The organism is Pantoea anthophila (assembly GCF_006494375.1).
In the GTDB taxonomy this organism is placed as follows: Bacteria; Pseudomonadota; Gammaproteobacteria; order Enterobacterales; family Enterobacteriaceae; genus Pantoea; species Pantoea anthophila.
This window is the reverse complement of sequence record NZ_VHIZ01000041.1, coordinates 171,939-229,609: the sequence shown is the minus strand read 5'-3', so window position 1 is coordinate 229,609 and position 57,671 is coordinate 171,939. Positions and strand designations below refer to the sequence as shown.

General features: G+C 58.0%; 52 protein-coding genes (2 of these 52 cut by a window edge). 41 read left to right on the top strand and 11 right to left on the bottom strand.

All coding sequences use genetic code 11. From position 1 onward, the window contains the following. Together qseB and qseC are read left to right on the top strand one after the other, a co-directional pair. Positions 1-429: the 3' portion of a quorum sensing response regulator transcription factor QseB gene (qseB, locus tag FJW00_RS10755; protein ID WP_140924027.1), read on the top strand. It extends 243 nt beyond the left edge of the window; only the last 429 of its 672 coding nucleotides appear in the window; the start codon falls outside the window, past its left edge; the stop codon is at positions 427-429. Next, positions 417-1,772 (top strand): quorum sensing histidine kinase QseC, encoded by a 1,356-nt coding sequence (qseC, locus tag FJW00_RS10750; protein WP_111208001.1) that lies wholly within the window; start codon positions 417-419, stop codon positions 1,770-1,772. Before qseB ends, qseC begins: the two co-directional genes overlap by 13 nt. Positions 1,773-1,787: 15 nt before the next feature. Here qseC and kup read toward each other — a convergent pair whose 3' ends face one another. Beyond that, a complete protein-coding gene (gene kup / locus FJW00_RS10745) occupies positions 1,788-3,656 on the bottom strand; it encodes a low affinity potassium transporter Kup (RefSeq protein WP_009088184.1) in 1,869 nt (622 codons plus the stop codon). Between the two features lie 290 nt (positions 3,657-3,946). Here kup and ravA point away from each other — a divergent pair, with 290 nt between their 5' ends. The 24 genes from ravA to FJW00_RS10625 all read left to right on the top strand — a co-directional run bounded on the left by ravA (position 3,947) and on the right by FJW00_RS10625 (position 30,567). Next, positions 3,947-5,443 (top strand): ATPase RavA, encoded by a 1,497-nt coding sequence (ravA, locus tag FJW00_RS10740; protein ID WP_009088185.1) that lies wholly within the window; start codon positions 3,947-3,949, stop codon positions 5,441-5,443. Next, positions 5,440-6,900, top strand: a complete 1,461-nt coding sequence (viaA, locus tag FJW00_RS10735; RefSeq protein WP_009088186.1) for an ATPase RavA stimulator ViaA — start codon at positions 5,440-5,442, stop codon at positions 6,898-6,900. The genes ravA and viaA overlap by 4 nt, the downstream gene beginning before the upstream one ends. Before the next feature lie 68 nt (positions 6,901-6,968). Continuing rightward, positions 6,969-9,107 (top strand): 5-histidylcysteine sulfoxide synthase, encoded by a 2,139-nt coding sequence (ovoA, locus tag FJW00_RS10730; RefSeq protein ID WP_140924025.1) that lies wholly within the window; start codon positions 6,969-6,971, stop codon positions 9,105-9,107. A gap of 103 nt (positions 9,108-9,210) precedes the next feature. Next, on the top strand, positions 9,211-9,672 hold the full coding sequence (asnC, locus tag FJW00_RS10725; RefSeq protein ID WP_009088190.1) for a transcriptional regulator AsnC: 462 nt from the start codon (positions 9,211-9,213) through the stop codon (positions 9,670-9,672). 155 nt (positions 9,673-9,827) lie between these two features. Then, positions 9,828-10,268 carry an FMN-binding protein MioC gene (gene mioC, locus FJW00_RS10720; RefSeq protein WP_140924023.1) on the top strand — a complete coding sequence of 147 codons (441 nt, stop codon included), beginning with the start codon at positions 9,828-9,830 and terminating at the stop codon, positions 10,266-10,268. 433 nt (positions 10,269-10,701) lie between these two features. After that, on the top strand, positions 10,702-12,591 hold the full coding sequence (gene mnmG / locus FJW00_RS10715; protein WP_140924021.1) for a tRNA uridine-5-carboxymethylaminomethyl(34) synthesis enzyme MnmG: 1,890 nt from the start codon (positions 10,702-10,704) through the stop codon (positions 12,589-12,591). 47 nt (positions 12,592-12,638) lie between these two features. Continuing rightward, positions 12,639-13,256: a 16S rRNA (guanine(527)-N(7))-methyltransferase RsmG gene (rsmG, locus tag FJW00_RS10710; protein WP_140924019.1), complete on the top strand. Its 618-nt coding sequence runs from the start codon at positions 12,639-12,641 to the stop codon at positions 13,254-13,256. A gap of 712 nt (positions 13,257-13,968) precedes the next feature. Then, the gene (atpI, locus tag FJW00_RS10705) at positions 13,969-14,349 is read left to right on the top strand and encodes a F0F1 ATP synthase subunit I (RefSeq protein WP_009088196.1); all 381 of its coding nucleotides are present in this window, start codon (positions 13,969-13,971) and stop codon (positions 14,347-14,349) included. A gap of 8 nt (positions 14,350-14,357) precedes the next feature. Beyond that, a complete protein-coding gene (gene atpB / locus FJW00_RS10700; RefSeq protein ID WP_009088198.1) occupies positions 14,358-15,176 on the top strand; it encodes a F0F1 ATP synthase subunit A in 819 nt (272 codons plus the stop codon). Positions 15,177-15,281: 105 nt separating this feature from the next. Beyond that, complete coding sequence (gene atpE, locus FJW00_RS10695; RefSeq protein ID WP_003849523.1) at positions 15,282-15,521, top strand: F0F1 ATP synthase subunit C; 240 nt, start codon at positions 15,282-15,284, stop codon at positions 15,519-15,521. A gap of 105 nt (positions 15,522-15,626) precedes the next feature. Next, positions 15,627-16,097 (top strand): F0F1 ATP synthase subunit B, encoded by a 471-nt coding sequence (gene atpF, locus FJW00_RS10690; protein ID WP_009088200.1) that lies wholly within the window; start codon positions 15,627-15,629, stop codon positions 16,095-16,097. 14 nt (positions 16,098-16,111) lie between these two features. Beyond that, positions 16,112-16,645, top strand: coding sequence for a F0F1 ATP synthase subunit delta (atpH, locus tag FJW00_RS10685; protein ID WP_009088203.1), 534 nt, complete (start codon positions 16,112-16,114; stop codon positions 16,643-16,645). A gap of 14 nt (positions 16,646-16,659) precedes the next feature. Beyond that, positions 16,660-18,201: a F0F1 ATP synthase subunit alpha gene (gene atpA / locus FJW00_RS10680; RefSeq protein WP_009088205.1), complete on the top strand. Its 1,542-nt coding sequence runs from the start codon at positions 16,660-16,662 to the stop codon at positions 18,199-18,201. Positions 18,202-18,253: 52 nt separating this feature from the next. Continuing rightward, positions 18,254-19,120: a F0F1 ATP synthase subunit gamma gene (gene atpG, locus FJW00_RS10675; RefSeq protein WP_003849534.1), complete on the top strand. Its 867-nt coding sequence runs from the start codon at positions 18,254-18,256 to the stop codon at positions 19,118-19,120. Between the two features lie 30 nt (positions 19,121-19,150). Then, positions 19,151-20,548: a F0F1 ATP synthase subunit beta gene (gene atpD / locus FJW00_RS10670; protein ID WP_140924017.1), complete on the top strand. Its 1,398-nt coding sequence runs from the start codon at positions 19,151-19,153 to the stop codon at positions 20,546-20,548. A 24-nt stretch (positions 20,549-20,572) separates the two neighbouring features. Then, positions 20,573-20,992 (top strand): F0F1 ATP synthase subunit epsilon, encoded by a 420-nt coding sequence (locus FJW00_RS10665; RefSeq protein WP_008926374.1) that lies wholly within the window; start codon positions 20,573-20,575, stop codon positions 20,990-20,992. 160 nt (positions 20,993-21,152) lie between these two features. Next, entirely contained in the window at positions 21,153-22,523 is a 1,371-nt protein-coding gene (glmU, locus tag FJW00_RS10660) for a bifunctional UDP-N-acetylglucosamine diphosphorylase/glucosamine-1-phosphate N-acetyltransferase GlmU (RefSeq protein WP_140924015.1), read from the top strand. A 153-nt stretch (positions 22,524-22,676) separates the two neighbouring features. After that, entirely contained in the window at positions 22,677-24,506 is a 1,830-nt protein-coding gene (gene glmS / locus FJW00_RS10655; RefSeq protein ID WP_009088215.1) for a glutamine--fructose-6-phosphate transaminase (isomerizing), read from the top strand. Positions 24,507-24,671: 165 nt separating this feature from the next. After that, complete coding sequence (pstS, locus tag FJW00_RS10650) at positions 24,672-25,715, top strand: phosphate ABC transporter substrate-binding protein PstS (RefSeq protein WP_140924012.1); 1,044 nt, start codon at positions 24,672-24,674, stop codon at positions 25,713-25,715. A gap of 87 nt (positions 25,716-25,802) precedes the next feature. Further along, complete coding sequence (gene pstC, locus FJW00_RS10645) at positions 25,803-26,765, top strand: phosphate ABC transporter permease PstC (protein WP_009088219.1); 963 nt, start codon at positions 25,803-25,805, stop codon at positions 26,763-26,765. Beyond that, on the top strand, positions 26,762-27,652 hold the full coding sequence (gene pstA, locus FJW00_RS10640) for a phosphate ABC transporter permease PstA (RefSeq protein WP_009088221.1): 891 nt from the start codon (positions 26,762-26,764) through the stop codon (positions 27,650-27,652). Before pstC ends, pstA begins: the two co-directional genes overlap by 4 nt. Before the next feature lie 44 nt (positions 27,653-27,696). Further along, positions 27,697-28,470 carry a phosphate ABC transporter ATP-binding protein PstB gene (gene pstB / locus FJW00_RS10635; RefSeq protein ID WP_009088223.1) on the top strand — a complete coding sequence of 258 codons (774 nt, stop codon included), beginning with the start codon at positions 27,697-27,699 and terminating at the stop codon, positions 28,468-28,470. A 17-nt stretch (positions 28,471-28,487) separates the two neighbouring features. Beyond that, a complete protein-coding gene (gene phoU, locus FJW00_RS10630; RefSeq protein WP_009088225.1) occupies positions 28,488-29,222 on the top strand; it encodes a phosphate signaling complex protein PhoU in 735 nt (244 codons plus the stop codon). A gap of 106 nt (positions 29,223-29,328) precedes the next feature. Beyond that, on the top strand, positions 29,329-30,567 hold the full coding sequence (locus FJW00_RS10625; RefSeq protein WP_140924010.1) for an MFS transporter: 1,239 nt from the start codon (positions 29,329-29,331) through the stop codon (positions 30,565-30,567). A 77-nt stretch (positions 30,568-30,644) separates the two neighbouring features. On the opposite strand, the gene xylB is transcribed toward FJW00_RS10625, so the two are convergent. Next, positions 30,645-32,087 carry a xylulokinase gene (gene xylB, locus FJW00_RS10620; RefSeq protein ID WP_140924008.1) on the bottom strand — a complete coding sequence of 481 codons (1,443 nt, stop codon included), beginning with the start codon at positions 32,085-32,087 and terminating at the stop codon, positions 30,645-30,647. Between the two features lie 17 nt (positions 32,088-32,104). Then, complete coding sequence (gene xylA / locus FJW00_RS10615) at positions 32,105-33,427, bottom strand: xylose isomerase (protein ID WP_140924006.1); 1,323 nt, start codon at positions 33,425-33,427, stop codon at positions 32,105-32,107. A 344-nt stretch (positions 33,428-33,771) separates the two neighbouring features. Between xylA and xylF the strand changes: the two genes are divergently transcribed. From xylF to xylR, 4 genes are all read left to right on the top strand, one after another. Beyond that, the gene (gene xylF, locus FJW00_RS10605) at positions 33,772-34,764 is read left to right on the top strand and encodes a D-xylose ABC transporter substrate-binding protein (protein ID WP_009088231.1); all 993 of its coding nucleotides are present in this window, start codon (positions 33,772-33,774) and stop codon (positions 34,762-34,764) included. A 28-nt stretch (positions 34,765-34,792) separates the two neighbouring features. Continuing rightward, positions 34,793-36,313: a xylose ABC transporter ATP-binding protein gene (locus FJW00_RS10600; protein WP_140924004.1), complete on the top strand. Its 1,521-nt coding sequence runs from the start codon at positions 34,793-34,795 to the stop codon at positions 36,311-36,313. Next, a complete protein-coding gene (xylH, locus tag FJW00_RS10595) occupies positions 36,306-37,490 on the top strand; it encodes a xylose ABC transporter permease XylH (RefSeq protein WP_140924002.1) in 1,185 nt (394 codons plus the stop codon). The genes FJW00_RS10600 and xylH overlap by 8 nt, the downstream gene beginning before the upstream one ends. Before the next feature lie 93 nt (positions 37,491-37,583). After that, a complete protein-coding gene (xylR, locus tag FJW00_RS10590) occupies positions 37,584-38,762 on the top strand; it encodes a D-xylose utilization transcriptional activator XylR (protein ID WP_009088236.1) in 1,179 nt (392 codons plus the stop codon). Between the two features lie 18 nt (positions 38,763-38,780). On the opposite strand, the gene FJW00_RS10585 is transcribed toward xylR, so the two are convergent. From FJW00_RS10585 to FJW00_RS10565, 5 genes are all read right to left on the bottom strand, one after another. Continuing rightward, complete coding sequence (locus tag FJW00_RS10585; protein WP_140924000.1) at positions 38,781-39,911, bottom strand: ROK family transcriptional regulator; 1,131 nt, start codon at positions 39,909-39,911, stop codon at positions 38,781-38,783. Positions 39,912-40,147: 236 nt separating this feature from the next. Beyond that, complete coding sequence (gene dnaC, locus FJW00_RS10580; protein WP_009088239.1) at positions 40,148-40,888, bottom strand: replicative helicase loader DnaC; 741 nt, start codon at positions 40,886-40,888, stop codon at positions 40,148-40,150. Next, complete coding sequence (gene dnaT / locus FJW00_RS10575) at positions 40,888-41,424, bottom strand: primosomal protein DnaT (RefSeq protein ID WP_009088241.1); 537 nt, start codon at positions 41,422-41,424, stop codon at positions 40,888-40,890. The genes dnaC and dnaT overlap by 1 nt, the downstream gene beginning before the upstream one ends. A 111-nt stretch (positions 41,425-41,535) precedes the next feature. Then, a complete protein-coding gene (locus FJW00_RS10570) occupies positions 41,536-42,216 on the bottom strand; it encodes a hypothetical protein (protein ID WP_140923998.1) in 681 nt (226 codons plus the stop codon). Positions 42,217-42,291: 75 nt separating this feature from the next. After that, the gene (locus FJW00_RS10565) at positions 42,292-42,978 is read right to left on the bottom strand and encodes an autotransporter (RefSeq protein WP_111208012.1); all 687 of its coding nucleotides are present in this window, start codon (positions 42,976-42,978) and stop codon (positions 42,292-42,294) included. Positions 42,979-43,130: 152 nt separating this feature from the next. Here FJW00_RS10565 and FJW00_RS10560 point away from each other — a divergent pair, with 152 nt between their 5' ends. The 4 genes from FJW00_RS10560 to FJW00_RS10545 all read left to right on the top strand — a co-directional run bounded on the left by FJW00_RS10560 (position 43,131) and on the right by FJW00_RS10545 (position 46,677). Next, positions 43,131-43,697, top strand: coding sequence for a DNA-3-methyladenine glycosylase I (locus FJW00_RS10560; protein WP_140923995.1), 567 nt, complete (start codon positions 43,131-43,133; stop codon positions 43,695-43,697). Positions 43,698-43,806: 109 nt separating this feature from the next. Continuing rightward, on the top strand, positions 43,807-44,469 hold the full coding sequence (locus FJW00_RS10555; RefSeq protein WP_009088249.1) for an OmpA family lipoprotein: 663 nt from the start codon (positions 43,807-43,809) through the stop codon (positions 44,467-44,469). Positions 44,470-44,605: 136 nt separating this feature from the next. Then, positions 44,606-45,586 carry a LacI family DNA-binding transcriptional regulator gene (locus tag FJW00_RS10550; protein ID WP_140923993.1) on the top strand — a complete coding sequence of 327 codons (981 nt, stop codon included), beginning with the start codon at positions 44,606-44,608 and terminating at the stop codon, positions 45,584-45,586. Between the two features lie 65 nt (positions 45,587-45,651). Continuing rightward, on the top strand, positions 45,652-46,677 hold the full coding sequence (locus tag FJW00_RS10545; protein WP_140923991.1) for a LacI family DNA-binding transcriptional regulator: 1,026 nt from the start codon (positions 45,652-45,654) through the stop codon (positions 46,675-46,677). A gap of 110 nt (positions 46,678-46,787) precedes the next feature. Here the strand turns inward: FJW00_RS10545 and FJW00_RS10540 are convergent, their stop codons facing one another. Then, the gene (locus FJW00_RS10540) at positions 46,788-46,991 is read right to left on the bottom strand and encodes a hypothetical protein (protein ID WP_111208014.1); all 204 of its coding nucleotides are present in this window, start codon (positions 46,989-46,991) and stop codon (positions 46,788-46,790) included. Next, positions 46,988-47,266, bottom strand: coding sequence for a hypothetical protein (locus FJW00_RS10535; protein WP_009088253.1), 279 nt, complete (start codon positions 47,264-47,266; stop codon positions 46,988-46,990). Before FJW00_RS10535 ends, FJW00_RS10540 begins: the two co-directional genes overlap by 4 nt. A gap of 536 nt (positions 47,267-47,802) precedes the next feature. On the opposite strand from FJW00_RS10535, the gene FJW00_RS10530 reads away from it, so the two are divergent. The 5 genes from FJW00_RS10530 to FJW00_RS10510 all read left to right on the top strand — a co-directional run bounded on the left by FJW00_RS10530 (position 47,803) and on the right by FJW00_RS10510 (position 53,318). Then, positions 47,803-48,552, top strand: coding sequence for an IolE/MocC family protein (locus FJW00_RS10530; protein ID WP_046100902.1), 750 nt, complete (start codon positions 47,803-47,805; stop codon positions 48,550-48,552). Positions 48,553-48,561: 9 nt separating this feature from the next. Continuing rightward, a complete protein-coding gene (locus FJW00_RS10525; protein ID WP_140923989.1) occupies positions 48,562-49,524 on the top strand; it encodes a sugar kinase in 963 nt (320 codons plus the stop codon). Between the two features lie 34 nt (positions 49,525-49,558). Next, the gene (locus tag FJW00_RS10520; RefSeq protein ID WP_009088258.1) at positions 49,559-50,839 is read left to right on the top strand and encodes an MFS transporter; all 1,281 of its coding nucleotides are present in this window, start codon (positions 49,559-49,561) and stop codon (positions 50,837-50,839) included. A 172-nt stretch (positions 50,840-51,011) separates the two neighbouring features. Further along, a complete protein-coding gene (ghrB, locus tag FJW00_RS10515; RefSeq protein ID WP_009088261.1) occupies positions 51,012-51,986 on the top strand; it encodes a glyoxylate/hydroxypyruvate reductase GhrB in 975 nt (324 codons plus the stop codon). 81 nt (positions 51,987-52,067) lie between these two features. Then, positions 52,068-53,318 (top strand): valine--pyruvate transaminase, encoded by a 1,251-nt coding sequence (locus tag FJW00_RS10510; protein WP_009088263.1) that lies wholly within the window; start codon positions 52,068-52,070, stop codon positions 53,316-53,318. Here FJW00_RS10510 and FJW00_RS10505 read toward each other — a convergent pair. Continuing rightward, positions 53,315-54,766 (bottom strand): aminotransferase-like domain-containing protein, encoded by a 1,452-nt coding sequence (locus FJW00_RS10505; RefSeq protein ID WP_009088264.1) that lies wholly within the window; start codon positions 54,764-54,766, stop codon positions 53,315-53,317. The two genes, FJW00_RS10510 and FJW00_RS10505, sit on opposite strands and share 4 nt — an antisense overlap. Before the next feature lie 168 nt (positions 54,767-54,934). Here FJW00_RS10505 and FJW00_RS10500 point away from each other — a divergent pair, with 168 nt between their 5' ends. Both FJW00_RS10500 and FJW00_RS10495 read left to right on the top strand, forming a co-directional pair. Beyond that, positions 54,935-56,398: a hypothetical protein gene (locus FJW00_RS10500; RefSeq protein WP_046100905.1), complete on the top strand. Its 1,464-nt coding sequence runs from the start codon at positions 54,935-54,937 to the stop codon at positions 56,396-56,398. A 17-nt stretch (positions 56,399-56,415) separates the two neighbouring features. Continuing rightward, positions 56,416-57,671: the 5' portion of an ATP-grasp domain-containing protein gene (locus tag FJW00_RS10495; protein WP_046100906.1), read on the top strand. Its footprint extends 19 nt past the window's final position; 1,256 of the gene's 1,275 nt are visible here — the first part of the coding sequence; its start codon is at positions 56,416-56,418; its stop codon lies beyond the right edge, outside the window.

Sequence of the window (57,671 nt, the reverse complement as noted above, 5' to 3'; positions counted from 1 at the left end):
GATGCACTCGACCAGCGGGTCGAAGGGCTGCAGCAGGGCGCCGATGACTATCTGTGTAAACCTTTTGCCCTGACCGAGGTGGCCGCGCGCCTGCAGGCGTTGATTCGCCGTCGGCACGGTCAGCTTCAGCCTGAACTTCGTCACGGCAATGTGGTGCTGATCCCCGGCGGTCACAGCGTGATGCGTGAGGGGGAAACCATTGCGCTGAAAAACCGGGAGCTGGCGCTGCTGGAGCTGTTTATGCGAAACCCCGGCCGGGTACTGACGCGCAGCCAGCTGGAGGAGAAGCTCTACAGCTGGGATGCCGATGTCTCCAGCAATGCGGTGGAGGTGCATATCCATCATCTGCGTAAAAAACTGGGCAGTCAGTTCATCCGCACGCTGCACGGCGTCGGCTATACCCTGGGAGCCGCTGAATGCGATCAATGAGCCTGTTTCTGCGGCTTGGCATCGGTTTTGTGCTGCTGGTCGCTCTCTGCTGGGTCAGCGCCAGCCTCAGTGCCTGGCATCAGACGCGTGAAACCCTGGATGAACTCTTCGATACCCAGCAGATGCTGCTGGCAAAGCGTCTGCTGACACTGGATTTTTCGACGCTGGAGAACACCACGCTGCCAAAAACCAAAGCGATCCTGCACCACCATCGCGGCGAACAGGATGATGACGCCCTGGCGTTTGCCGTCTTCACGCATGACGGCAGGCAGGTGATGAACGATGGGGATAATGGCCGCTATCTGCCGTTCGACGCAGCGTCTCAGGGATTCCATGAAGGTCAGCTCACGAATGATGATGACCGCTGGCGGTTTGTCTGGCTCACCACTCCCGACAAGCAGTTTCGTGTGGTGGTCGGCCAGGAGCTGGAATACCGGGATGACATGACGCAGGACGTAATGAAAGCGAGCGTGCTGCCCTGGTTGATCGCGCTGCCGTTTATGTTGCTGCTGCTGATGGGGCTGGTCTGGTCTGAACTGCGCCCGCTGAAGAGGCTGGCGAAGCAGCTGGCGCAGCGCGCGCCCGATGATGATACGCCGCTGCAGGCCGGGCGGGTGCCGAAAGAGGTCCAGCCGCTGATGGTGGCGCTGAATGGCCTCTTCCGCCGCATCAGCGCCATGATGCAGCGCGAACGGCGCTTTACCGCCGATGCGGCGCACGAGCTGCGCAGTCCGCTGGCTGCACTGCAGGTGCAAAGCGAGGTCATTCAGCTGACGGCGGATGATGAGGTGATGCGCACCCATGCGCTGCAGCAGCTGGATGCCGGGATCCTGCGCGCCACGCGGCTGGTGGATCAGCTGCTGACGCTCTCGCGGGTGGAAGCCGACGATGCGCGCAGTGCCTTCGGGCCGGTGGCGCTGAAGCGCACGGTTCAGGAGACGCTGGCCGCCCAGCTGCCGCTGGCGGATAAAGCGGGCGTGACGCTGCGGCTGCATGCCGACGCCGATCCGCAGATTCAGGGGCATGCGCTGCTGCTGTCACTGCTGGTGCGTAATCTGCTGGATAACGCCATTCGTTATACGCCAGCAGGCAGTGAAGTTGATGTGCGGTTACAGGCGAACAGCTTGGCGGTGGAGGATAACGGCGAGGGATTGAGTGAAGCCGACCGGCAACGTCTTGGTGAGCGTTTCTGGCGACCGCCCGGTCAGGAGAAGAGTGGCAGCGGACTAGGACTCTCGATTGTGCGTAATATTGCCCAGCTGCACGGGATGCAGGTGAGCTTCAGCCAGCGTCCCGGCAGCGGCCTGTGCGTCACGCTGCGCTGGTCCGCGCCCACCCCGTAAGGCGGGCGCGACCCGTCAAATCTCGACCTGAGTGCCCAGCTCGATAACCCGGTTTGGCGGGATCTCGAACTGGTCGGGTGCGCGCAGTGCGTTGCGCTGCAGCGCCAGGAAGAGTTTGCCGCGCAGGCGCAGATACCAGGGGCGTTTGCCGATGATCAGCGACTCGTGCGACATAAAGAACGACGTCTCCATCATGCGGCAGTTCAGCCCTTCCAGCCCGCAGCGATGGAAAATCTCCTCAACGTTAGGCGTTTCACGCCAGCCGTAACTGGCGACCACCCGCCAGAAGGTCGGTGAGAGCTGCTCAATCGTCACACGCCGCACGTTGTGAACGTAGGGCGCATCTTCCGTTCTCAGCGTCAGCAGCACCACGCGCTCATGCAATACCTTGTTGTGCTTGAGGTTATGCAGCATGGCAAACGGAATCACATTCAGCGCACGCGACATATAGACCGCGGTGCCCGGCACGCGAACCGGCGGCGATTTCTCCAGCGAGGCGATCATCGCCTCCAGGGAATTACCGTGCTCATGCATGCGACGCAGCAGGCGGAAACGCTCGCTTTTCCACGTCGTCATAATGATAAACATCACCAGACCGAGGCAGAGCGGCAGCCAGCCACCGGAGAAGATTTTCACCAGGTTGGCGGTAAACAGCGGCACGTCGATAAAGAGCAGCAGCACCAGGATGAGGCCGACGGCCAGCTTTTGCCAGTGCCAGTTTTTAATGGCCACGGTGCAGACGAGGATCGAGGTCAGGACCATGGTGCCGGTCACGGCGATACCGTAGGCCGCCGCCAGGTTACTCGAATGCTCAAAGCTGATAATCACAATCAGCACGGCGAAATAGAGCACCCAGTTGATGGCCGGAATATAGATCTGACCCGATTCGCGCTCAGAGGTGTGGATGATACGCATCCCTGGCAGATAGCCCAGTCGCACCGCCTGACGCGTCAGCGAGAAGACGCCAGAGATAACCGCCTGTGAGGCGATAACGGTAGCCAGCGTCGCCAGAATCAGCATCGGGATCAGCGCCCAGTCCGGGGCCAGCAGGAAGAAGGGGTTTTTAATGGCTTTCGGATCGCTGAGCAGCAGCGCGCCCTGACCAAAATAGTTCAGCACCAGCGACGGCAGCACCACCGAGAACCAGGCCAGCCGGATCGGCACTTTGCCGAAGTGGCCCATATCTGCATAGAGTGCCTCCACGCCGGTAATCGCCAGCACGACGGCGCCCAGCGCGAAGAACGAGACCGACTTATAGTGCAGGAAGAACTCAATGGCATAGGCGGGATTGAGCGCGTGCAGCACTTCCGGGTTTTTCATGATGCCGCAGGCCCCCAGGACCGCCAGCACCAGGAACCAGATCAGCATCACGGGCGCGAACAGTTTGCCCACCATACCGGTGCCATGTTTCTGAATCACAAACAGCAGCGTCAGCACCGCAATCGACATCGGCACAATAAAAGGATCCAGTGACGGCGCGGCAATCTCCAGACCCTCAATCGCGGACATCACCGAAATGGCCGGAGTGATCACCACCTCCCCGTAGAAGAAGCTGCCGCCAATCAGTCCCATGATCACCAGCACCGCCGTGGCGCGCGCACCGGTGTGGCGGCCCGCCAGCGACATCAGGGTCAGAATACCGCCCTCTCCGGCGTTGTCGGCGCGCATCACATAACTGATATATTTGAGTGAGACCACCAGCACCAGCAGCCAGAAAATCAGCGACAGAAAGCCAAACACCGCTTCCCGTTCAACGCCGAAACCAAACTGTCCGGAGAGACATTCACGCAGGGTGTAGAGCGGACTGGTGCCGATATCCCCGTAAACAACACCAATCGCGGCCAGCGTTAATCCGGGAAGTGACTGCTTATTATCTGAGCTCATAGAGTTATCTTTTGTTGGAGTCTGAGAGGCGCAAACACCCCTCGCTCAGGCCATCAAAAAGCGCACAGTATGCACGTATTGGTGAAAATTCCTATACCCGCTTCGCCTTGCTCGCCGGATAACGGGGGCGCTTCAGGCGGTAAAATGTCAGTGGATACCGCGTGATAGCAGGCAAACCTTCTGATACAAAAAAGCTGACAGCTATCAACGCTTTCACGCATGATGATCTATAGAGTAAGGCGCTTGCTTAAGCGCGGCGGCCCGTCGATCGTAAGGACATTGAAGTGATTATGGCTCAACCCCATCTTTTGGCAGAAAGAATTTCTCGCCTGAGCAATGCGTTAGAAAAAGGATTGTATGAGCGGCATCATGCCATTCGCCTTTGCCTGCTGGCGGCGCTGAGCGGTGAAAGCGTGTTCCTGCTGGGCCCGCCCGGCATCGCCAAGAGCCTGATAGCACGCCGCCTCAAATATGCCTTTCAGCACGCCCGCGCCTTTGAATATCTGATGACCCGTTTCTCGACGCCGGAAGAGGTGTTTGGCCCGCTCTCTATTCAGGCGCTGAAGGATGAAGGGCGCTATCAGCGCCTCACTAAAGGGTATCTGCCCGACGCAGAGATTGTTTTTCTGGATGAGATCTGGAAAGCCGGCCCGGCGATTCTGAATACCCTGCTGACCGCCATCAACGAACGCCGCTTCCGCAATGGTGACAGCGAAGAGACCATCCCGATGCGTCTGCTGGTCACCGCCTCCAATGAACTCCCGGAAGCGGACAGCGGTCTTGAGGCGCTCTATGACCGGATGCTGATCCGCCTGTGGCTGGATAACGTGCATGAGAAGCAGAACTTCCGCAGCATGCTGACTCACCAGCAGGATGAACACGCCAATCCGGTGGCGGAATCTCTGCGCATCAGTGATGAGGAGTATGCGCAGTGGCAGCTCAGCATCAGCCAGGTGGGCCTGCCGGATGCCGTTTTCGAGCTGATCTATCAGCTGCGTCAGCAGCTTGAGAGCCAGCCTGCCGCCCCCTACATTTCCGATCGTCGCTGGAAAAAAGCCATTCACCTGTTACAGGCCAGCGCCTTTTACAGCGGACGCAGCGCGATTGCGCCGATAGACCTGATCCTGCTGAAAGATTGCCTCTGGCACGACGTGGCGTCCATGCAGCTGCTGGAACGCGAAATCGACCAGCTGATGACACAACACGCCTGGCAGCAGCAGCCGATGCTGCTGAAACTGCATCAGATCAAAGCCCGTCGTCTGGCGCTGCAGCAACAGCAGAGCGTGGCGCAGGCCATCACGCTGGAGAAGCACAGCGGCATGTTCAGCCGCAAGCCGCACTACGATATGCCCGAAAGCCTCACCGACGAGCAACTGACGCTGATGCTGCAAAAGCCGCTGATGCTGCACGATATGCAGGTTACCCACCTGGTCATCGCGCGTGATGCGCTGAACCAGTGGCTGCAGAAAGGGGGCGAGGTGCGCGGCAAGCTCAACGGCATCGGCTTTGCTCAGAGCCTGGATCTTCAGGTGGATGCGCAGCACTGCCTGGCGATCCGCGATGTCAGTCTGCAGTCGTCGCGGCTGACCCTGCCCGGCGTCAGCAACAGCGAGCCGCTGCCCGGTGAGATTACCGAGGCGCTGGATGCACTGGAGAGTGAACTGCGCACCCAGCGGCATCTCTTCAGTCAGCATCAGCGCTGCCTGTTTATCAGCGACGACTGGCTGGCGCGGGTCGAAACCAGCCTGCAGGATGTGGCAGAGCAGCTGAAACAGGCGCGTAAATGATCTCCGTGGAGACGCTCAGCACCCTGCTCTCGGTGGGGGAGACCGAACTGATTGAAGAGCTGATCGTCGCCCTGCTGGCCTCCCCACAGCTTGCGCTGTTTTTTGAAAAGTTTCCCGGGCTGAAAAAAGCGCTGCTACGCGATGTGCCGCGCTGGCGGGCCGAGATCAACGCGGAACTCAAAGCCACCCCGGTTCCGGCCACGCTGGCAGAGGAGTTTCAGCTCTTTCAGCGGGTTCAGCTCCTCAGCGATCGTGAATTCATCCACCAGCTGGATGCGACGCTTCAGGCGCTGCAAAGCCTGCCTTCGCCCTTCCTGGATGAAGCGAACCGGCTGTTGCAGCACACCGATATCCACCATCTCAGCAGCGCGCAGCACCAGCTTTTTCTGCAGCGCTGGCGGCTGAGTCTGACCTTACAGACCCTGACCCTGAATCAGCAGCTGCTGGAGCAGCAGCGCGAACGCCTGCTGGCGGAGCTGCAGCAGCGCATGGCGCTGAGCGGTCAGCTGGCCCCGATCCTGGGGGACGATGATGAAGCGGCGGCAGGCCGGTTATGGGACATGAGCAAAGCGTCACTGCAGCCCGGCGACTATCAGCTGATGCTGCAATATGGTGATTTTCTCGCGCAGCAACCGGAGCTGCTGAAGCTGGCACAGCAGCTGGGCCGCAGTCGGGAGGCTAAATCGGTGCCGTCACAGGATGCCCCGATGGAGGCCTTTCACCATCTGGTGCAGGAGCCCGCGTCCGTGCCGGAAGAGGTGAGCGGCATTCATCAGAGCGATGACGTGCTGCGTCTGCTGCCGCCGGAGTTAGCCGCGCTGAGCATCAGCGAACTGGAGCTGGAGTTTTACCGGCGCCTGGTTGAGAAACGGCTGCTGACCTACCGTCTGCAGGGCGAGGCCTGGCACGAAAAAGTGACGATGCGGCCGGCCAGCCATCAGCAGCATGAGGAGCAGCCCCGCGGGCCGTTTATCGTCTGCGTAGATACCTCCGGCTCCATGGGGGGCTTCAACGAGCGCTGCGCAAAAGCGTTTTGTCTGGCGCTGCTGAAAGTCGCGCTGGCCGACCGGCGTCGCTGCTACATCATGCTGTTTGCCCATGAAGTCATCGGCTACGAGCTGACCGGGGAAGATGGGCTGGAACAGGCGATTCGCTTTCTCAGCCAGCGCTTTCGTGGTGGCACCGATCTGGCCGCCTGCCTCTCCTCGGTGGTGAACAGGATGGAGGGCGCACTGTGGCAGGAAGCGGATGCGGTCATCGTCTCCGATTTCATCGCCCAGCGTCTGCCGGAAGAGGTGATCGGGGCGATAAAACAGCGCCAGCGACACAATCAGCAACGTTTTCACGCTGTGGCCATGTCGGCCCACGGGAAACCCGGTATTCTGCGCATCTTCGACCATATCTGGCGTTTCGATACCGGCATGAAAAGCCGCCTTCTGCGTCACTGGCGCCGTTAAGTCATCTGGCAGAAAAGCTTCTTTGCTATAGTTTACCGTTTCACTTACTCAGCAATCTGGAGCTTCCTGTGACGCTTGCTCAACCCCATCGCGATCTGCCTGCACCTACGCGGACGTTATTGCTCTCCGGCCAGAATAGCGAACAAAAACGTGCCGATTTGCTGGCCTATTTCCATCAGACCTGGGACCAGTATGAGAGTCTGTTTACCTGTCTGGCGGATCCGCAGGCCTGGTTCACCAAAGCCATTCCGCTGCGCCACCCCCTGATTTTCTATTTCGGTCACACGGCGACCTTCTACATTAATAAGCTGATGGCCGGACGTCTCATCGACGCGCGTCTGAACGATCGCATCGAAGCGATGATGGCGATTGGGGTGGATGAGATGAGCTGGGACGATCTCAACGACAGTCACTACGACTGGCCCACCGTCGATGAAGTGCGTGAATACCGGGGACGTGTGAAAGCCCTGGTCAGCGATCTCATCCAGACCATGCCGCTGACTCTGCCGATCGACTGGGAAAGTCCGGCCTGGGTGATCCTGATGGGCATCGAGCATGAGCGCATCCATCTGGAAACCTCCAGCGTGCTGATCCGCCAGCTTCCGATTGAGTGGGTTAAGCCGCAGTCCGCATGGCCCATCTGTCCGCTGGCGCGTCACCAGCGTCAGGCCGTTCCGGCCAACGCCCTGCTGCCGATGCCCGGCGGCACGGTCACGCTGGGTAAAACTGACGACACCTACGGCTGGGATAATGAGTATGGCCGCCAGCAGATTACGCTGCAGCCGTTCCAGGCGAGCAAAATGCTGGTCAGCAACGCAGAATTTCTGGTCTTCGTCGAGGCGGGGGGATATCAGGATCGTCGCTGGTGGGATGATGAAGGCTGGGGCTGGTGTCAGTTTGCCAAAGCAGAGATGCCCACCTTCTGGGTTGGCACACCAGCGATGCCCGATCAGCTGAAACTGCGTCTGATGTGTGAAGAGGTGGCGATGCCCTGGGACTGGCCTGCCGAGGTCAATCAGCTGGAAGCCGCCGCCTTCTGCCGCTGGAAAGCAGATCAGACGGGGCTGGCGATTCAGCTTCCCTGCGAAGCGGAGTGGACTCAGCTGCGCGAACAGGTTGCCGGCGACCAGCCACACTGGGAGCAGGCACCGGGCAACATTAACCTGGCTTACTGGGCCTCCTCGTCACCGGTCGATCTGTTCGCCCAGGGCGACTTCTTCGATATCGTCGGCAACGTCTGGCAGTGGACCACCACGCCAATTAACGGCTTCGAAGGCTTCCGGGTCCATCCGCTTTACGACGATTTCTCGACGCCGACGTTTGATGGTAAACACTCGCTGATCAAAGGGGGCAGCTGGATATCCACCGGCAATGAAGCCCTGAAATCGGCACGCTATGCGTTTCGCCGCCACTTCTTCCAGCATGCCGGTTTCCGCTATGTGGTGTCCGGGCACAGGGAGAGCATGGCGCTGAATCCGTATGAGTCTGACGCCATGGTGTCGCAGTATCTCGACTTCCAGTATGGCCCGCGCTATTTCGGCGTGGAAAACTATGCCGAAAGCCTGGTGAAGCTGGCGCTGAATTACACCCGCGCCCGGGGCGACGCCCTGGATATCGGCTGCGCGACCGGACGCGCCAGTTTCGAACTGGCTCGCCACTTCGAACGCGTCACCGGCATGGACTACTCGGCGCGCTTCATTGATGTGGCGCTGCAGCTGACCAGCGGTGAAGATTTCCGCTATCTCCTGCCTCAGGAGGGCGATCTGGTCGAGTATCGTCAGGTTCGCCTGAAAGATTTCGATCTGGAGAGCGATCTGGCGCAGCGAATCCGCTTTGTGCAGGGGGACGCCTGCAACCTGAAGCCGCAACCGGCCGGTTACGATCTGGTGCTTGCCTCCAATCTGATCGATCGTCTGCGTCAGCCCGCGCGCTTCCTGCAGGATGTGACGCCGATGCTGCGTCCGGGCGGCATTCTGCTGCTCTCATCGCCTTACACCTGGCTGGAAGATTTCACGCCGAAAGAGAACTGGCTGGGCGGCGTGCGGGAAAACGGAGAGGCCCTGACGACCCTGCAGGCGCTGCAACGGCTGCTGGCCGCCGACTTCGAGCTGATCGATGAACCGCAGGATGTGCCGTTCGTGATCCGCGAAACGGCCCGCAAGTTCCAGCATACGCTGGCGCAGGTCACCGTCTGGCGCAAACGCTAAGCAACCCGGCAGCGGCGCCCGTCGCTGCCGGGAGTTGCCTGAATCACTATTTTGCTGCACATTCACCCTTGTTCACTTAAGCAGACCCACAACGAGGATGGCCATGGCCGAACATCTGCAGCTCGACAATCTGGATCGCGGCATTCTGAATGCCCTGCTGGAGAATGCGCGCACCGCTTACGCCGAGCTGGCAAAGCAGTTTAATGTCAGTCCCGGCACCATTCATGTGCGCGTGGAGAAGATGAAGCAGGCGGGTATTATCCTGGGCACGCGGGTGGATATCGATCCGCGCCAGCTGGGGTTTGATGTCTGCTGCTTTATCGGCATTATCCTGAAGAGCGCGCGTGACTATCCGGCGGCGCTGAGCAAACTGGATGCGCTGGATGAGGTGGTTGAAGCCTGGTACACCACCGGTCACTACAGCATCTTTATTAAGGTGATGTGCCGGTCAATCGATGCCCTGCAGCAGGTGCTGATCAACAAGATCCAGACCATTGATGAAATTCAGTCAACCGAAACCCTGATCTCGCTGCAAAACCCAATCATGCGTACCATCAAGCCCTGATCGTTCCTTTCCCTGTGCATAATCTTATCCCTGACGAATGTGGCGGCTGACAACGGCTGCGTTCGCCTTTCCCGATCCATTAACCCTATTGTCCACAGGTGGATCACCGCTTGATCACAGCGTACAATGCTCGCCTTACTGTCCGGGAGAGCAAGATGGCCGATATTACCTTAATCAGTGGCAGTACTCTGGGAAGCGCCGAGTATGTGGCTGAACATCTGGAAGAAAAATTACAGGAAGCAGGCTTCTCCACGCAGCTGCTGCATGGCCCGGAGCTGGATGAGGTGCCGCAGACCGGTATCTGGCTGGTGGTCTGCTCAACGCATGGTGCCGGCGATATTCCTGACAATCTGCTGCCACTCGCTGAAGTCATCCGCGACAGCCAGCCCGATCTTTCTCAGGTTCGCTTTGGCGCTGTCGGACTCGGCAACCATGAGTACGATCTCTTTTGCGGCGCGATCCGCCAGATTGATGCGCTGCTGACCGCACAGGGGGCACAGCGGATAGGCGATCGTCTGGAGATTGACGTGCTGGAGCATGAGATCCCCGAAGATCCGGCAGAGGCCTGGCTGGAAACGTGGAAAAACGCGATCTGAATCGTGGACGGGGATCGCGAAATAGTGACGATCCCCAGTGGAAGATGCTGATTTTATCCTTTTCCGCTCGTTTATTTTGTGGATAACTACCCTCTTTTACTGCGTATAACCGGTAGTTATCCAAAGAACAACCGATGCATATTTTTTGAGCTGTGTATAACCTAAGGTTTTGATCCCAGCTTATACGGATCAGGATCACCGATCACTCACAGCTAGTGATCCTGCCCATCCTGTTGTTTATGCAATGCTTCTGGCACATATCCACAGGAGGCCGGGATCCTAATAAGAGATCTAACAGAAAGATCATATACAGATCTAAGATCCTTTCTTTTAAAACCGGACGATCCCGCGGCTTTCACCCCAGACGGAATTTGAGTAGAATCCACGCCCCAGGACGACGATCCTGCACGTTCATCAACCGAGGTACCACTTCATGTTTTATCAGGATCCTTTTGACGTCATCGTAATTGGTGGTGGTCATGCGGGCACCGAAGCCGCAATGGCGGCAGCCCGAATGGGTCAGCAAACCCTGTTACTCACCCATAACATTGATACGCTTGGACAAATGTCCTGCAACCCGGCGATCGGTGGCATTGGCAAAGGACATTTGGTGAAGGAAGTGGATGCCCTGGGGGGTCTGATGGCCCATGCGATCGACCAGGCAGGTATCCAGTTTAGGATACTAAACGCCAGCAAAGGGCCGGCGGTGCGGGCCACCCGTGCTCAGGCCGATCGCGTGCTCTATCGCCAGGCGGTGCGCACTGCCCTGGAGAACCAGCCTAACCTGATGATCTTCCAGCAGGCGGTCGACGATCTCATCGTTGAAAACGATCGTGTGGTGGGTGCCGTGACTCAGATGGGACTCAAGTTCCGCGCGAAAACCGTGGTACTGACCGTCGGAACCTTCCTGGACGGCAAAATTCATATCGGTCTGGACAACTACAGTGGCGGTCGCGCAGGTGATCCCCCGTCCATTCCGCTGGCAAAACGACTTCGCGCGCTGCCGCTGCGGGTAAACCGCCTCAAAACCGGCACGCCGCCGCGCATTGACGCTCGCACCATCGATTTTTCAGTGCTGAGCCCGCAGCATGGGGATAACCCGATGCCGGTCTTCTCGTTTATGGGCAGTGCCGCTCAGCATCCGCAGCAGGTGCCGTGCTGGATCACTCATACCAATGAGAAAACCCACAACGTGATCCGCGAAAACCTGGATCGCAGCCCGATGTACGCCGGGATCATCGAAGGGATCGGCCCGCGCTACTGCCCGTCGATCGAAGACAAAGTCATGCGCTTTGCCGATCGTAACTCGCATCAGATCTTCCTGGAGCCGGAAGGGCTGACCAGTAATGAGATCTACCCGAACGGTATCTCTACCAGCCTGCCGTTTGACGTGCAGATGCAGATCGTCCGCTCAATGAAGGGGATGGAGAATGCGAAGATCGTGCGTCCGGGTTATGCCATCGAGTATGACTTCTTCGATCCGCGCGATCTCAAACCGACGCTGGAGAGTAAGTTTATCGACGGCCTCTTCTTTGCCGGACAGATCAACGGCACAACCGGTTATGAAGAAGCCGCTGCGCAGGGGATGCTGGCCGGTCTGAACGCCGCGCGTCAATCTGCTGACAAAGAAGGCTGGGCACCGCGTCGCGATCAGGCTTATCTGGGCGTGCTGGTTGATGACCTCTGTACGCTCGGCACCAAAGAGCCGTACCGGATGTTCACCTCCCGTGCCGAATACCGTCTGATGCTGCGCGAAGACAATGCCGATCTGCGTCTGACCGAAACCGGCCGTGAACTGGGTCTGGTCGATGATGCACGCTGGGCGCGCTTCAATCAGAAGCTGGAAGCGATTGAGCAGGAGCGTCAGCGTCTGCGCGATATCTGGGTTCATCCAAAATCCGAACACGTTTCCGACGTCAATACGGTGCTCAGCGCACCGCTGACCAAAGAAGCGAGTGGTGAAGATCTGCTGCGTCGTCCAGAGATGACCTATCTGAAGCTGATGGCGCTGGAGGCCTTCGGCCCGGCACTGTCTGATGAGCAGGCCGCTGAGCAGGTTGAGATTCAGGTGAAGTATGAAGGCTACATCGCGCGTCAGCAGGAAGAGATCGATCGTCAGTTGCGTAATGAGAACACGCTGCTGCCGGTTGAGCTCGACTATCGCCAGGTGAATGGACTCTCCAATGAGGTGATCGCCAAGCTGAACGATCACAAGCCGACGTCGATCGGGCAGGCGACGCGCATTTCCGGAATTACCCCGGCGGCCATCTCGATTCTGCTTATTTACCTGAAAAAACAGGGTCTGCTGCGCAAAAGCGCCTGATCTTAAACGGGGCGAGGAGACTCGCCCCCGCTGAATGGACTTATGCTGTGATTAACACACTCACGTCGCTGCTCAATGCAGCCGGTATTTCCCTCTCCGATCAACAAAAACAGCAGCTGGTTGCCTATGTCGGCCTGCTGGATAAGTGGAACAAAGCCTACAACCTGACCTCCGTCCGCGATCCGCAGCAGATGCTGGTGCGTCATATCCTCGACAGTATCGTGGTGGCGCCGCATCTTCAGGGCACACGCTTTATTGATGTTGGCACCGGACCGGGTCTGCCAGGCATTCCGCTGGCTATCGTCATGCCGGATGCGCACTTTACGCTGCTCGACAGTCTGGGCAAGCGGGTCCGGTTCCTGCGTCAGGTTCAGCATGAGTTAGGACTTACTAACATCACGCCGGTCCAGAGCCGGGTAGAGACCTTTCCGGCGGAACCCCCGTTCGACGGGGTGATCAGCCGTGCTTTTGCCTCCCTGACCGATATGGTGACCTGGTGTCATCATCTGCCGGGAAGGGAAGGGCGCTTCTTTGCGCTGAAAGGGGTGCGACCAGACGATGAAATTGCCGCTTTACCGGCGGGCTTTGGGGTAGATTCCGTCATCAGACTGCAGGTGCCTCAGCTGGACGGTGACCGCCACCTGGTCATTCTGCGTCACCAGTAGCCTTATTGTCAGCAGGGTCTTAGCGCGTTTCCGCCTCAGGCCCTCTCAGGCGGCTGATTAAAAAAAACGCAGACGAGATCGGTGTGATAAAAGTTTTTGATTAAACGCGCGCGGTAAGAAGGTTAAAAAGGCCGATGGAAATTATCCGAAAAGCTCTGTTACATTTAACCTTTAATTCACATTTGGTTATCAGAAATATCACTTGTATAGCTGGGTAGCGGAATAAAAATAGTCACGTCAGAAAATATATCGCGGTAATAACCTGCCGTGCGTAATATCAGTTTCACGATTCTCAGGCACAGTTCGATGTCAATAGCCTGTTTTCCGGGAAATTACGCTTTCCGCTACAGCGATCTAATTTTAAGTGGCTGATTCACATAGGCTTAACCGATGCAGGCCGGGCGCTGAAATAGCACCCCGATAAAACTCATTCTGGCGCAGGTGCTTATTATGTGATCTAAAGCACGCTTTAAAAGCAAGACGCCAGTGAATTTTCAGTCCGATTCAGATGAATTCCGGCAGGGTAATCTTTGGAAAAATAGCCCTCCGGAAAGAAATTTAAATAATTGTTCACCTTTTCGCTACTTACCGATTGAAATCGCAGGTGCGGCCCGTATAATTTGCACGGCTTTTGCTGCTTGACTCAACTGCGCAAAGGCAGTCTTATACGACACGCGACATACCCCTGATGGGGCAGGAGAGTATCAGCGTCATGTCAGTGTCTCTTTACAGTGTGAAATTCGCCCGAACGGTGCTGATGATTCAGCTGGTGACGATAGTCATCATCGGCGCACTCTTTGCTGTTAAAGATGTCACGTGGGGTGTCTCTGCTCTTGCTGGCGGAGCGGCAGCCTGGCTGCCAAACGTATTGTTTTTGTTTTTAGCCTGGCGCCTGCAGGGGCAATCCCCCGCTTCGGGGCGAGTCGCGTGGAGCTTCGCTTTAGGTGAAATAGCCAAAGTGTTTGCGACCATCATTTTGCTCATTGTGGCGTTGGGTCTATTCGGCGCGGTCTTCTGGCCGGTCGGAATAACCTGGTTATCGGTGCTGGTGGTACACATGCTGGCACCGGCGGTAATTAACAACAAAGGGTAAGAGGCATCATGGCTGCAGGAGAAATCTCTACTCCGCAAGAGTACATTGGTCACCACCTGACTCATCTTCAGTTGGACCTGCGTACCTTCGAGTTAGTGAATCCGCACGACGCTCCCGCGACGTTCTGGGTATTAAATATCGATTCCATGTTTTTCTCTCTGGTGCTGGGAGTTATCTTCCTGGTGTTGTTCCGTAGCGTGGCGAAGTCTGTCACCAGCGGTGTGCCAGGGAAAATGCAGGCGGCTATCGAACTGGTTGTCGGCTTCGTTGATAGTAACGTGCGCGACATGTATCACGGTAAGAGTAAACTTATCGCCCCGCTGGCTCTGACAATCTTTGTCTGGGTCTTCCTGATGAACTTCATGGATCTGCTGCCAATCGACCTGCTGCCTTATATCGGCGAGCACGTATTGGGGTTACCGGCGCTGCGCGTCGTACCGTCTGCAGACGTGAACATCACGCTCTCTATGGCGTTGGGCGTATTTATTTTGATTCTGTTCTACAGCGTCAAAATGAAAGGCATTGGCGGCTTCACGAAAGAGCTGACGCTGCAGCCTTTTAACCACCCGATCTTCATCCCGATCAACCTGATTCTGGAAGGTGTAAGCCTGCTGTCTAAGCCTGTTTCACTGGGTTTACGACTGTTCGGTAACATGTATGCGGGTGAACTGATCTTTATCCTTATTGCCGGTCTGTTGCCGTGGTGGTCACAGTGGGTGCTGAATGTGCCGTGGGCCATTTTCCACATCCTGATCATTTCGCTACAGGCTTTCATTTTCATGGTCCTCACGATCGTCTATCTGTCGATGGCATCTGAAGAGCATTGATTTTTTTCTCAACACTACTTTCCCTCCTGATTCCGGGTGGCAGCGCACGCCGCTGAAGCCCGGAAGATGAAGGGAGCATTTAACTGAAACAAACTGGAGACTGTCATGGAAAACCTGAATATGGATCTGCTGTACATGGCTGCCGCTGTGATGATGGGCCTGGCGGCAATCGGTGCTGCGATCGGTATCGGCATCCTCGGAGGAAAATTCCTGGAAGGCGCTGCTCGTCAGCCTGACCTGATTCCTCTGCTGCGTACGCAGTTCTTTGTTGTAATGGGTCTGGTGGATGCAATCCCGATGATCGCTGTTGGTCTGGGTCTGTACGTGATGTTTGCTGTCGCCTAAAGCCCTGTGTTCACTCAGCGCACAATGTGCAGGGGTGAACGGATTCTGCCGCTTATCGCTGATAACGGCAGAAAAGTTAAATACTCAATCTAGAGGCATTGTGCTGTGAACATTAATGCAACAATCCTCGGCCAGGCTATCGCGTTCATCCTGTTTGTCGCGTTCTGCATGAAGTACGTATGGCCGCCGATTATGGCTGCCATCGAAAAGCGCCAGAAAGAAATTGCTGAAGGCCTTGCTTCTGCTGAACGTGCGAAGAAAGATTTGGATCTCGCGCAGGCTAATGCGACCGACCAGCTGAAAAAAGCCAAAGAAGACGCTCAGGTCATTATCGAGCAGGCGAACAAGCGTCGCACGCAGATTCTGGACGAAGCCAAAACCGAAGCTGAAAACGAACGTAATCGTATCGTGGCACAAGCGCAGGCGGAAATTGACGCCGAACGTAAACGTGCACGTGAAGAACTGCGTAAGCAAGTCGCGTTGCTGGCTATGGCTGGCGCCGAGAAGATCATCGAACGCTCCGTGGATGAAGCTGCTAACAGCGACATCGTTGATAAACTGGTCGCTGAACTGTAAGGAGGGAGGGGCTGATGTCTGATCTGATTACTGTAGCTCGCCCCTACGCCAAAGCAGCTTTTGACTTTGCTGTTGAGCATCAAAGTATTGAACGCTGGCAACAGATGCTGGCGTTCGCCGCAGAAGTGGCTCGCAATGAACAGATGGCTGATCTTCTCTCTGGTGCGTTAGCACCGGAAGCGCTGGCAGCGTCGTTTAACGCAGTCTGTGGTGATCAACTGGATGAACCCGCGCAGAACCTGATTAAGGTGATGGCGGAAAACGGACGTTTGACAGCGCTTCCGGCTGTACTGGCCCAATACATCGAACTGCGTGACGCTCATGAAGCCACCGCTGAAGTTGATGTTATCTCCGCCAGTACGCTGAGTGACGACCAGCTGAATAAAATCAGCGCCGCGATGGAAAAACGTCTGTCACGCAAAGTTAAGCTGAATTGCAAAATTGATAAGTCTGTGATGGCAGGCGTGATCATCCGTGCGGGTGATCTGGTTATTGATGGCAGCGTACGCGGCCGTCTTGACCGTCTGGCTGACGTCTTGCAGTCTTAAGGGGACTGGAGCATATGCAACTGAATTCCACCGAAATCAGCGAACTGATCAAGCAGCGCATTGCTCAGTTCAATGTCGTGAGCGAAGCTCACAACGAAGGTACGATTGTTTCTGTAAGTGACGGTATCATCCGCGTACACGGCCTGGCCGATGTCATGCAGGGTGAGATGATTGCCCTGCCGGGTAACCGTTACGCTATCGCCCTGAACCTCGAGCGTGACTCGGTTGGTGCTGTGGTGATGGGTCCTTACGCTGACCTCGCCGAAGGCATGAAGGTTAAGTGTACTGGCCGTATTCTTGAAGTACCGGTAGGCCGTGGCCTGCTGGGCCGCGTCGTGAACACCCTGGGTGCTCCTATCGACGGTAAAGGCGCAATCGACAACGACGGTTTCTCACCGGTTGAAGTGATTGCTCCTGGCGTTATCGACCGTCAGTCAGTCGACCAGCCGGTTCAGACCGGTTATAAGTCGGTCGATGCGATGATTCCAATCGGCCGTGGCCAGCGTGAGCTGATCATCGGTGACCGTCAGACCGGTAAAACCGCGATGGCGATCGATGCGATCATCAACCAGCGCGACTCAGGCATCAAGTGTGTCTACGTTGCGATTGGTCAGAAAGCCTCAACCATCTCTAACGTGGTTCGTAAGCTGGAAGAGCATGGCGCACTGCAGAACACCATCGTTGTTGTGGCGTCTGCGTCTGAATCTGCTGCACTGCAGTATCTCTCTCCGTACGCAGGTTGTGCGATGGGCGAATACTTCCGTGACCGCGGTGAAGATGCGCTGATCGTTTATGATGATCTCTCCAAGCAGGCTATCGCATACCGTCAGATCTCTCTGCTGCTGCGTCGTCCACCAGGTCGTGAAGCATTCCCTGGCGACGTGTTCTATCTCCACTCTCGTCTGCTGGAACGTGCATCACGCGTAAGCGCTGAATATGTTGAGCGTTTCACCAATGGCGCGGTGACAGGTAAAACCGGTTCACTGACTGCACTGCCGATCATCGAAACTCAGGCGGGCGACGTTTCTGCGTTCGTTCCGACCAACGTAATCTCGATTACTGACGGTCAGATCTTCCTGGAATCGAACCTGTTCAACTCCGGTATTCGTCCGGCGGTTAACCCAGGTATTTCGGTATCCCGTGTTGGTGGTGCTGCACAGACCAAGATCATCAAGAAACTGTCCGGTGGTATCCGTACCGCGCTGGCACAGTATCGTGAACTGGCGGCGTTCTCGCAGTTCGCTTCTGATCTGGATGATGCAACCCGTAAACAGCTGAGCCACGGTCAGAAAGTGACCGAGCTGCTGAAGCAGAAACAGTATGCGCCGATGTCTGTCGCGCAGCAGGGTCTGGTTCTGTTCGCTGCCGAGCGTGGCTACCTGAACGACGTTGAACTGGCAAAAATTGGTAGCTTTGAAGCTGCACTGCTGGCCTTCGCCGATCGCGACCACGCTGAGCTGATGGCTGAAATCAACCAGTCGGGCAACTTTAACAACGATATCGAAGCGAAGCTGAAAGGCCTGATCGATACGTTTAAAGCAACCCAGTCCTGGTAATGTCTGGCGGCTTGTCTGAAAAGGCAGGCCGCAAGGCTTTGAGGAGAAGCTAATGGCCGGCGCAAAAGAGATACGAAGCAAGATTGGAAGCGTGAAAAACACGCAGAAAATCACCAAAGCGATGGAAATGGTCGCCGCCTCCAAGATGCGTAAAACGCAGGAACGCATGGCGGCCAGCCGTCCGTATGCAGACACCATGCGCAAAGTGATTGGTCACCTTGCGTTGGGTAATCTGGAATACAAGCACCCTTACCTGGAACAGCGCGACGTCAAGCGCGTCGGCTACCTGGTCGTTTCAACAGACCGCGGGCTTTGTGGTGGTTTGAACATTAACCTGTTCAAAAAATTACTGGCGGATATGAAGTCCTGGTCCGATAAAGGCGTGCAGAGCGATCTGTCGATTATCGGTTCAAAAGGGGCGTCATTCTTCAGTGCTGTGGGTGGCAACATCGTGGCGCAAGTCAGCGGCATGGGCGATAAACCTGCCCTGTCTGACCTGATTGGCCCGGTAAAAGTGATGTTGCAGGCTTATGATGAAGGCCGCATCGACAAGCTGATGATCGTCAGTAACAAATTCAATAACACCATGTCTCAGACTCCGACCATCACCCAACTGCTGCCGTTAGCGCCAGCGGAAGGTGAAGAAGAGATGAAGGCGAAGACCTGGGATTACCTGTACGAACCCGATCCGAAAGCGCTGCTGGATACCCTGCTGCGTCGTTATGTCGAATCGCAGGTTTATCAGGGTGTGGTGGAAAATCTGGCCAGTGAGCAGGCCGCACGTATGGTGGCGATGAAAGCCGCAACCGATAACGGCGGAAATCTGATCAAAGAGCTGCAGTTGGTGTACAACAAAGCTCGTCAGGCCAGCATCACCCAGGAACTTACCGAGATCGTCTCGGGGGCCTCCGCGGTTTAACCAGGTTTGGAATTAGGTAGAGGATTCAAGATGGCAACTGGAAAGATTGTCCAGATTATCGGCGCCGTTGTTGACGTCGAATTCCCTCAGGACGCGGTACCGCAAGTGTACAGCGCCCTCGAGGTGATGAATGGTGATGCACGTCTGGTGCTGGAAGTTCAGCAGCAGCTGGGCGGCGGCGTTGTGCGTACCATCGCAATGGGTACGTCTGACGGCCTGAAGCGTGGTCTGAACGTCAGCGACCTGCAGAAACCGATTCAGGTTCCAGTCGGTAAAGCGACCCTGGGCCGTATCATGAACGTTCTCGGCGAGCCAATCGATATGAAAGGCGAGCTGAAAGAAGAAGATGGCAGCGCAGTAGAGATCGCCTCTATTCACCGCGCGGCACCTTCTTATGAAGATCAGTCTAACTCGCAGGAACTGCTGGAAACCGGCATCAAGGTTATCGACCTGATGTGTCCGTTTGCGAAAGGCGGTAAAGTCGGTCTGTTCGGTGGTGCGGGTGTGGGTAAAACCGTCAACATGATGGAACTGATCCGTAACATCGCGGCTGAGCACTCAGGTTACTCTGTGTTTGCCGGTGTGGGTGAGCGTACTCGTGAGGGTAACGACTTCTACCACGAAATGACCGACTCTAACGTTATCGATAAAGTTGCGCTGGTCTATGGCCAGATGAACGAGCCGCCGGGTAACCGTCTGCGCGTCGCACTGACCGGTCTGACCATGGCGGAAAAATTCCGTGATGAAGGCCGCGACGTTCTGCTGTTCATCGATAACATCTACCGTTATACACTGGCCGGTACAGAAGTTTCTGCACTGCTGGGTCGTATGCCATCTGCGGTAGGTTACCAGCCAACGCTGGCAGAAGAGATGGGTGTGTTGCAGGAGCGTATTACCTCCACCAAGACCGGTTCAATCACCTCCGTACAGGCCGTTTACGTTCCTGCGGATGACCTGACTGACCCGTCACCAGCGACCACCTTCGCGCACCTGGACTCAACCGTTACGCTGAGCCGTCAGATTGCCTCTCTGGGTATCTACCCGGCCGTTGATCCGCTGGATTCTACCAGCCGTCAGCTGGATCCGCTGGTTGTGGGTCAGGAGCACTATGATGTTGCACGTGGCGTTCAGTCACTGCTGCAGCGTTATCAGGAGCTGAAAGACATCATCGCCATCCTCGGTATGGATGAGCTGTCTGAAGAAGATAAACTGCTGGTGGCACGTGCGCGTAAGATTCAGCGCTTCCTGTCTCAGCCGTTCTTCGTTGCGGAAGTATTCACCGGTTCACCGGGTAAATACGTTTCCCTGAAAGACACTATCCGTGGCTTTAAAGGCATCATGGAAGGTGAGTTTGACCACCTGCCAGAGCAGGCCTTCTACATGGTTGGTGCCATCGAAGAAGCCGTGGAAAAAGCGAAGAAACTGTAATAACGGTTTCCCGGGAGGAAGATTATGGCTATGACTTATCACCTGGATGTGGTCAGCGCAGAGGAGCAGTTGTTCTCTGGTCTGGTACAGAAAATTCAGGTGTCAGGTAGCGAAGGTGAACTGGGGATTTTCCCTGGCCATGCGCCGCTGCTGACTGCCATTAAGCCTGGAATGATCCGTATCGTGAAACAGCACGGCGAAGAGGAGTATATCTACCTCTCTGGCGGCGTGCTGGAAGTGCAACCGGGCAGCAGCACCGTTCTGGCCGATACCGCGATTCGCGGTACCGATCTGGATGAAGCGCGTGCTCTGGAAGCAAAACGCAAAGCAGAAGAGCACATGAACAGCAGCCACGGCGACGTGGACTATGCTCAGGCCTCTGCCGAGCTGGCGAAAGCCATTGCTAAACTGCGCGTGATCGAACTGACCAAAAAAGCGATGTAATCCAGCTTTATGCGTCACGAAATGCCAGCCCTCGGGCTGGCATTTTTTTTGTCTGCTGTGGCAAATCGGCCTCTTCGCCTAATTTCGGCCTGAGAAAAATGTAGTAATCTCCCCCCTAAACCGTTTTACTTTCACCCGTAAAAATTCACCCAGGATAGTTATGTCTAACAGTGCGATGAGTGTGGTGATCCTTGCTGCTGGCAAGGGCACCCGTATGTATTCCGATCTGCCGAAAGTTCTGCATACGCTGGCAGGCAAACCGATGGTTCAGCATGTCATTGACGCCGCCAAAGGGCTGGGCGCACAGCACATCCATCTGGTTTATGGTCACGGCGGCGACCGCCTGAAAGCAACCCTCACTGATAGTGCACTCAACTGGGTGTTGCAGGCTGAACAGCTTGGCACCGGCCACGCGATGCAGCAGGCCGCGCCTGCGTTTGCCGATGATGAAGAGATCATGATGCTGTATGGTGACGTGCCGCTGATCTCTCTGGAGACCCTGAAGCGGCTGCGCGAAGCCAGACCGCAGGGCGGTATCGGGTTACTCACCGTAGTGCTGGACGACCCCACCGGATACGGGCGCATTGTGCGTGAGAACGGCACCATCACCGGCATCATCGAACAGAAAGATGCCAGCCCTTCACAGCTTGCCATTACCGAAATCAACACCGGTATTCTTATCGCCAACGGCGGCGATTTAAAACGCTGGCTGGCGCAGCTCACCAACAATAATGCGCAGGGCGAATATTACATCACCGACATTATTGCGCTGGCGCATCAGGAAGGGCGGACGATCCATGCCGTTCATCCGGCGCGTATCAGTGAAACCGACGGAGTGAACAACCGGCTGCAGCTGGCGACCTTAGAACGCACTTATCAGGCGGAACAGGCGGAAAAACTGCTGCTGGCGGGCGTGATGCTCCGCGATCCGGCCCGTTTTGACCTGCGCGGAACGCTGACGCATGGGCGGGATGTGGAGATCGACACCAACGTCATTATTGAAGGTCAGGTGACGCTGGGCGCACGCGTGAAAATCGGTGCGGGCTGCATCATCAGAAACAGCGTAATCGGCGACGATTGCGAAATCAGCCCCTATAGCGTGATCGAGGATGCCACCCTCGCGACCGCCGTCACCGTCGGGCCGTTTGCCCGTCTGCGTCCCGGCAGCGATCTGGCGCACGCCGCCCACGTGGGTAACTTCGTCGAAATGAAAAAAGCGCGTCTGGGCAAAGGATCGAAAGCGGGTCACCTCTCCTATCTCGGCGATGCGGAGATCGGCGACAACGTGAATATCGGTGCAGGCACCATCACCTGTAACTATGACGGCGCGAACAAATCGAAGACCGTGATTGGCGATGATGTCTTTGTGGGCTCCGATACCCAGCTGGTGGCCCCGGTCAGCGTGGCAGCAGGCACCACTATCGCGGCAGGCACCACCATCATGAAGGATGTGACCGAAGCCGGTCTGGTCTATAACCGCAAAGAGCAGAATCACAAAGCGGACTGGCAGCGTCCGGTGAAGAAAAAATAAATTTTTAACGGCCCGCTTTATGCGGGCCGGTACAGTGCAGTGCCAAAACTATAATCCCCACTCTCTACAAGGCTCGGGGAACCGGCAAAGCCGGATATCAGGTCGCATGACAACGAAAGTGGCGAAAAGCCATGTAGTCAGGAAAACATCATTATGTGTGGAATTGTTGGTGCAGTAGCACAGCGCGATATCGCAGAGATTCTGCTGGAAGGTCTGCGTCGTCTTGAATATCGCGGATATGATTCGGCCGGTCTGGCCGTGGTCGATCGTCAGGGGCACGTTACGCGCCTGCGGCGTTTAGGGAAGGTGCAGAAACTGGCGGAAGCTGCTGAACAGCAGCCGCTGATTGGGGGCACCGGCATCGCGCACACGCGCTGGGCAACCCATGGCGAGCCGTCGGAAGCGAATGCGCATCCGCACGTCTCAGAACATATCATCATCGTGCACAACGGCATTATCGAAAACCATGAGCCGCTGCGCGCGGAGCTGATCGAACGCGGCTACGTTTTTGTTTCTGAAACCGACACGGAAGTGGTGGCGCATCTGGTTCACTGGGAGCAGAAGCAGGGTGGATCGCTGCGTGACGTGGTGCTGCGCGTGATCCCGCAGCTGCGCGGTGCCTATGGCATGGTCATCATGGACAGCCGCGATCCTTCACGGCTGGTGGCGGCCCGTTCCGGCAGCCCGCTGGTCATCGGTCGCGGCGTGGGTGAAAACTTTATCGCCTCCGATCAGCTGGCGCTGCTGCCGGTTACCCGTCGCTTCATCTATCTGGAAGAGGGCGATATCGCCGAGATCAGCCGCCGCGACGTGACGGTAATCGATCGGGAAGGCAACAGCGTGACGCGCGCCGAGATTGAGTCGAACCTGCAATATGATGCCGGTGACAAAGGCATTTACCGTCACTACATGCAGAAAGAGATCTATGAACAGCCGATGGCGCTGAAAAGTACCCTGAGCGGTCGCTTCAGCCAGGGGCAGGTGGATCTCAGCGAGCTGGGTGCGGGTGCCGAGGCGCTGCTGAGCCAGGTCGAGCATATCCAGATTATCGCCTGCGGTACCTCCTATAACTCTGGCATGGTGTCACGCTACTGGTTTGAGTCGCTGGCCAACATCCCCTGTGATGTTGAGATCGCCTCGGAGTTCCGCTACCGCAAGTCAGCGGTGCGCAAAAACAGCCTGCTGATCACCCTGTCGCAGTCGGGCGAGACCGCCGACACCCTGGCGGCGCTGCGCCTCTCGAAAGAGCTGGGCTACCTGGGATCGCTGGCGGTCTGCAACGTGGCCGGTTCGTCACTGGTGCGCGAGTCGGACCTGGCGCTGATGACCAAAGCGGGCACTGAAATCGGCGTCGCGTCGACCAAGGCGTTCACCACGCAGCTCGCCGTCCTGTTGATGCTGGTGGCGAAACTGGGCCGTCTGAAAGGGATGTCCGCCGACACCGAGCATGAGATCGTGCACGCGCTGCAGGCGCTGCCCAGCCGGATTGAGCAGATGCTGGCGCAGGATAAGCTGATTGAGAATCTGGCCGAAGGCTTCTCTGACAAGCATCACGCGCTGTTCCTGGGACGTGGCGATCAGTATCCGATCGCTATGGAAGGGGCGCTGAAGCTCAAAGAGATCTCCTACATCCATGCGGAAGCTTACGCCGCTGGCGAACTGAAGCATGGCCCGCTGGCGCTGATTGATGCCGATATGCCGGTCATCGTTGTGGCACCCAACAACGAACTGCTGGAGAAGCTCAAATCCAACATCGAAGAAGTGCGCGCCCGTGGCGGCCTGCTCTATGTCTTTGCCGACCAGGATGCCGGCTTCAGCGACAGTGACGGGATGAAGATTATCCCGCTGCCGCATGTCGAAGAGGTGATTGCGCCGATCTTCTACACCGTGCCGTTGCAGTTACTCTCCTATCACGTCGCCCTGATCAAAGGCACCGACGTCGACCAGCCCCGTAACCTGGCCAAATCGGTTACCGTGGAATAATCAGGTGGGCCCCAGAGTGGGCCCACTTCATTTTTGCGCACTGTCATATAACTGTCATATTTCGTACATTTCACTGTCATCAAACTGTCCTATTTTCCCTCCTGCAGCAATCACTGACTCTTACTAAAACGGCCCCGAGCCTGACTTTTCTCCCCTGGAGGGAACATGACACTGATGCGTAGCACCGTAGCCCGAATTCTTGCCACCACCTTCGCCGTCAGCGCGGTATCTGCTTTTGCGGCCACCGATCTCACGGGCGCTGGCGGGACATTCCCGGCACCGGTTTATGCCAAGTGGGCAGCAGAATATCAGCAAGCCACCGGTAGCAAAATTAACTACCAGGGCATCGGTTCATCCGGTGGTGTCAAACAGATCATCGCCAAAACCGTGGATTTCGGTGCGTCCGATGCGCCTATGAAAGAGGAAGATCTGCAGAAAAATGGCCTGTTCCAGTTCCCGACCGTCATCGGTGGCGTGGTACTGGCGGTTAACCTGCCAGGCATCAAGTCAGGCCAGCTGACGCTGGATGGCAAAACCGTCGGTGATATCTACCTTGGCACCATCAAAAAATGGAACGACCCGGCGATTGCCAGACTTAACCCGGGCGTAAAACTGCCAGAGACCAACATCAACGTGGTACGCCGCGCGGATGGTTCAGGCACCTCGTTCGTCTTCACCAGCTATCTGGCGAAGGTGAACCCGGAGTGGAACAGCAAAATCGGTAAAGGGAACACCGTTAACTGGCCGGTCGGTCTGGGCGGGAAAGGCAACGACGGTGTCGCCGCCTTTGTTCAGCGTCTGCCGGGTTCAATCGGCTACGTGGAATATGCCTACGCCAAACAGAATAACCTGACCTACACCAAACTGATGGATGCCGATGGCAAAGCGGTCGCGCCAAGCGAAACCAGCTTCAGCAATGCTGCGAAAGGCGCTGACTGGAGCAAATCATTTGCCCAGGACCTGACCTTCCAGAAGGGCGCAGATGCCTGGCCTATCTCCTCCACCACCTTCATTCTGATCTACAAAGATCAGGCGAATGCGGCCAAAGGCGCTGAAGTGCTGAAGTTCTTCGACTGGGCTTACAAAAGCGGCGGCAAAACCGCTACCGCGCTGGATTATGCTGCGCTGCCTGCGAGCGTAACCGAACAGATCCGTGCCGCCTGGAAAGCCAATATCAAAGACAGTTCTGGTAAAGCGCTTTATCAGTAATTGACCGACCCTGACCGGACTACCGTCCGGTCAGACCCAACGGGCGGCGTCATGCCGCCCCGATAACCTCTGAAGACTGAGACTTCTATGGCTGCAACGAAGCCGGCTTTCAAAGCCCCAGGCAAACAGGGTGACAAAATTTTCGGTGCACTGGTCCGGCTGGCTGCGCTGATTGTCCTGTTACTGATGGGCGGCATTATCGTCTCCCTGATCATCTCCTCGTGGCCCAGCATCCAGAAGTTTGGTTTCGCCTTTTTGTGGACCAAAACCTGGGATGCGCCCAATGAAGAATTTGGTGCTCTGGTGCCGATCTACGGCACGCTGGTGACCTCCCTTATCGCGCTGATTATCGCCGTGCCGGTCAGTTTTGGTATCGCGCTGTTCCTGACTGAACTCGCACCCGGCTGGCTGCGTCGTCCGCTGGGCACCGCTATTGAGCTGCTGGCGGCGATTCCGAGCATCGTTTATGGCATGTGGGGCCTGTTTGTTTTCGCCCCGCTGTTTGCCGAATATTTTCAGACGCCGGTCAACGACGTCATGTCAGGCATTCCGATTGTCGGCGCGCTCTTCTCCGGCCCCGCTTTCGGTATCGGTATTCTCGCGGCGGGGGTGATTCTGGCCATCATGATCATCCCTTACATCGCCTCCGTGATGCGCGACGTCTTTGAGCAGACGCCGGTCATGATGAAAGAGTCCGCCTACGGCATCGGCTGCACCACCTGGGAAGTGATCTGGCGCATCGTCCTGCCGTTTACCAAAAATGGCGTGATTGGCGGCATCATGCTGGGACTGGGTCGTGCACTGGGTGAGACCATGGCGGTCACCTTTATTATCGGCAACACCTACCAGCTCGACAGTCCGTCGCTGTTTATGCCGGGTAACAGCATTACCTCGGCGCTGGCCAACGAGTTTGCGGAGGCGGAGTCGGGTGTGCATGTTGCCGCGCTGATGGAGCTGGGGCTGATCCTGTTTGTGATTACCTTTATCGTTCTGGCGATTTCCAAGCTGATGATTATGCGTCTGGCGAAAAGTGAAGGAGCGCGCTCATGACCACGATTGAAATTCAGGCGCGTGCCGAACTGGACGCTTCACGCCGTAAAATGCAGTCCTGGCGCAGCACCAAAAATAAGATCGCGCTGACGCTGTCGCTGCTGACCATGGCGTTTGGCCTGTTCTGGCTGGTGTGGATCCTCTTTACCACGGTTTCCCGCGGCGTGGATGGCCTCTCCTGGTCCCTGTTTACCGAATCGACCCCGCCACCGAACACCGCGGGCGGCGGGCTGGCGAATGCCCTGGCCGGGAGTGGATTACTGATTTTCTGGTCAACCTTCTTTGGCACGCCGCTGGGGATTCTGGCCGGTATCTATCTGGCGGAATATGGGCGCAAGTCGGCCCTGTCAGAGGTGATCCGCTTCATTAACGACATTCTGCTGTCGGCACCGTCGATTGTGGTCGGCCTGTTCGTCTACACCCTTGTGGTGTCGCAGATGCAGCACTTCTCCGGCTGGGCCGGGGTGATAGCGCTGGCGCTGCTGCAGGTGCCGATTGTGATCCGTACCACCGAAAACATGCTGCGTCTGGTGCCAGACAGCATGCGTGAAGCGGCTTACGCCCTGGGCACGCCGAAGTGGAAGATGATCTCGGCCATCACCCTGAAGGCGTCCGTCTCCGGCATCATCACTGGCGTGCTGCTGGCCATCGCCCGCATCGCCGGGGAAACGGCACCGCTGCTGTTTACCGCGCTCTCGAATCAGTTCTGGAGCACGGACATGATGCAGCCGCTGGCCAACCTGCCGGTCACCATCTTTAAGTTCGCCATGAGCCCGTTCGCCGAATGGCAGAGCCTGGCCTGGGCGGGCGTGCTGATTATTACCCTGTGCGTGCTGCTGCTGAACATTGTCGCGCGGGTGATTTTCGCCAAAGGCAAACACGGTTAACTTCCGGCGCGGCCCGCTGCGGCGCCGTATAAGAGAGATGAATGATGAGTATCGCGACGGCATCAGCCGATAAAATTCAGGTCCGTAATCTGAACTTCTATTACGGTAAGTTTCATGCGCTGAAGAACATCAACCTGGATATCGCTAAGAATCAGGTGACGGCATTTATCGGGCCATCGGGCTGCGGTAAATCGACCCTGCTGCGTACCTTTAACAAAATGTACTCCCTCTATCCTGAGCAGCGGGCCGAAGGGGACATTCTGCTGGATGGCGAAAATATTCTGACGGCCCAGCAGGATATTGCGCTGCTGCGCGCCCGCGTCGGCATGGTCTTTCAGAAGCCGACCCCGTTCCCGATGTCGATCTATGACAACATCGCCTTTGGCGTGCGCCTGTTTGAAAAGCTGTCACGTGCCGATATGGATGAGCGCGTGCAGTGGGCGCTGACCAAAGCGGCACTGTGGAATGAAACCAAAGACAAGCTGCATCAGAGCGGTTACAGTCTCTCCGGCGGTCAGCAGCAGCGTCTCTGCATTGCGCGCGGCATCGCGATTCGCCCGGAAGTGTTACTGCTCGATGAGCCCTGCTCGGCGCTGGACCCGATCTCGACGGGGCGTATCGAGGAGCTGATCACCGAGCTGAAACAGGACTACACCGTGGTGATCGTGACGCACAACATGCAGCAGGCGGCACGTTGCTCTGACCATACGGCCTTTATGTATCTGGGCGAGCTGATTGAGTTCAGCGACACCGACACGCTGTTTACCAAACCGGCGCAGAAGCAGACTGAAGACTACATTACCGGCCGCTACGGCTGATCTGACAGGAGATCGACATGGATAATCTGAATCTGAACAAACACATCTCCGGTCAGTTCAATGCCGAGCTGGAGCATATCCGCACTCAGGTGATGATCATGGGCGGGATGGTCGAGCAGCAGCTGACCGACGCGATTACCGCGATGCACAACCTGGACGGCGAGCTGGCGCAGCGGGTGATCGACGGTGACCAGAAGGTCAACATGATGGAGGTGGAGATTGATGAAGCCTGCGTGCGCATCATCGCCAAACGTCAGCCAACCGCAATCGATCTGCGGCTGGTGATGGCGATCATCAAAACCATCTCTGAGCTGGAGCGCATTGGTGACGTGGCAGAGAAGATCAGCCGCACGGCGCTGGAGAAGTTTGGTCAGCAGCATCTGCCGCTGCTGGTCAGCCTGGAGTCGCTGGGCCGCCACACCGTACAGATGCTGCATGATGTGCTGGACGCCTTTGCCCGCATGGATCTCAATGAGGCGATCACTATCTACCGTGAAGATAAAAAGGTGGATAAAGAGTATGAGGGCATTGTGCGTCAGCTGATGACCTACATGATGGAAGATCCCCGCACCATTCCCAGCGTGCTGACGGCGCTGTTCTGCGCCCGTGCGATTGAGCGCATCGGCGATCGCTGCCAGAACATCTGCGAAATCATCTTCTATTTCGTCAAAGGTCAGGATTTCCGCCACGTTGGCGGTGACCGACTCGACGAACTGCTGTCGGGTGACGACGGCAGCAACCGCCCTTCCTGATCCCGCTTACCCTGTGCCTGCCCGGCGCAGGGATAAGCCTTTTCAATTGGTCACACCCTGAACACTCTTTATAATTGCGGCACTTTTCTCTCTGAGGTGCGCAAAGATGTCCCCTTCTCCCCAATCTAAGCCAGGCGTCACGCCCGGCAAAGCGATGCTGGCTGCGGTCAGTGGTTATGCCATGGATGGATTCGACCTGCTGATACTCGGCTTTATGCTGCCGGCTATCTCCGTTTCGCTGGCGCTCAACCCCTCACAGGCGGGATCGCTGGTGACCTGGACGCTGATTGGCGCGGTAATCGGTGGCATCGTGTTTGGTCATCTCAGCGACCGTTTTGGCCGCATCCGTATGCTCACCGTCACGATTCTGGTCTTTTCTGTCTTCACCGGTCTGTGCGCGGTGGCGCAGGGCTACTGGGATCTGCTCGCCTGGCGCACGCTGGCGGGCGTCGGACTGGGCGGCGAGTTTGGTATCGGCATGGCGCTGATTGCCGAAGCCTGGCCGGTGGAGAAGCGCAATCGCGCGTCAGCGTGGGTCGGCATTGGCTGGCAGCTCGGCGTGCTGATGGCGGCCTTTATCACGCCGCCGCTGCTGACGCTTATCGGCTGGCGCGGCATGTTCCTGGTCGGGCTGCTGCCGGCGCTGGTCTCGTTTACTATCCGCCGCGGCATGGGCGAGCCGGAAGCGTATCAGCGTCAGGTCAAGCAGGTGCCATCGCTCTCTTTCCCGGCGCGCCTGAAGCTGCTGGTGCGCGATCGCACCACCGCCAAAGCCAGCCTCGGCATTTTTATTCTCTGTTCCGTGCAGAACTTTGGCTACTACGGGCTGATGATCTGGATGCCGAGCTACCTCTCCTCCAGCTTTGGCTTCAGCCTGACCAAATCGGGTCTCTGGACGGCGGTCACCGTCGTCGGCATGACCTTTGGCATCTGGCTGTTTGGCGTGCTGGCCGACCGCTTTGCGCGCTGGAAAATCTTCCTGCTCTACCAGTTTGGTGCCGTGGTGATGGTGGTGGTCTACGCCCAGCTGCGCGATCCCACCATTATGCTGGTGACCGGCGCGATCATGGGGATGTTCGTTAACGGCATGATCGGCGGCTACGGTGCGCTGATTTCCGATACCTTCCCGCCGCAGGTGCGGGCCACCGCGCAGAATGTCCTGTTCAACCTGGGTCGTGGCGTGGGCGGCTTTGGGCCGGTGGTGATAGGGCTGCTGGCCAGTCAGTTTTCGTTCACGGCGGCGATTACCCTGCTGGCGCTGATTTATCTGCTGGATATTGTGGCGACGCTGTTCCTGCTGCCGAAGAAGCAGGGTCAGGAAGATACGCTGGGCGCGATTGGCTGACAGACGGTGGCCGGGGGATCGCTCTCCCGGCCATCAGGGCTTTCTGATGCTGCTCAGCGTGCGCCGGGCAGGCACGATCAGTTCATCAGCGGCAGGAGCTGCCGATAGAGGATTGCAAAGGTTTCCCGGCGTGAGCGGTACTCCGCCATTCTGCCGGGATCCGGCTGATGCCGCTGCACCCGCACCGGTGTCGGGACGGTGACGCCGGCATCCAGCGCCTGCTGGGCCAGCCTGGCCGCGCCCAGTGCCGGGCCAACCTCGCCGCCATGACAGTAATCCAGCGTCTGGCCGCTGATATCCGCCAGCATCTGACGCCACAGCGCACTGCGCGCCCCGCCGCCGATCAGCATAATGCTCTCCGGCTGAACGCCACACTCATGCAGCACATCCATGCCCTGCGCCAGCGCAAAGCCGACCCCCTCCAGCACCGACCGCGCCAGCTCGGGACGACCATGCTGGTGGGTAAAACCAAAGAAGGCGCCGAGGGCGTTGGGATTGTTGTGCGGCGTGCGTTCACCGGAAAGATAGGGCAGAAACCAGAGTGGCGGCACGTCATCACGCGCCCGCGCGGCTTCATCCAGCAGCTCAGGCACATCCCGGCAGCCGGTCAGCGTCGCGGCCCAGTCCAGACAGGAGGCTGCACTCAGCATCACCGACATCAGATGCCAGCGCTGCGGCAGCGCGTGACAGAAGCTGTGAACAGCCTGCTGCGGATTGCTGAGATAGCCGTCGCTCACCACAAAATAGACGCCGGAGGTGCCCAGCGACAGCATCCCCTGGCCGGGTTCGGTCATGCCGACGCCCACGGCACCGGCGGCATTGTCGCCCCCGCCAGCGGCCAGCGGCACCGCGTTCATCTTCCAGCGTATCGCCAGGTCAGCATGTAAGGTGCCGGTCAGGGCATTGCCCTCATAGAGTTGCGGCATCTGGTCACGACTGAGATCGCAGGCGTGCAGCATCACATCGCTCCAGTCACGCTGCGCCACATCCAGCCACATCGTGCCTGCGGCATCTGACATATCCGTAGCGAAGTCGCCACTCATCCGCCAGCGCAGGTAATCCTTGGGCAGCAGCACGTGCGCGATCTGACGGAAGATGGCCGGTTCATGCTGCTGCACCCACAGCATTTTGGGGGCCGTGAAGCCGGGCATCATCAGGTTACCGGTGATCGCCCGTGAATCCGGCACCTTCTGCTCCAGCTCACGGCACTGCGCCTTACTGCGTCCATCATTCCAGAGCATGGCCGGGCGTAAGACCTGGTTTGCGCTGTCGAGCAGCGTCGCTCCATGCATCTGTCCGCTCAGCCCTATGGCCTGCACGGCATCCAGATCCTGCTGTGCGCTCAGCGCCTGCATCGCCTGATCCAGCGCCTGCCACCAGCTTTCGGGATCCTGCTCGCTCCACAGGGGGTGTGGACGCGAAACCTGCAGCGGCGAGGTTTCTGTCGCCACCACGTTGCCCTGTGCATCCATCAGCACCACTTTGACGCCAGAGGTGCCTAAATCGATCCCGATATACATGCTCCGCTCCTGAAGGTTCAGAAATCAAACAGATAGTGATTCACCAGATTTTCCAGCTGCTCCTGACGCCCGCTCTGATGCTGCGGATTGAGCTGCTGCTGCTGAGCGTGCGCCGCCAGCGCGTCGAGGGAAAACTCGCCTTTCAGAATTTGCTGGCCGAACTCACTATTCCAGCCGCTGTAGCGCTGCGCCACACGCTTATCCAGCTCGCCGTCGCTGATCATGCGCGCCGCCACCTTCAGCGCCAGCGCCATTGTATCCATTGCCCCGATATGACCGTAGAAGAGATCATATTTGTCGGTGCTCTGACGACGCACTTTGGCATCAAAGTTTAAACCGCCGGTGGTAAAGCCGCCCGCTTTAAGGATTTCATACATCACCAGCGCGTTCTCTTCCACGCTGACCGGGAACTGATCGGTGTCCCAGCCACACTGCGGATCGCCACGGTTCGCATCCACCGAACCGAAAATGCCCAGCGCAATGGCGGTGGCAATTTCGTGATGGAAGGAGTGACCGGCCAGCGTGGCGTGGTTCGCCTCCACGTTCACCTTGATCTCTTTCTCCAGCCCGAACTGTTTCAGGAAGCCATAAACCGTGGCGACATCGTAGTCATACTGATGTTTGGTCGGCTCCTGCGGTTTCGGTTCGATCAGCAGCGTGCCCTGGAAGCCGATTTTATGTTTATGCTCGACGACCATCTGCATAAAGCGGCCAATCTGCTCGCGCTCCTGACGCAGATCGGTATTCAGCAGCGTTTCATACCCTTCACGTCCCCCCCACAGCACATAGTTTTCGCCACCCAGCGTTTTCGTCGCCTGCATGGCGCTGCAGACCTGCGTCGCTGCCCAGGCAAAGACAGCCGGATCGGGGTTGGTCGCCGCGCCTGCGCCATAGCGCGGATGGGTAAAGCAGTTAGCGGTGCCCCACAACAGTTTCACGCCGGTCTCCTGCTGTTTCTCCAGCAGCTTATCGGTCATGGCAGCAAAGTTTTCTTTGTAGCTTTGCAGCGAATCTCCTTCCGGTGAGACGTCCACGTCGTGGAAGCAGTACCAGGGCACATTCAGCTTGTGGAAGAACTCAAAGGCCACATCCGCCTTCTGCTTTGCCAGCTGCAATGCATCGCCGCTTTTCTGCCAGGGACGATCAAAGGCGCCGACACCAAACATATCCGCGCCGTTCCAGCAGAAGGTGTGCCAGTAGCAGGCGGCAAAGCGCAGATGTTCCGCCATGGTCTTGCCGAGGATCACCTCATCAGGATTGTAATGGCGGAAAGCGAGAGGATGCGTCGACTGGGGACCTTCATAACGAACCCGATCGATCTGATCGAAATAAGCGTGCATGGTTTGCTCCTTAGCATCAGTACCCGAATGGTCTGCGTTGAAGCCATATTTGATATGGGTGACTGACTCAGCTCAATTACGATATTTCACTCCGGGTTTCAGATAATTATTATTTGTGCGCTGGCTCGCAAAATAAGGCTATTCCACGCGGAGCGTCGCGCGCGGCATGGTTTCTCCGAAAAGGATGAAAATCCGATCGCGCTCATAAAAAAACAAATAAACCAAAAAACGTAATAGCCGGATAAAAATCAGTAATTGCTGTCATTCAGAAATAAGGGCAACAATTCATCCGCCTGGTTTATCGGCCTGAAACGAAAATAGCCTCAACCTACAGGATGATCACAATGAAGATGAAACATGCACTGTTTGCTGCCTGTGCGGCGCTGGCGCTGTTCAGCCAGACCAGCCTGGCGAAAGAAGTGAAGATCGGCATGGCAATTGATGATTTGCGCCTGGAGCGCTGGCAGAAAGATCGCGATATCTTTGTAAAACAGGCCGAGTCGCAGGGCGCTCAGGTGTTTGTTCAGTCTGCGAACGGCAATGAAGAAACCCAGATGTCGCAGATTGAAAATATGATCAATCGCGGTGTCGATGTGCTGGTCATTATTCCTTACAACGGTCAGGTGCTGAGTAACGTCGTCGCAGAAGCGAAGCGGGAAGGCATTAAAGTGCTGGCCTATGATCGCATGATAAATAATGCCGATATCGATTTTTATATCTCTTTCGATAATGAAAAAGTGGGTGAACTGCAGGCCGAAAGCATTGTGAAACAGGTGCCTAAGGGCAACTATTTTTTAATGGGCGGATCGCCGGTGGATAATAACGCCCGCCTGTTCCGCGCCGGACAGATGAAAGTGTTAAAACCCTATATCGATAACGGCAGCATCAAAATTGTTGGCGATCAGTGGGTCGATGCCTGGCTGCCGGAAAATGCGCTGAAGATTATGGAAAATGCCCTGACCGCCAATGGTAACCATATCGATGCGGTGGTCGCCTCCAACGATGCCACCGCCGGGGGAGCGATTCAGGCGCTGAGCGCGCAGGGACTGGCCGGGAAAGTGGCCATCTCCGGCCAGGATGCCGATCTGGCGGCGATTAAGCGCATCAAAGCGGGCACCCAGACCATGACCGTTTACAAGCCGATCACCGAGCTGGCGACCGAAGCGGCGAAAATCGCGGTCGAGCTGGGCGATGGCAAAACACCCGCCAGCAACAGCACGCTGAACAACGGCCTGAAAGATGTGCCGTCGCGGCTGCTGAAGCCGATTCCGGTTAACAAAGACAATATCGAAAGCACCGTGGTGAAAGACGGTTTCCACAAACAGAGCGAACTCTGACCGCGCAAAGCGTGAGGGAGAACAGTCGATGCTGCTGGAAATGAAAAACATCACCAAGCGTTTCGGTGCCGTGAAAGCGCTGAATGATGTCAGCCTGCACCTGGAGGCGGGCGAAGTGATGTCGCTGTGCGGTGAGAATGGTTCAGGCAAATCGACCCTGATGAAAATCCTGTGCGGACTCTATCCGCACGGCGATTTCGAGGGGCAGATCCACTTCTCTGGCGACGAAATTCAGGCACAGACGATTCGCGATACCGAGCGTAAAGGCATCGTGATCATTCATCAGGAGCTGGCGCTGGTGCGGCAACTGACGGTGATGGAGAACATCTTCCTCGGTGCCGAACTGAGCCGGTTCGGCATGGTGGATGATGAAACCATGACCCTGCGCTGCCAGCAGCTGCTGTCACGGGTCGGGCTTAACGTCTCTCCTGCCACCCGCGTGGGGGAGTTAGGTCTGGGCCAGCAGCAGCTGGTGGAGATTGCCCGCGCCCTTAACAAACAGGTCCGGCTGCTGATTCTGGATGAGCCGACCTCCTCCCTGACCGAGCAGGAGACGGAGGTGCTGCTCGGTATCATCCGCAATCTGCGTGAACACGGCATCGCCTGCATCTACATTTCGCACAAGCTGAATGAGGTGAAGGCAATCTCCGACACCATCTGCGTTATCCGCGACGGTCAGCACATTGCCACCCGTCCGGCGGCGGGCATGAGCGAAGATGACATCATCACCATGATGGTCGGCCGCGAGCTGACCGCGCTCTATCCGCATGCACCGCATGAGATCGGCGACCCGGTGCTGAAGGTGGAAAACCTCACCGCCTGGCATCCCGTCAACCGCCATATCCGCCGCGTCAACAACGTCTCTTTTACGCTGCGACGCGGTGAAATCCTCGGCATCGCCGGGCTGGTGGGCGCGGGCCGAACCGAAACGGTGCAGTGTCTGTTTGGTGTCTGGCCGGGCCGCTGGCAGGGCGACATCTGGATCAATGGTCAACAGGTCAGCATCACCGACTGCCGCGCTGCGATTGCGCACGGCATCGCAATGGTGCCGGAAGATCGCAAAAAGGATGGCATCGTGCCGCTGATGGCGGTGGGCAAAAATATTACCCTGGCGGCGCTGGATCAGTTCAGCCATCGGCTCTCGACCCTGGATGAAGCGCAGGAGCAGCAGGCCATCAACGACGCGATCGGCCGGCTGCGGGTCAAAACCTCCTCGTCAGAACTGCCGATTGGCCGGCTAAGCGGCGGCAATCAGCAGAAAGCCATTCTGGCGAAATGCCTGCTGCTGAACCCGAAAATCCTGATTCTGGATGAGCCGACGCGCGGCATCGATGTGGGCGCGCGTCAGGAGATCTATCTGCTGATCAATGCGCTGGTTCAGCAGGGGATCGCTGTCATTGTGATTTCGTCTGAGCTGCCGGAAGTGCTGGGCCTGAGCGATCGGGTGCTGGTGATGCATGAAGGGCAGATCAAAGCCGATTTAGTTAACGATAACCTGACTCAGGAGCAGGTGATGGAAGCTGCCCTGCGGAGTGAACATTATGCTTAAAAGTGAAAGTACCCAAAGCCGCCTCTCCGGCACGCCGGGCAAACCGTCACCGGGCAGGTTCACGCTGCCTGACCTGCAGGTGCTGGTAATGCTGGGCGCGATTGTCGTGATTGCGCTGTTCTTTACCTGGACCACCGATGGCGCATGGCTCAGTGCGCGTAACGTCTCTAACCTGCTGCGTCAGACCGCCATCACCGGCATCCTGGCCGTCGGCATGGTGTTCGTGATTATCTCGGCGGAGATCGACCTGTCGGTGGGTTCGATGATGGGCCTGCTCGGCGGGGCCGCGGCGATATTCGACGTCTGGCTTGGCTGGCCGCTGCCGCTGACTATCGTTGTGACGCTGGTGTTGGGGCTGCTGCTCGGCACCTGGAATGGCTGGTGGGTGGCTTACCGCAAAGTGCCGTCGTTTATCGTCACACTGGCGGGGATGCTGGCGTTCCGCGGCATCCTGGTCGGGATTACCGACGGCACCACGGTGGCGCCGATTACGCCGGGAATGTCGCAGATTGGTCAGAGCTATCTGCCGGACGGCGTCGGTTTCGGCTTTGGCTTTGTCGGTCTGGCGCTGTTTATGCTGTGGCAGTGGCGTCTGCGGCTGCGCCGTCAGCAGCTCGGGCTGCCGCAGGGCGCGGCCAGCGGCACGGTGGGCCGTCAGGCGATTACCGCGATTCTGGTGCTGGGGGCCATCTGGTTACTTAATGACTATCGCGGCGTGCCGACGCCGGTATTGCTGCTGGTCATGCTGTTGCTGGCGGGTATGTTTATGGCTACCCGCACCGCCTTTGGCCGTCGTATCTACGCCATCGGCGGCAATATCGATGCTGCGCGCCTTTCGGGCATTAACGTGGCGCGCACCAAGCTGGCGGTGTTTGCCATCAACGGCGTGATGGTGGCGATCGCCGGACTGATCCTCAGTTCGCGGCTGGGCGCAGGCTCGCCGTCGGCGGGTAACATCGCGGAACTCGACGCGATCGCCGCCTGTGTCATCGGCGGCACCAGTCTGGCCGGGGGCGTCGGTTCCGTGGCCGGGGCGGTGATGGGCGCCTTTATCATGGCATCGCTGGATAACGGCATGAGCATGATGGATGTGCCGACCTTCTGGCAGTACATCGTCAAAGGGGCGATTCTGCTGCTGGCGGTGTGGATGGATACGGCCACGCGGCGTCGGGTGTAATCGCGCGGACGATCACATTGTGGCGCAAACAATTTTTTTGCCCCTGTCAGCCGTGCTATGCAATGCGCTGAGCATTTAAGGGAACGCGCCACCATGCATGACAAACGCTATCGCATTACCCTGCTGTTTAACGCCAACAAAGTATATGACCGCCAGGTTGTGGAGGGGGTCGGGGAGTATCTGCAGGCATCGCAGACTGACTGGGATATCTTCATCGAAGAAGATTTCCGCTGCCGCATCGACAACATCCGCGAATGGCTGGGAGATGGGGTGATCGCCGATTACGACGATCGCTCCATCGAAACCCTGCTGTCGAATGTCTCCGTGCCGATAGTGGGCGTCGGAGGCTCCTACCACCGGCCGCAAGATTATCCGCCGGTGCACTACATCGCCACTGACAACGCCGCGCTGGTAGAGAAAGCCTTTCTGCACCTGAAAGAGAAGGGGATCAACCGCTTTGCCTTTTATGGATTACCGGCCTCCAGCGGCAAGCGCTGGGCGCAGGAGCGGGAACAGGCGTTTCGCCAGCTGGTGGGGCGCGAGCGCTATCAGGGCGTGGTCTATCAGGGAATGGAAACCGCGCCTGCCAACTGGCAGCACGCCCAGAACCGGCTCGCCGACTGGCTGCAGACGCTGCCGCCGCAAACCGGGATTATCGCCGTCACCGACTCACGGGCGCGGCACCTGCTGCAGGCGTGCGAACATCTGAAAATTCCGGTGCCGGAGAAGCTTACGGTGATCGGGATTGATAATGAGGAGCTGACCCGCTATCTGTCGCGCGTGGCGCTCTCGTCCGTGGCGCAGGGCTCGCGGCAGATGGGCTATCAGGCGGCCAAGCTGCTGCACCGGCTGCTGGATAAGCAGCCTCTGCCGCTTCAGCGCATTCTGGTGCCGCCGGTAAAAGTGATCGCCCGCCGCTCGACCGACTTCCGCTCGCTGCGCGACCCGGCGGTGATTCAGGCAATGCACTACATCCGCTTTAATGCCTGCAAGGGGATCAAGGTGGAGCAGGTGCTGGATGCGGTCGGGCTATCACGCTCCAATCTGGAAAAACGCTTCCGGGATGAAACCGGCGACACCATTCATGCGATGATCCACCGCGAAAAGCTGGAAAAAGCGCGCGAACTGCTCGCGTCTTCATCGCTTAACATCAATGAGATCTCACAGATGTGCGGCTACCCCTCGTTGCAGTATTTCTACTCGGTCTTCCGCAAAAGCTACGACACCACCCCGAAAGAGTACCGGCAGCATCACGGGGAGAATGTGTTGTAGGGGAGAGTCTCTGCGGCCTCACACCCGCTGCTCACTCTGCTCCAGCACCGCCAGCGCCAGCCCGTTCGCCGGATCAATCCGGGTCGTGGGGAAGTGCAGCTGGGTGTGCGTGGCGGTAAAGGCGAAGGCGTTGCCATGCGCCGTGTCGCGCACCGCTTTGCAGAAAAGCTCGCTGGCGCTCCACGGGCAATCAATGATGATGGTGGCGGGGTTCAGCAGCAGCATGATCTGACTCAGCGCCGCACCGAGATAGCCCCCCGCCTGGGTCATCACCGTATCCACCACGCGTGGCGCGCTGTCGCGGTTCTGCCAGCTCAGGCCAGGCTGATGCTGCGCCAGCAGCTGATTCACGGCAGGTTTGCTGACCAGCGCCTCCAGACAGCCGCGCCGGCCACAGCTGCAACGTGGCCCGCCGGGCTGAACGATCAGATGTCCCGCCTCACCCGCGGTCCAGCTGTGCCCGGTAAAGACGTCGCCATGCTGGATCAGTGCGCCGCCGATGCCCTCGGCAATCCGCAGATAAAAATGCCCGCTCTCCACGGAGAGTCCGTGCTGCTCGACGGCCAGCAGCGCCGCCGCTTTGACATTGTTCATGATGCGGATGGGCAGGCGAACGTGTCTGCGCAGCGTGCTCAGCAGGTCAACATCCTGCCATTCAAGCGGCAGGGAGAGATGCATCCAGCCCCGGCGGGGATCGACGATGCCGGGAAAGCCAAGGCCGAAGCCAAGCAGATCGGGATAGCGCTCTGTCAGTTCCCGGCAGAGCATCGCCAGCTCCGCCAGCAGGCGGGTCGGGTTACTGGTATCGGTGCGCAGCGTCTGTTCCGCCAGTACCTGCGAAAAGTAGTCGCAGACCCGCCAGTGGATGACGTTGCGTTCCACCATAATGCCCGCGCTCTTGAGCTTTTCCGGCCGCAGGGCGATGCCGATTTTAGGCCGTCCGGCGGCCGCCACGCTGACCGGTCCCAGCTCCTCAATCAGCCCCTGATCCAGCAGGTCATCGATGATGAGTGAGACGGTGTTCTTACTGAGTTCCAGTGCCTCCGCCAGATCCTGACGCGACGTGACGCGCAATTTACGTAACCGGGCCATTACCCGTTTCTGATTGTTCAGTCGCAGGAGTGCAGGGCCTTTGCCGTTTGTTTTCATCACGGATCCACCCAACAGAGGAGACAGATTTCAGTGTATCAGCCCGTGAGAAACGTTGATCTGACACTTTTGTGTGCTGTTTCACACAACCTCGCTATCAGGGATAACCCTCGGCTGCAGGCGGGCGGGTAAGCGAAACGGTGCGCGTTTCGGATAAGAGGGAGAGAACGAGAGGGCAGCGGTGCGGCCCCGGGAGGAGAGCCGCACCTGCGGAAAGAGGCATCAGCGCGGAGGAATTAATATTCGTCGCCGCGCACCCGGCTGCGGTAACTTTCCCAGTCAAACCGCACCCACAGGCTGTTGCCAAGCCGCATACGATCCATCACGCGCTCGCCCAGCAGGGCATTCATACCGGCATGGTCGAGGTTCGATAACATGCCGGTCGGGCGTTTGGAAGAGGAGCGGCGATCGACGATCTGGTTGATGATCACTTTTTCATAGCGCGATTCGCTCTGCATACCGATCTCATCGATCACCAGCAGGTCAACACTGCTCAGATCCTGAATCAGCCGCTCTTCGGTAATGCCGCTGCTGCCGCTGAAGGTACCCTTCATGCTCGACATCAGGTCAGCGACCGTCACGATCAGCACGCTTTTGCCGCGCAGGATCAGGTCATTGCCGATCGCCGCGGCCAGATGGTTCTTACCGGTGCCGGGACGTCCTGAAAAGACAAAGCTGGCGATGCTGCCGTCAAATTCTGCGGCATACTGCCGTGCCAGCTCCAGCGCCTTACGCTGGCCCTCATTCTCAACCCGGTAATTATCAAACGAGCAGTTGATATGCAGTTCGCGAATGCCGGAACGGCCCATCACGCGCTGCATTTTCATGGCGCGGTTCTCGCGTACTATCGCCTCTGAGCGCAGGCGACCCTGCTCCTGATTCCACGCCAGCAGCTCCTGGCCATTGGCAAATTTGGGGCGGGTGCCTTCAGGCATCATTTTTTTCAGACGGCTAAAGAGATCGTTTGGCGTTTTCATCATTCACCTCGGAAACCATCGGGAATGGTACGGTCAGGATCGGGCAACTGGGTGATATCACGCTTCGGTTGCCCGCCATTTGCGGCGCGGTTCATCTGGATGCTGCGCGCCAGTTTCTGCTGCCACTGGACATGATGGAACATCCGGCCTTCCGCCTGCCAGTAGGCGACAAAGGCCGCCAGCTCGCCCGGCGTGACGGCTTCAGCCAGCGCCACGCCCCAGATCGCGGCCTGGCGCGTAAAGTCGGCATCCGGCTGCCAGCCCGGATACATGGCGAACTTCCCGGCCGGTGTGTGGATCGCGGCGGGCGCATCGTCATACAGGCTGTCATCCAGCGCCACATCATTCGGTTGCCGGGCGGCAGCTTCCAGCGCCAGCAGCTCGGCCAGACGCGCCGGGGTGATGGCATACATCACCGGCGCATAGTTATCTAACACCGCCAGCGTGCCCTTTTCCGCCTGCTGCAGGGCAGTCAGCGGATCCTGTCGGAAGGCATCCAGGCCAATGAGCGTTGAAGTTAAGATTTTAGCTGACATGAAAAGACCTGAGGTTAACGAACACCTTGCGCCGGGAACCTGTCGCCGGCGCAGAAGGGGTTATTGTACCTTTTTTAACGGAGGGGATCGCTTAAAAAGCAGGAGTGCGGGTCAGTGTGAGGTCACCGGCGACGTGGCATGGCGGGCCGGTACAGATTCCGGTGCGCGCACGGTAAGGGCGGCAGCGGCAGGGCGGGTCTGCCATACATAGCGAACCGAGGCGAGCCAGCACAGGCTGTATCCCAGCAGCTCAGTCCCCTCTTCGGCCATGTTTTTCACCACCCGGTTGTAATCCCCCAGCATCAGATGCTGCCACAGCACATGCACACCAAACAGGCGGGAGAAGACCAGCACCACTAAAAAGCCGGAGGCCATAACCGGCCAGCTGCGGTGCTGCACCAGGGCAGCCAGCGCATGCACGCTTTTTTTCGGCGTGCGCAGCGCGACGGCCAGTGAGCCCGCGGTGACGGCCAGCGCAAACCAGACCCAGCTGCCATGCTGAATGGCATCAAACACGAAGTCGAGTTCACGGATCAGCATACAGGCGTAAAAACCGGCGACCAGCGTCAGCGCGCCGCGCTGATCGGGACGGCGTCGGGCCGCGATAAAAAAGAGTGTGGCGATGGTCGCCAGCATCACTTCCTGAGTGGTTTCGGTGAATGAGGTCTCATGCAGTGCGTCGTTCATCCAGGCGACGTCGATGTAGACAGGAACGATGGTGAGGGCAAGAAACAGCGCTGCCAGCAGAAAAACCGCGATTTCGCGGCCAATAAGAGTGAGATCGTTGCGCATAGTGTTACCAGTATAATGATTAGCAGGCTCATTATATTTTAAACGCCCGACCGCCTTTCTCTTTTTATGCCCCGCTCAGAAGCTGGCGCTGAAGCCGAAGCTGTAAAGTTGCTGTTCCTGATTATTCAGCGCTTCGTTTTGTGAAAATGAGGCGAAAGCCGCCAGATTGTCGTTCAGCGGCAGCTGCGCCCCGATACTCAGGTCGATGCCCTCGCTCTGATCCGGGCCGTTCGTCGTCTCGCGGCGGGGAGTCTGGGGCGTCTCCGCCAGCAGATAGCGATAGCTGAGCTGCGCCCAGGGCGATATCCATCCCTGCTGCGAATCGATGCGCCAGCCGACGCTGGCACTCTGCTCGCGACTCTGCTGATCGCTGTAGTCACATTGCAGACAGTTTATGGGTTGCGGATCGACGGCATACTGCGCCACCGGCCCGGTGGTGAGCGACGGCGCAACAGGCATCTCCACGCCAGCCCGGTAGCGTTTTCCCAGCGGGGTGGTGCCTGCGCTTCCGGTTTCACTGTGCAGCGCGATGGGTGAGGCGGTGGGAGAGTTAATGGCGGCTTCAAACAGGGCGCGGTTTTCGTCACTGAAGGTGAGGGGCGTCAGCGCGATCTTCTCTGCCAGTATCGTGTCGTAGTCCGGCAGAAAGTCGGCGTGCGGCGGCGCAGAGAGGCCGCTCCGGGCAAAAGCCGGTGCCATTAAGATTAACAGCCATGCAGCACAGCAGGTTCTCAGACCTTTCCAACCGCTTTTCGGCGACATCTCTTCTCCAGGCAGGGCTGAAGTTATTATCCGGCGTCGTAATTAAAATTCGCGCTGTCTCTGTTATTTAACCGCTGATCGTTTAACTATCAACCGATTAATTTTAAGATCAAGCGGACCGCTAAAATATTCTCGTTAAAAGGAACAAAGCGATGCAACGATGTGGTTGGGTAACACAGGATCCCCTCTATCTGGCTTATCACGACAGGGAATGGGGGGTGGCGCAGAGAGACAAGCGTGCGCTGTTTGAGATGCTCTGTCTGGAAGGACAGCAGGCGGGACTCTCCTGGATCACCGTGCTGAAAAAGCGGGAAAATTATCGCGCGGCGTTTCACCAGTTTGATCCGCAGGCGATTGCGCAGATGGACGCGTCAGCGATCGACCGGTTGCTGCTGAACAGCGGCATTATCCGCCATCCCGGCAAAATCGCCGCCATTATCGCGAATGCCCGCGCTTACCTGGAAATGGAGGCGAAAGGTGAGGATTTCAGCCAGTTCGTCTGGCAATTTGTCGATAACGTGCAAATCGTTCACCATTATCCCGACTACAGCCTGGCCCCCACCACGTCAGAGCAGGCCATTGCGCTCTCAAAGGCATTAAAGCAGCGTGGTTTTAAATTCATCGGCCCGACAATCTGCTATTCCTTTATGCAGGCCTGCGGGCTGATAAACGATCATCAGAGCAACTGTTTCTGCCATCCTGATGCCATTACCCGCTGATTCTTCATAAATCAGGATTTTTCCTCATACATCCCTGTTCCACAGGCGGCATAATCGTGCCACTTATGGGGAAGGTTTTCCCCTGTGTCTCGACTGTAAGGGAACAAAAATGCAGAAGAAATTAATCGCGATCACCCTGTTACTGAGCGGCAGCCTGGCCCTGCCTGGCTGCACCACCAATCCTTACACCGGTGAATCACAGGCGGGTAAGTCAGGCGTAGGCGCGGGCCTGGGCGCATTAGTGGGTGCCGGTGTCGGCGTGCTTTCATCGTCGAAGAAAGATCGCCGTAAAGGTGCCCTGATTGGTGCCGCAAGCGGTGCGGCACTGGGCGGTGGCGTGGGCTACTACATGGACGTGCAGGAAGCGAAACTGCGTGACAAGATGCGCGGCACCGGCGTCAGCGTGACCCGTAATGGCGATAACATCGTCCTGAACATGCCTAACAATGTCACCTTCGACTCCAGCAGCAGCAATCTGAAACCCGCAGGCGCAAACACCCTGACCGGTGTTGCAATGGTGCTGAAAGAGTATCCAAAAACGGCGGTAAACGTCGTGGGTTACACCGACAGCACCGGCACCCGTGCGCTGAATATGCGTCTCTCTCAGCAGCGTGCTGAAAGTGTCGCCAGCGCGCTGATCGTGCAGGGCGTGGCCAGCGATCGCCTGCGTACGCAGGGGGCAGGCCCGGATAACCCGGTTGCCACCAACAGCACCGAAGCCGGCAAAGCGCAAAACCGTCGCGTTGAGATCACACTCACCCCGCTGGGCTAACCGTGGTCGCCCCCTCCCGGGGGCGCCCTTTTTTCTGGAAAGTCTCACGTTAAAAGCACCAGAAAGCGTTCTGTGGATAGAGCCAGCAGAGGCTTTATGGTAGCCTGATCAAAAATTGATCAGTGGAAATTCCCCTATGTCTCTTAAAGCCATCGCGGCGGTTTTAGGTCTCTCTGTCACCACCGTCAGCCGCGCCCTCAATGGTTACCAGGATGTCGCTCAGGAGACGCGTAAACGCATCGAAGCGGAGGCGCAACGGCGCGGCTACCGGCCTAATGCGGCAGCCAGACGGCTGAAAACCGGTCGCGCTAACGCGGTGGGCCTGGTCTGTCCGCCGGGGGCTTCGCCTCTGAGTGGCAGCGATTTCAGCGATATGTTACTGGCACTGGAGCATCACCTGGCCGGTTATGATATTAACCTGCTGCTGCTGACAGATAAGCAGCAGAATCCTCCGGCGCTCACCCGCCTGTTGCGCAGCGGGGCTGTCGATGCCCTGATTATCGGCCACACCCGGCCAGATGACTATCGGCTTCATGCGCTGCTGCAGACCGATTTTCGCTTTCTGACGCTGGGTCGCAGCGATCTGCCCGCCACCTATGCCTGGTTTGATGTTGACCACCTTGCCGGTTCGCAGCTGGCGGTGGAGTGGTCGCTGGCACAGGGACGGCGGCGGATCGCCTGGCTTGGCAGTGAGGAGAACAGCAGCCGCGCGCGCGACCGGCGTCAGGGCTATCTGACGGCGCTGGGTGATCTCGCGCCTTATGCGATGGCGGCAGTGGCACCGACGCGCCGTGCCGGCTATCAGCAGACCCGGCAGTGGCTGGCAGAGGGGCCGATGCCGGAGGTGATCATCACCGACTGTGGTGCGCTGGCGGAAGGCGCGGCTGTGGCGCTGCATCAGGCCGGACGCGCAGCGGGTGAGGATGCCATCCTGCTGGCAGGCTGGGAGGGATTACCGGGGGATGCGATTCTCGATCATCCCATTGTCGCGATTCGTCAGGCAACGCCACATCAGGCTGGAGAGCAGGTGGCGGAGATGATTGTCCGGCTGATCGAGGGTGCGCCGCCGGAGACGTTACAGACCCTGTGGCAGCCCTGGCTGCAATTACCGGCGTAGCGCTTTTTGCTCCGGGCTGCGCTTGTGCTAGTCTCTGCCGAATTTATAATTTTGCAGGATATCTCATGAAAACCAGGCCGCCTCGCGCCACCATCAGCGATGTTGCTCACGCGGCTCGGACCGGTAAAACCAGCGTTTCACGTTATCTGAACGGTGAACTGCATCTGCTCTCCGCCGATCTGAAAGCGCGGATTGAACAGGCGATAGCGGACCTCAGCTATCGTCCGAGCCAGATGGCACGCGGTCTGAAACGCGGGCGTACGCGCCTGATTGGGCTGATTATCGCCGATATCACTAACCCCTATTCCGTCGATGTCATGAGTGGCATTGAAGCCGCCTGTCGTGAGCAGGGCTTTACGCTGCTTATGTGTAATACCAACAACGAAGTGGATCTGGAGCAGCACTACCTCCAGCTTCTGAGCAGTTATCAGGTTGAAGGCATCGTGGTTAATGCGGTCGGGATGCGCGAAGAGGTGCTGAATCATCTGCAGCAGTCCCTGCTGCCGATGGTGCTGATTGACCGCAAAATCCCCGATTTTCCCTGCGATGTGGTGGGCCTGAACAACGCCGAAGCCGCCGAAACCGCTACGCACCATCTGGTCGACAATGGCTATGAGGCTCTGATGTTTCTCAGTGAACCGCTGGGCAGTGTCAATACGCGCCGCGAGCGTCTGCAGGCGTTCCGCCATCTGCTGGCGGCGCATCCGCAGATTGAGCATCAGAATGTGGAAGTGGTGCTGCATCAGCCCGAGGCGCTGGACGCGGCGCTGCTGGCATTCCATCAGCAGCATGCGGGCAAACGCTGTGCGGTGATGGTCGCCAACGGGGCGCTGACGCTGCAGGTGGCGCGATCGCTGCAGCGACTCAACCTGCAGTGGGGCCGCGATATCGGCCTGCTCGGTTTCGATGAACTGGAGTGGGCGGCGCTGGCTGGTGTCGGGATTACCACGCTGAAACAGCCGACCTGGCAGATTGGCTTCAGTGCGCTGGAGCGACTGATTGCCCGTATTGATGGCAGTGACCTGCCGGTTGCCGAACAGGTGTTCTCCGGCGAACTGATCGTTCGCGGCTCCAGCCAGCCGCTTCCCTGAGGTGCAGGTTTGTTCTTACTTCAGGCTGAGCGGGCAAATCAGAGAGTGTGCCGTTAAGGGATTGTCGAAAGGGACGAAAGAAGCCTGCTCAGGACAGGCTTCTTACTGGCTTACAAAGGCAGGCCGGAGAGAGTTAAATTAACAGCACACACGCTGAGAGGGCCTGGGCCTGGCGTCGAGAAAACTTTTATATTATCAAACCATTCATCCGGGCTTCCCCCGAAGATAATAAAGTTTTTTTCTGGCTCGCCTGAATCACTCATATTCACGGCGCCAGCAACGCGTTCGGCTTCTGACTTATCTATGTTTCTCATTTCGATCTCCTTAATTTGCATCCGTGTAGTCGTATATTTTCGATAACCTTTTCTAAGGATTCCTGCCTGAGGATGTCGCCCGTTAATAGCGTTACAGGCAGATCGTTATATTCTTTTCTTACTTTTATTTTGTCTATCTCTTTTTTCTGCCAAAGACCGCATGCCGCCCAGGCTTTACCTTCAGGCGTGGCGGTTGCAGATTCCATCACACTTTCAAATATCTTTACGGAGTTGTTATCTTTTAAAGTTTTTTCGTATATCAGTTGTTGCGGCATTTACTTCGTAATAAATCCATTGAAGCCCATCGAAAATAGAGTGGCAGTGGAGAGTTCCTTTTCTATGTCCTGATCGGATTGGGCTGAAACCGTTGTTAATCCTGAAGCAAGTAATAGTGTTATTAAAATCCATTTCATCTGCAAAACCTCCGTTTGCTGTCTTATTACCGACTATAAATGACGCTGAGCAATAATAGGATGGAAACAAAGGAATTAAATTTACCAGCATCATAAAATGACGGTTTTTGTTTTTTCCGATCCGTTTTTGCATTAATCCCGCTAACGCTTTTCAGTAACGATGACTTCATAGCTATCCGCATCCCTCTTAAAATGATAAAAATCCTCACTTTTTTCATTCAGCGGAACTGACTGAAATGCACTTAGCGTACAATCCTGCGTTTGTAAGCCTCAGACCGCTCTTCGTGCTCGCTTCGTGAGCACGATCATAGTTTCACAGTTTGCTGCTTTGCTTTGGAACCGGTTCCATTTAGGGTTTTTGTATCCGCTACGCGCAAAAACCTGCCATGGAGCAGAACATGAAACCTGACATCATTGTGGTGACCGCCGCTTATGGCCATGCGCAGATCGCCGCACTCGGCGGCCAGACTGCGCTGCTGCCGATCATTCAGCAGGCTGGTGCTGATGGCGTCGAAATCCGCCGCGAACTGCTTGATGACGCGGCGCTGGCCGATCTGCCCGCCCTGGCGCAGGCGGTGGCACAGCATCAGCTTCAGGCCAGCTATTCGGTGCCCGATACGCTGTTTTGTGACGGCGGCGAAATCAATCCGCGCATAACCCACTACGTTGAAGAAGCACGCCAGTTAAATGCGCAGCGGCTGAAAGTCGCGCTGGGACATTTCACCGGTTCACTTCACCGTGAAACGCTGCAGGCGCATCTGGCAGCACTGCCGTGTGAACTGACGGTGGAAAACGATCAGACCGAACAGGGCAAACTCGCACCCTCCGTCGCGTTTTTCACGGCGATCAGAGAAGCCGGGCTACCGATCACGATGACCTTCGACATGGGGAACTGGTGCTGGACCGGCGAAAACGCCTTCCAGGCCGCGCAGCAGCTGGCCGCGCAGGTCGGCTATGTGCACGTCAAAGCCGCCGTTCCGCATCAGGAGAGTTTCCGGGCAATTGCGCTGGATGAGGCGGACGCTGGCTGGCGTGACCTGCTGCAACAGCTGCCCGGCTCGGTGCCGCGCGGTATTGAATTTCCGCTGGAAGGCGACGATCTGATTGCGGTGACGCGCCACTATGTGTCGCTGCTGCGCAATGTGTAAGGAGTAAAAATGAGTCATCACACCCAATATCACAACGGTCCGCTTGATGTGGTCACCATCGGCGAAGCGATGGCGATGTTTGTCGCCCGTGAAACCGGCGATCTCGCGGCCGCAGAGACCTTTGTTAAACGCGCAGCAGGCGCAGAACTCAATGTCGCGACCGGCCTGGCGCGTCTTGGCCTGAAAGTAGGCTGGGTCAGCCGGGTTGGCGATGACGCCTTTGGTCGCTTTATCTGCCAGCAGCTGGAAAAAGAGGGCATTGACCACGCCCGGGTCACGGTCGATAACCGTTATCCCACCGGTTTCCAGCTTAAATCCAAAGTCGATGATGGCTCTGATCCGCTGGTGGAGTATTTCCGTAAAGGCTCGGCGGCCAGCCATCTGTCGGTTGACGATTTTGATGCGGACTACTTTGGCTCGGCACGCCATCTGCACCTCAGCGGGGTGGCGGCAGCGCTCTCGGAGAGTTCACTGGAACTGCTGAAGCACACGGCCAAAGAGATGCGCGCGCGCGGGAAAACCATTTCGTTTGATCCGAATCTGCGGCCGGTGCTGTGGCGCAGTGAAGAGGAGATGCGTAAGCAGCTCAATCTGCTGGCGGAGTATGCCGACTGGGTACTGCCAGGCGAAAAAGAGGGGCTGATCCTGACCGGCTACCGTCAGCCGGAAGCGATTGCAGATTTTTATCTCGATAAGGGTGTGAAAGCGGTCGTGATTAAAACCGGTTGTGACGGCGCCTGGTATAAAACCGCACAGGGTGAACAGGGACAGGTGGCGGCGATAAAAGTCGACAACGTGGTCGACACCGTAGGGGCCGGTGACGGTTTTGCCGTCGGCGTGATCAGCGCCCTGCTGGAAGGCCAGACGCTGCCGCAGGCGATTCGCCGCGGCAATAAAATTGGTTCGATGGCGATTCAGGTCATTGGTGACAGCGAAGGTCTGCCGACGCGTCAGCAACTGGGCGACGAGTAGTTCACGCGCCCCTCTAAAGACACAGGAGTTCCCGATGAAAAAGCAGACAATCGCGCCAAAACGCTGGTGGTTCATCATGCCCATCGTGTTTATCACCTACAGCCTGGCGTATCTCGATCGAGCAAACTTTAGCTTCGCCTCTGCCGCCGGGATTAATGACGATCTTGGCATCACCAAAGGCATGTCCTCGCTGCTGGGCGCGCTGTTCTTCCTGGGATACTTCTTTTTCCAGATCCCGGGCGCAATCTATGCCGAACGCCGCAGCGTGAAGAAACTGATTTTCGGCTGCCTGATCCTGTGGGGTGGCTGTGCATCGCTGACCGGTGTGGTCAGTAACATTCCGATGCTGGCAGCGATTCGCTTTGTGCTGGGCGTGGTGGAAGCGGCGGTGATGCCGGCCATGCTGATTTACATCAGCAACTGGTTTACCAAATCGGAACGTTCGCGCGCCAATACCTTCCTGATCCTGGGGAACCCGGTCACCGTGCTCTGGATGTCGGTGGTGTCGGGTTATCTGATCGAATCCTTCGGCTGGCGTGAGATGTTTATCATTGAAGGGATTCCGGCGGTCATCTGGGCGATAGCCTGGTGGTTCCTGGTGCAGGATAAGCCGTCTCAGGCGCGCTGGATGAGCGATGCAGAGAAAGCGGCCCTGCAGGCTGAGCTGCAAAAAGAGCAGGAAAACATCAAGGCGGTGCGTAACTACGGTGAAGCGTTCCGCAACCGCAATGTGATCATCCTCTGCCTGCAATATTTTGCCTGGAGCATCGGTGTGTATGGCTTTGTGCTGTGGCTGCCGTCGATTCTGCGTAACGGCACGCAGATGGGCATGGTTGAAGCGGGCTGGCTGTCAGCGGTGCCTTATCTGGCGGCGACCATTGCGATGGTCGTGGTCTCCTGGGCGTCGGACAAAACCCAGAATCGTAAGCTGTTTGTCTGGCCGCTGCTGCTGGTGGGGGCGCTGGCGTTCCTTGGCTCTTACCTGGTCGGCTCAAGCAACTTCTGGGCCTCCTACACCCTGCTGGTGATTGCCGGTGCCGCGATGTATGCGCCTTACGGACCGTTCTTCGCCATTATTCCTGAGATGCTGCCACGCAACGTCGCGGGCGGGGCAATGGCACTGATCAACAGTATGGGTGCGCTGGGGTCATTTATCGGTTCATGGATCGTCGGCTATCTTAATGGGGCGACCGGCAGCCCGGCAGCCTCCTACATCTTTATGGGTTCGGCTCTGCTGGTGTCGGTGTGGCTGACGCTGATTGTGAAACCGGCGCAGAACAAAGCGCCGCCGCTGCGGGGCGCAAAACCGGCCTGAAAGCGTAAACGCTGAAGCGGGCTGGCCCGGTGCAGCTCCACAACGCCTGCACCGTTCGCACAGGCCTTGCCGGGCCTGTACGGAGGCCACCCGGGCGTAAACGTCAGCCTCTGTTTTCTCCGGGCGGCCCGCAAGCCGCCCGCTACTTATTTGTTTGATCGGGAGCCACTGAATGAAACCCGCTGTAATTCTCTATAAAAAACTGCCTGACGACCTCTATGCGCGCCTGGCTGAACAGTGTGACGTGACGGAAGTGAGCAATCTTTCGCCAGAGAGCCAGCAGCAGCATGCTGCGGCGTTCCGCCAGGCCGAGGGCCTGCTGGGATCGGGCGGAAAAGTGAATGGCGAGCTGCTGGCGAACATGCCTAATCTGCGCGTCTGCTCCAGCGTCTCGGTGGGCTATGACAATTTCGACGTGGCAGCGCTGAATGCGCGTCATGTGGTGCTGATGCACACCCCGACCGTGCTGACGGAAACCGTGGCTGACACCATGATGGCGCTGGTGCTGAGCACCGCGCGTCGGGTGCCGGAGCTGGATGCCTGGGTCAAAGCGGGCCACTGGCAGAAGAGCATCGGACCGGCGCAGTTCGGCATCGACGTACACCATAAAACGCTGGGCATTCTCGGCATGGGACGGATCGGGATGGCGCTGGCGCAGCGCGCCCACTTTGGCTTCGGCATGAAAATCCTCTACAACGCGCGCCGTGAGCATGAGGAGGCGCAGTCGCGCTTTGGCGCGCAGCGCTGCGAACTGAAAGAGCTGCTGCAGCAGAGTGATTTTGTCTGCATCAGCCTGCCGCTGACTGACGAAACCCACCATCTGATTGGGGCCGCCGAGCTGGAACTGATGAAGCCGGATGCGGTACTGATCAACGCCGGTCGCGGGCCGGTGGTGGATGAGAAGGCGCTGATCGCCGCGCTGCAGGCGGGCAAACTGCACGCCGCCGGGCTGGATGTGTTTGAGCAGGAGCCGGTTCCTGCCGACTCTCCGCTGCTGTCGCTGCCGAACGTGGTGACGCTGCCGCACATCGGTTCTGCCACCCACGAAACCCGCTACGGCATGATGCAGGATGCGGTGGAGAATCTTATCGCTGCGCTCGGCGGAAACGTCGATAAAAACTGCGTTAACCCTCAGGCGCTGAAATAATCGCCACGCCTTTCCATTGCGCCCGCCGATGGCGGGCGTTATGGTGAACCCCCGATTCGCAATCACAAATTTTTAACCGCTATGTCCTTTTCTCAGTTCGGCGACAAATTTACCCAACATTCCGGCATTTCACGTCTGATGGAAGATATGGGCGCAGGCCTGCGTACGCCCGGCACCATCATGCTTGGCGGCGGTAATCCGGCGCAGATCCCGGCCATGAACGACTACTTTCAGCAGCTGCTGCAGCAGATGCATGAGGAGGGCAAACTCAGCGAAGCACTGTGCAATTACGACGGCCCGCGCGGCAAAGCGACGCTGCTGGAGTCGCTGGCCGGGCTGCTGCGCGACCAGCTTGGCTGGCCGATTACCGCGCAGAATATCGCGCTGACCAACGGCAGCCAGAGCGCCTTCTTCTATCTGTTTAACCTGTTTGCCGGTCGCCGCGCCGACGGCAGCAAAAAGCGGGTGCTGTTTCCGCTGGCGCCTGAGTACCTCGGCTATGCGGATGCCGGTCTGGAAGAGGAGCTGTTTGTGTCGGCGAAGCCGAACATTGAGCTGCTGCCGGAGGGACAGTTCAAATATCATGTCGATTTCGAGCATCTGCCGATGAATGATGAGGTCGGGCTGATCTGCGTCTCGCGTCCGACCAACCCCACCGGCAACGTGATCACCGATGAGGAGCTGATCCAGCTGGATGCGCTGGCGCAGCAGCATGATGTGCCGCTGCTGATCGACAATGCCTACGGCGTGCCGTTCCCCGGCATCATCTTCAGCGAAGTGCGTCCGCTGTGGAATCCCAACATTATTCTCTGCATGAGCCTGTCGAAACTTGGCCTGCCGGGCGCGCGCTGCGGCATCATTATCGCAGACGAGAAGACCATCTCTGCGCTGAGCAACATGAACGGCATCATCAGCCTGGCCCCCGGCAGTATTGGCCCGGCCATCGCCAATGAGATGATTCGTCGCGGCGATCTGCTGCGGCTCTCCGAAGAGGTGATTAAGCCGTTTTATCAGCAGAAGGTTGCGCAGACGATTGCGATCCTGCGTCGCCATCTGTCAGAAGAGCGCTGCCTGATCCACAAGCCGGAAGGGGCGATTTTCCTCTGGCTCTGGTTCCGCGATCTGCCGATCACCACGGAAACGCTCTATCAGCGGCTGAAAGCGCGCGGGGTGCTGATGGTGCCGGGCCACTTCTTCTTTCCGGGGCTGGAGCAGGCGTGGCCGCACACCCACCAGTGTATGCGGATGAACTACGTGCCGGATGCGGAGAACATCGAGCGGGCGGTGCAGATTCTGGCGGAAGAGGTGGAGAACGCCTGGCGCGACAGCTAAGCCTGCGCGTCGGTTAACGACAGCTGGCACCACTGCGCCAGCTGTCGGATCGCCTGTTCCACTTCCGCATTCCAGCCAAAACCGGCATTCAGCCGGAAACAGTGATCGTAGCGCTGATCGGTGGCAAAAATATGGCCCGGCGCAATCCCGATGCCCGCGTTGCGCGCCTTGAGAAACAGCTCGCGCACGTTCAGCGCCTGCGGCGGCATGGCGACCCACAGCACATATCCCCCTTCCGGGTCAGAGACCGTTGTCCCGGCCGGAAACTCCCGCAGCACCGACTGACGCATTTCGCTGATTTGCCGCGCCAGTTCGCGCCGCAGCTTGCGCAGGTGAGCATCATAGCCGCCGCTGCGCAGCAGTTCCGCCACCGCCGCCTGCGACAGCACCGAGGTGCCCATGGTGGAGGTATATTTCAGCGAGGCGATCTTACGCATGTAGTTGACGCTGTGGACCCAGCCGATGCGGATGCCGGGTGCCACGGTTTTCGAGAAGCCGCTGCAGAGAATAGCGTTGGGGCTGAAGGCGCGCATCGGGAAAGGGCGACGCTCACCAAAGGCGGTATCGCCAAAAATATCATCCTCAATGATCACCACATCGTTTTCATCGGCCTGGCGCGCAATATAGGCTTTCTGCTCGTTGGGAATGCTTTTTCCCAGCGGATTGTTGACGTTGCACAGCGTCAGAAAGACCCGCACCGCTTTGCGCTGAAACAGACGGGTGAGGGTTGCCACATTCACATAGCCTTCCGGCCCGGCTTCCACTTCAATCACCCGTAAATTGAGGTTATGCAGCATCTGCAGCAGGACGAAATAGCAGGGGGACTCCACCGCCACCACATCGCCTGGCTGGGTCGTGGCGCGCAGTGACAGCGAGATCGCCTCAATACAGCCGTTGGTGATCAGAATATCGTCGGCGCTGATATTGCAGCCGTAATCGACCGCGCGCCGGGCAATCTCCGCTTTCAGCGGCGCATAGCCGGTGCCCTTCACCGTGTTACCGAGCAGGGCGGGTTTGCTGTAACCCATCTGGCGCATCAGCAGGCCAATCCGCCTGATCGGATAGAGGGCACTGTCGCCGTTCGCCAGATCGAGGCGCACCCGGCAGTCTGATCCGAGCATCGCCAGATGCAGTTCGGTCTGCTCATCCAGCGGGGCGATGGCGCGCGGCTGTTCGCTGACGGCGGGTAACGCACGCGAAGCGGGCCGCTGTGGGGCAACAAAAAAGCCCGACTTCGGACGGGCGACGGCGTAGCGCTCATCTTCCAGCGTACGCAGGGTTTTCAGGGCGGTGGTGAGGCTGACATTGTACTGTGTCGCCAGGGTGCGCACCGAAGGCAGACGGCTGTCGGGTGCCAGTGAACCGGCATGGATCGCCTGTTTAATCTGTTCTGCTATCTGGCGATAACGGCTGCTCTGACTCTCCTGTTCCCCGATAACCCCGGTCATCTGTTCCACCCCATATCGCGCTGATCTGTGCATATTCAACAGAGTACATTCAAAGTACTTTAGGCTGCATCTCTTAATTATTCATGACGCTAAACGGCGCACAGCGCCCGGCTGCCGTCGGGCCTGTGGCCATAACGGCAGGCCGTTCACCTAAGGAAAATGTGAAAGATGAATAATCTGCCCGCCATGATGAAAGCAATGGAAGCGTATCTCTCACCGGCCATCATCGCGTCGGCTCAGCGCTGTTCGGCCCGTCTGCTGGCGGCGTTACCCGATAAGCAGCCTGAGAACAACCGCGTCCTGCTCGCCTATGGCGGCGGCAAAGACAGCAGCTACATGGTGGCTTACGTGCGCTACATTCAGGGGCTGATCTGGCAGCAGCAGGGCACCACCTTTCATCTGCGGGTCAGCACCAACCGTCACGCGGCGATGAACCAGAGCGTCATGGATAATATTCACCGCGTTTATCAGTCGCTGGCGATGCATGACGATGAACGGGTGACCTGTCTGGTGGTGGATGGTCTGCTGATCCGCCCTTTCGCCCGCGATCTGCCGATGCCGGACAGCGTGCGTGAGCAGAACCGCAACGATGTGCTGATGAATGGCCACCGCTTTCGCGCCGATGCGCGCTCCACCTTCTGCAACGCCTGCAATCTCAGCATGGTCAACTCCTTTGGCCTGGCGGCGGACTACAACGGCGGTGTGGATATGATTATCACCGGCGATTCGCCGCAGGAGCAGGCCGCCTATGTTGCCTGGGCGCGTCACCTCTCACGACTGTTTGATGCGCCGGTCGCGGAAAAAAGCCGTGGCTTCAGCGGGTTCCTGCAGACGCTGGATGGCGTCGCAGAGCGCTACTTCAGCGACATCTACGGGGCCGGCCAGCTCACCCCCGCGCACCGCATCACCCACCAGCTGGCGCGCGATCCGCTCTTCTTCAATATCTATCAGGACACGGCCTATGAAGCGGGTGCGCACTGGGCGCTGCTCAGCGACTTTATGGGCTTCCGCTTTGATGAACTGATGTTCAGCTTTTCTGAGTCCGACTGCGGTAACCCGACGCTGATGGCGCATCTGCGCGGACTGCGGGCCGAAACGCTTCTGCAGCGCAGCTACGCCGAGGGGATCCGGGAATATGTGCGCTTTGCGCTGGGGCTGATGGTGAAGAAGGATTTTCCCCCGCAGCTGATCGACGAGATGGCGGCGCGCTATCAGGATGACGCCGCGATCCGGCAGCAGCGGCAGCGTGCAGCCGCGTTCGCCGTGCAGGCGTTTGACCTCAGCGAAGCGCAGCTGATCTGCATGATCTACTCGCCCTTTCTGGGACAGGGCCAGCAGCTCGGTCACTGGCTGACCGGGCAGCAGATCGCGCTGGAGGAGGCTGCTATCCGCGACCTGCTTGAGCAACGCAGTCAGGATGTCGCGCTGGCCAGGGCGTTAACGCACCTCTCCGGCATGACGCTGACACAGATGCGCCACTGCTGGCAGAGCAAGCCGGTCAGTTCGCTGCTGGAGGGCAAAAGCCCCGATCCCCTGTCGCGCGTGCTGCGCTTCGATCCCCATAAAGCGGTGATTCAGGTCAGTAACGGTGTGCTCAATGACACGGTGACAGAAGTCATCTCCGGGCGATAACCCGGTAAGGCGAGGCGATGAAAAAGATTTTTCTGCAAATTGGCGCCACCCGCGATGGACAGAACCCTTACTGCGCGGTGGCAAAGCGCGAAGGCTATTTCACCGTGCTGGCGGAAATGGGCGACTTTGTCGATTACCAGTCACTAAGCCTGGCGCTGCCCTTTGATCTGATTATTCGCCTCGACCGCCCTGAGAATCCGTGGGAGGTGATGCAGGCTTATCTGCACGCCGGTTTACTGGCGCATCCGCTGGTGGTGCTGGCGGGCTTTGAAGCCTACAACGCCAGCGCCGGACGACTGCGCGACATGCTGGCCGGGCCGGACGCGCCCGCCGCCTTTATTCCGCTGGATAAATATGCGCAGCGCATGGCGCTAAAAAAAGCCTGGCCGCGCTTCCCGCAGCCGGAGTTTCGCTTTTTTGCCTCGCCGCTCAGCATTCTGGATGCGGAGCAGGCGCTGATCTATCCCTGCGTCGTTAAACCGGTAGATGGCGGCGGCGGGCTGGGCATCTGGCTGATTGAGCGGGCCGATCAGCTGCGCAGCGTGGTGAAGCAGCTGGTGCAGACCATGAACTATGGCGGGCGCGGCTTCAGCGGCTTTATCGTGGAAAGCGCCCTGATCGGCGAGGAGTTTTCGCTACAGGGTGTGGTCGCGCAGGGGCATCCCCGGGCGCTGACCTGCTGCCAGAAGGTGATTGAGCAGCACCGGGACAGCGAAGGCTGCGTCAGCTTTTATGAGTCGGGGCATGTGGCGATGGCAGCAGCGGCGCTACCCGCCGCGTTCAGCAGTCTCATGACCTTCTGCTGCGAAACCTTTGGCTATCGTCAGGGCGCGTTTCATATCGATTTCATTGTGGTTAACGGCGTGCCGCATTTTCTGGAGATGGGGTTCCGGCTCTCTGGCATGGGGGTGGCGACGCTGGTTGAGGAGGCGACCGGTATCAACTGGGCTGAGGTGACTTTCCGGCTGGAGGCGGGAGGCACCCTGCCTGCCTTTGCCCTGAGCACGTCACGCGCTGTCGGCCAGCTGCGCCTGCGCCAGCCCGCACAGCTGCAGGCGGCGGAACGCTGGATTGAACAGCATCAGCAGGGGGCGCTGTTACCCCCCCTCCGGTTGCCTGCGTTGCAGGTGTCATCCCGCTCATCGCTCTACGCCGATCTCACCCGTCACGCCGGCATTCTGGCGACCTTCAGCCTCAGCGCCCCGACGCGGGAGCCCGTTATGACCCTTTTTCAGCAGGTGATTGCCGCGCAGCCGGTGACCGCCGGGAGAGA

Excerpts from the sequence above, each read along its gene's own strand:
- qseC (WP_111208001.1), top strand. The coding sequence starts at position 417 with ATGCGATCAATGAGCCTGTTTCTGCGGCTTGGCATCGGTTTTGTGCTG.
- kup (WP_009088184.1), bottom strand. The coding sequence starts at position 3,656 with ATGAGCTCAGATAATAAGCAGTCACTTCCCGGATTAACGCTGGCCGCG.
- ravA (WP_009088185.1), top strand. The coding sequence starts at position 3,947 with ATGGCTCAACCCCATCTTTTGGCAGAAAGAATTTCTCGCCTGAGCAAT.
- viaA (WP_009088186.1), top strand. The coding sequence starts at position 5,440 with ATGATCTCCGTGGAGACGCTCAGCACCCTGCTCTCGGTGGGGGAGACC.
- asnC (WP_009088190.1), top strand. The coding sequence starts at position 9,211 with ATGGCCGAACATCTGCAGCTCGACAATCTGGATCGCGGCATTCTGAAT.
- mioC (WP_140924023.1), top strand. The coding sequence starts at position 9,828 with ATGGCCGATATTACCTTAATCAGTGGCAGTACTCTGGGAAGCGCCGAG.
- mnmG (WP_140924021.1), top strand. The coding sequence starts at position 10,702 with ATGTTTTATCAGGATCCTTTTGACGTCATCGTAATTGGTGGTGGTCAT.
- atpI (WP_009088196.1), top strand. The coding sequence starts at position 13,969 with ATGTCAGTGTCTCTTTACAGTGTGAAATTCGCCCGAACGGTGCTGATG.
- atpB (WP_009088198.1), top strand. The coding sequence starts at position 14,358 with ATGGCTGCAGGAGAAATCTCTACTCCGCAAGAGTACATTGGTCACCAC.
- atpE (WP_003849523.1), top strand. The coding sequence starts at position 15,282 with ATGGAAAACCTGAATATGGATCTGCTGTACATGGCTGCCGCTGTGATG.
- atpH (WP_009088203.1), top strand. The coding sequence starts at position 16,112 with ATGTCTGATCTGATTACTGTAGCTCGCCCCTACGCCAAAGCAGCTTTT.
- atpA (WP_009088205.1), top strand. The coding sequence starts at position 16,660 with ATGCAACTGAATTCCACCGAAATCAGCGAACTGATCAAGCAGCGCATT.
- atpG (WP_003849534.1), top strand. The coding sequence starts at position 18,254 with ATGGCCGGCGCAAAAGAGATACGAAGCAAGATTGGAAGCGTGAAAAAC.
- atpD (WP_140924017.1), top strand. The coding sequence starts at position 19,151 with ATGGCAACTGGAAAGATTGTCCAGATTATCGGCGCCGTTGTTGACGTC.
- FJW00_RS10665 (WP_008926374.1), top strand. The coding sequence starts at position 20,573 with ATGGCTATGACTTATCACCTGGATGTGGTCAGCGCAGAGGAGCAGTTG.
- glmU (WP_140924015.1), top strand. The coding sequence starts at position 21,153 with ATGTCTAACAGTGCGATGAGTGTGGTGATCCTTGCTGCTGGCAAGGGC.
- glmS (WP_009088215.1), top strand. The coding sequence starts at position 22,677 with ATGTGTGGAATTGTTGGTGCAGTAGCACAGCGCGATATCGCAGAGATT.
- pstS (WP_140924012.1), top strand. The coding sequence starts at position 24,672 with ATGACACTGATGCGTAGCACCGTAGCCCGAATTCTTGCCACCACCTTC.
- pstC (WP_009088219.1), top strand. The coding sequence starts at position 25,803 with ATGGCTGCAACGAAGCCGGCTTTCAAAGCCCCAGGCAAACAGGGTGAC.
- pstA (WP_009088221.1), top strand. The coding sequence starts at position 26,762 with ATGACCACGATTGAAATTCAGGCGCGTGCCGAACTGGACGCTTCACGC.
- pstB (WP_009088223.1), top strand. The coding sequence starts at position 27,697 with ATGAGTATCGCGACGGCATCAGCCGATAAAATTCAGGTCCGTAATCTG.
- phoU (WP_009088225.1), top strand. The coding sequence starts at position 28,488 with ATGGATAATCTGAATCTGAACAAACACATCTCCGGTCAGTTCAATGCC.
- FJW00_RS10625 (WP_140924010.1), top strand. The coding sequence starts at position 29,329 with ATGTCCCCTTCTCCCCAATCTAAGCCAGGCGTCACGCCCGGCAAAGCG.
- xylB (WP_140924008.1), bottom strand. The coding sequence starts at position 32,087 with ATGTATATCGGGATCGATTTAGGCACCTCTGGCGTCAAAGTGGTGCTG.
- xylA (WP_140924006.1), bottom strand. The coding sequence starts at position 33,427 with ATGCACGCTTATTTCGATCAGATCGATCGGGTTCGTTATGAAGGTCCC.
- xylF (WP_009088231.1), top strand. The coding sequence starts at position 33,772 with ATGAAGATGAAACATGCACTGTTTGCTGCCTGTGCGGCGCTGGCGCTG.
- FJW00_RS10600 (WP_140924004.1), top strand. The coding sequence starts at position 34,793 with ATGCTGCTGGAAATGAAAAACATCACCAAGCGTTTCGGTGCCGTGAAA.
- xylH (WP_140924002.1), top strand. The coding sequence starts at position 36,306 with ATGCTTAAAAGTGAAAGTACCCAAAGCCGCCTCTCCGGCACGCCGGGC.
- xylR (WP_009088236.1), top strand. The coding sequence starts at position 37,584 with ATGCATGACAAACGCTATCGCATTACCCTGCTGTTTAACGCCAACAAA.
- FJW00_RS10585 (WP_140924000.1), bottom strand. The coding sequence starts at position 39,911 with ATGAAAACAAACGGCAAAGGCCCTGCACTCCTGCGACTGAACAATCAG.
- dnaC (WP_009088239.1), bottom strand. The coding sequence starts at position 40,888 with ATGAAAACGCCAAACGATCTCTTTAGCCGTCTGAAAAAAATGATGCCT.
- dnaT (WP_009088241.1), bottom strand. The coding sequence starts at position 41,424 with ATGTCAGCTAAAATCTTAACTTCAACGCTCATTGGCCTGGATGCCTTC.
- FJW00_RS10570 (WP_140923998.1), bottom strand. The coding sequence starts at position 42,216 with ATGCGCAACGATCTCACTCTTATTGGCCGCGAAATCGCGGTTTTTCTG.
- FJW00_RS10565 (WP_111208012.1), bottom strand. The coding sequence starts at position 42,978 with ATGTCGCCGAAAAGCGGTTGGAAAGGTCTGAGAACCTGCTGTGCTGCA.
- FJW00_RS10560 (WP_140923995.1), top strand. The coding sequence starts at position 43,131 with ATGCAACGATGTGGTTGGGTAACACAGGATCCCCTCTATCTGGCTTAT.
- FJW00_RS10555 (WP_009088249.1), top strand. The coding sequence starts at position 43,807 with ATGCAGAAGAAATTAATCGCGATCACCCTGTTACTGAGCGGCAGCCTG.
- FJW00_RS10550 (WP_140923993.1), top strand. The coding sequence starts at position 44,606 with ATGTCTCTTAAAGCCATCGCGGCGGTTTTAGGTCTCTCTGTCACCACC.
- FJW00_RS10545 (WP_140923991.1), top strand. The coding sequence starts at position 45,652 with ATGAAAACCAGGCCGCCTCGCGCCACCATCAGCGATGTTGCTCACGCG.
- FJW00_RS10540 (WP_111208014.1), bottom strand. The coding sequence starts at position 46,991 with ATGAGAAACATAGATAAGTCAGAAGCCGAACGCGTTGCTGGCGCCGTG.
- FJW00_RS10535 (WP_009088253.1), bottom strand. The coding sequence starts at position 47,266 with ATGCCGCAACAACTGATATACGAAAAAACTTTAAAAGATAACAACTCC.
- FJW00_RS10530 (WP_046100902.1), top strand. The coding sequence starts at position 47,803 with ATGAAACCTGACATCATTGTGGTGACCGCCGCTTATGGCCATGCGCAG.
- FJW00_RS10525 (WP_140923989.1), top strand. The coding sequence starts at position 48,562 with ATGAGTCATCACACCCAATATCACAACGGTCCGCTTGATGTGGTCACC.
- FJW00_RS10520 (WP_009088258.1), top strand. The coding sequence starts at position 49,559 with ATGAAAAAGCAGACAATCGCGCCAAAACGCTGGTGGTTCATCATGCCC.
- ghrB (WP_009088261.1), top strand. The coding sequence starts at position 51,012 with ATGAAACCCGCTGTAATTCTCTATAAAAAACTGCCTGACGACCTCTAT.
- FJW00_RS10510 (WP_009088263.1), top strand. The coding sequence starts at position 52,068 with ATGTCCTTTTCTCAGTTCGGCGACAAATTTACCCAACATTCCGGCATT.
- FJW00_RS10505 (WP_009088264.1), bottom strand. The coding sequence starts at position 54,766 with ATGACCGGGGTTATCGGGGAACAGGAGAGTCAGAGCAGCCGTTATCGC.
- FJW00_RS10500 (WP_046100905.1), top strand. The coding sequence starts at position 54,935 with ATGAATAATCTGCCCGCCATGATGAAAGCAATGGAAGCGTATCTCTCA.